Genomic DNA, 57,671 nt, shown 5'->3' with positions numbered 1-57,671 from the left:
TTTGTCATTTTGCTGCCTTCATCATCCATTAACAGCACATAAGAATCAACACTATAATATTCCTCTATTTTCTTAAAGTTGGGAAGATGATAGAGACAAGGCTCGCACCAGCGCGCAAATGTAAAAAAAATAGTATTCTTTTTATCCGAATTTTTTGCCAGGCATTTTACATCTTCAGCATTAACCTTATAGATATTAAATTCTGATTTTTGCAAACCACACTTTTCCTCCTGAGCTAATACATTTTGTAAGAATAATATTCCTATAAGAATACTAAGTTTTTTCATAGATTATTACTTTTCTTCAAAGCTAATAAATTTCAGGTTAATTGTTGGCAAGCCTAACCTAAAATTGTTTTTGCAGTTACAAACTCTTTTAGAGCCAATAATGAAAGCTCGGTCCCATATCCCGATGTCTTTGTTCCTCCAAAAGGAAAACGCGGATCAGAGCTTGTCATTCTGTTGATGTTTACCGTTCCGGATTCCAGGTTTTCAATAAAAAACACTTGTCGGCTTTTATCATTTGTCCACACCGAATTGGAAAGTCCGAAAGGAATATCATTGGCCAATTGCAATGCTTCTTCATCATTTTTAGCCGTCATTACCATTCCCAGTGGTCCGAAGAGTTCTTCCTGAAGAATAGGATTGCCTTTTTTTACTCTGATGAGACCCGGTTTAAATTCATTATCAGAAATTCTTTCCAGCGGAAGGATAATTTCAGCACCGTTTTCCAATGCTTTTCTGAATTGTTTCTCTAAATCATCTGCTAAATCCGGCCTTGCCATTCCTGCAATTTTCGTTTCTTTATCCATAGGATCGGCAGGAACGTATTTTTTATATTCTTCGATGAATTTCGGAAGAAAAGCATCTTCTATTTTTTCGTCAATGATAAATCTTTTTGCCGCTACACATGTTTGTCCGCAATTCTGAAGTCTTGCTAAAGCACCTACCTTCGCTGCTTCATCCAGATCAGCGTCATCCAAAATGATAAACGCATCGCTGCCGCCTAATTCAAGCAGAGATTTTTTAATATTTTGTCCTGCAATGGAGGCCACTTCGGCGCCTGCTTTTTCACTTCCTGTAAGACTTACACCTGAGATGATTTTATGTTCAAGAACTTCTTTTACATCTTTATGTCCTATTTCAAGATTCTGGAAAACGCCTTCCGGAAAACCTGCTTCCAGAAGCACTTTTTCAATCGTGTTTCCACTGCCGAAGCAAATAGATGCGTGTTTTAGCACAACAGTATTGCCCGCTAGAATCGCCGGAACAGCAAACCTCAGAACCTGCCAGAAAGGAAAATTCCACGGCATTACTCCAAGAATTACCCCCTTGGGAACATAATGAATCTCGGAGTAAGAATATTCAGACGGTATTTTTTCGGGCTGCAAAATGTTTTCGGCGTCTGCATAATAGTTCATCATTAAGGCACATTTTTCTACTTCAGCAATTGCCTGAGAAATCGGTTTATTCATTTCCGAAGTTATGATGGTACCGAATTCTTCAGATCTCGTTTTTAAAATTTCAGCTGCTTTGGCAATGAGTTTCTGCCGTTGATCGAATGGAGTTTTCTTCCATTCTGAAAATGCCCTATCCGCTTTGATAAGTTTATTTTCAATTAATTGTTCCATAAATAATCTCTGTTTAAATTCAAAAATGAATTTATTATTGCTTTAAAAGCGTAATGAAAGGAACAAAATATGTTCCTTGTATTTTCATAAAATAATGATTCTTTCTATCAGACTGATGTTAAATCATAAACCATTCGTTAACAAGTGTTGCCGCAAGTCTTGCTGTCCTGTCCTGGATATCATATATTGGATTGACTTCTGCCACGTCCAATGCCACTAACTTTTCACTTTTTAAAATATGTTTATAAAGATGCATAAATGCCGCATCTGCAAAGATTCCGTTATAAGCAGAAGCAGAAACTCCGGGAGCGATTGAAACATTAAAAACATCCATACAGATTGTGAGATAAAGATAATCTACGCTTTCTGCCAAATCATTAATTCTCTGATAAACCGAAGGAAGGTTTTCAAAGAAGATTTCATCTGATAATATGTATTTCATACCGTATTGATGGGCCGTATCAAATAATTTAAGCGTATTGGAATTTCTCTGGATTCCGATGTGTAAAGAGCTGATAGGACCTTCCTGCGCGATCTGCCAAAATCCCGTACCTGAACTTGCTCCTACTCCATTTTCAGGCTCACGGTTGTCAAAGTGGGCATCAATATTAATAATTCCTATTTTCTGTTCCGGAAAGGCCGTTTTTACGCCAAGGTAATGTGCGTAAGTAACTTCATGTCCTCCGCCGAAAACAACAGACCTGCCGTTTTTGAGCAGGACTTTGGAAACCCTTTTCGCCAGGTTGTTTTGGGCTTCTTCAAGGTTTTGCCCTTCACATATTATATTTCCGAAATCAAGCAAGGTAAAATCCGGACGGATAACCGGAAAATTGGCCATATTTTTCCTGATCATATCCGGTGCATCTTTTGCACCCTCTTTCCCTTTATTTCTACGAACACCTTCATCCACAGCAAATCCGTGTAAAACGAAATCTTTCGTTGAAATAAGATCGTAGTTTTTTTCCTCTTTAACTCTCTGAAATATTCTGTGGAAAAGCAGTTCTTCTCCGTCTAATCTTCCATGCCAGATATTGTTCATTATCAATAATTTAATTTGTGTGTGGTTTGTATTTGTCATGCTGGAAGCATCTCAGCCAATTATTCAAAAAGATAATTAAGAAAATCTAAATTAGGATTTGTAGTTCTTATTAATTCAAGTTTTTATTCCTTTTTAAAAGTTTGATTTCTTTTTCTCTTTCAATAGCTTGTTGTATCCAGCCAAAGCTTTCATAATAAATTTAAGAAACAAGCATTATACCCTTGAAGTAAAACTATCCGGATTAACTTTATGTACATGCTGAAATAATCTTTGATGTAAATTTCCTATAACTCCTGTGTATAAAACTATTCTGCTTTTATTGGTTAAGATATAAACATAAAATTTATAAATTCCTTCATTCAATTCGAACATTGTTTTTTTATCATCTGTATTATGATTGTGTCTGGATGCTTTCAGCATGACAATACGTGAAGAGCAAAAACGCAAGATTGTCATCTCATTCTGAGAACACCTAAACATATTCTTTATTATAATTAATTATTTAATTTTCATTCCATCAACATAAACATTCTCAGCTTTTAAACTCCCCTGATTGTATAAAACATTCTGGAAATTATTGGTTTTGAAAGTTACAAAATCGGCCTTCATGCCTGTTTCCAGTTTTCCTCTGTCTTCCAGTCCGAGCGCAAAAGCAGATCGGAAAGTAATTCCGGCTAACACTTCAGCGGTAGTCAGCTTTTCAAAAGTTGCTAAAATGGAAGCCTGCGTAATGAGATTACCCATCGGTGCCGAACCGGGATTCCAATCGCTGGCGATCGCTAAAATTGCTCCTGCATCCAATAATTTCCTTGCCGGTGTAAATTTTTCTCCCAATCCTAAACTTGCACCGGGTAAAGCGGTTGCCACCGTATCAGATTTTGCTAAAAATTCAATATCTTCATCAATGGTCGCTTCGAGATGATCTGCAGATTTTGCCCCAACTTCAACTGCAACCCTGGAGCTTCCCGATGTAAACTGATCTGCATGAACAGTAATTTCAAAACCGAGCTCTTTAGTTTTAAGTAAAAAATCTTTGCTTTCATCCGGCTGAAATGCTGACTTTTCAATAAAAACATCCACTCTTTTTGCGAGATTTTCTTCTTTAACCTGAGGTAATATTTGTGTTAAAATATATTGTAAATATTCCTGATTGCTCCCTTCAAAATCACGAGGTTTTAAATGAGCAGAAAGACATGTTGGAATAAGAGTGGCCTTTGTTTGCTGTTGGGCTCTTTTAATAATCCGCAACATTTTCAGCTCATTTTCAGCATCAAGTCCGTACCCGCTTTTTATTTCAATGGTAGTAATACCTAGGGCTAATAAAAAATCAATTCTCTGTAATAACGTTTCTAATAACTCTTGTTCAGAAGCTTTCCTAGTATGCTGAACCGAACTCCAGATTCCTCCCCCGCTTTCTGCAATTTCCAGATATGTTTTTCCCGCATTCCGCATGGCAAAATCATTGGCACGGTTGCCTCCGAAACAGATATGGGTATGAGAATCGGTAAATGCCGGCAATACGATTTGCCCTTCTTCTATTTCTTCAATTTCTATATTTGGATGATTAGACTTTAAATATTCAAAATTTCCGATTTGCTGAATTTTATTTTGATTGATGATCATTCCGCCATCTTCAATAATTTCCAGCTGCTCATCAAAAAGTTTTCCTCTTAACGGAAGATCTGCAAGGGTTACGACTTGCTTAAAGGGTCCAATTAGTTTCATTAACATTAAGTTTAAGGCTGAGGCTTAGATTAAGGTTTGATGGTACTTAAACGATTTGTGATTTTATTTAAATCGTGTATAACTTCACCAATCAAATTCTGTATTTCCAAACTCTCCTGTTCTGAAAAATATTTTACTCTGTTTCCGTATATTAAATGGCTTTTTGTTTCAAATGCAGATCGTCTGGAAATATCATAAAACCGGCTTTTATCTTTTGAAGTTCTTCTCCCAAAACCTTCCGCTATATTCGAAGAAATACTCTCAGCAGATCTTCTTAATTGTGAAGTTAGTGCGTAATCTTCTTTTTTGGGTAAATTCTCAGATAGATTGAAACACTTTTCAGCAATATCCATTGCCTTTTGCCATACAGGCATCTCAGTAAAATCTTTTATCATTTGTTATTAAATATTTTTCGTTTCAAAATTACTTAAAATAAATTAATATGATGACTTGTAAAACGATATACATTTATCTTAATTTTAGCCTTAATCTTAGCCTCAACCTTTATTCTTAACCTCAATTTTCCTATCTTTACAGTAAATGAAACTGAATTAATGCCTGATTTTTTACATCCGGATAAAGACAATTATTCCCGTGAAGAGCTTGCACAGGAAGAACAGATCCGCCCGCAGAGTTTTAAGGACTTTGCAGGGCAGAGAAAAACGCTGGAAAATCTCGAAGTTTTTGTAACTGCTGCGAAAAAACGTGGCGGAGCGCTGGATCATGTTTTACTCCATGGTCCACCCGGACTTGGAAAGACGACTCTGGCAAACATTATCGCCAATGAACTTGAGGTTAACTGCAAAATTACCTCAGGTCCCGTACTGGATAAACCGGGAAGCCTTGCCGGATTGCTTACGAATCTTGAAGAGAACGATGTTCTTTTTATTGATGAGATCCATCGGCTATCTCCTGTTGTGGAAGAATACCTGTATTCTGCCATGGAAGACTATAAAATTGATATCATGCTGGAGACCGGCCCGAATGCGAGAAGCGTTCAGATTGGGTTAAATCCTTTCACATTGGTAGGCGCCACCACAAGAAGCGGGATGCTTACCAAGCCGATGCTGGCAAGATTCGGGATCCAAAGCAGGCTGGAGTATTATACCATTGAACTTTTATCGATGATTATCCAAAGAAGTTCAAGGGTTTTAGGAGTAAAAATCTATGAAAATGCTGCCATTGAAATTGCACGCAGAAGCCGCGGAACCCCAAGAATTGCTAATGCTCTTTTGCGAAGGGTTCGTGATTTTGCAGAAATCAAAGGAAACGGGGAAATTGAAATCAACATTACCAAATATGCGCTTGATTCATTGAACGTAGATGAATTCGGACTTGATGAGATGGATAATAAGATTATGCGGGTCATGATTGAAAATTTTAAAGGAAAACCTGTAGGAATTTCCGCGCTGGCTACATCAATCGGGGAAAATCCGGAGACACTGGAAGAGGTTTACGAACCTTTTTTAATTCAGGAAGGTTTTATCATCAGAACGCCCAGAGGCCGTGAGGTGACGGATAAAGCGTATAAACATTTAAACATTTCCAGACCCAAAAATCCGGGAGAACTTTTCTGAGAAAGCCAGATAATACCTGATGATCAGGCGTCAACAAAATATTACTTAAATTATTTTTTAAGTTGCCCTGAAAATCTTATTTTTCAGAAATAAACAAACATTATAAATCTTAATATGAAACTATATCCAATACAGTGCGGAAAATTTAAACTGGATGGCGGCGCCATGTTCGGGGTCGTCCCAAAGAGTCTGTGGGAAAAAACGAATCCTGCAGACGAAAGAAATCTGATTGAGCTGGGAACACGCTCCCTGCTCGTAGAAGACGGCAAAAAGCTGATCTTAATTGACTGCGGACTGGGAAATAAGCAGGACGAAAAATTCTTTAGCCATTATTCGCTTTGGGGAGATGATACTTTAGATAAAAACTTAAAAAAATATGGTTTCGTAAGAGAAGATATTACGGATGTTTTCCTTACGCACCTTCACTTTGATCACTGTGGCGGCGCGATTGAATGGAATGACGAGAGAACAGGATACCGACCTGCCTTTAAAAATGCACAGTTCTGGACGAATGAAAACCACTGGAAATGGGCAACAGAACCTAATGCAAGAGAAAAAGCCAGCTTTTTGAAAGAGAATATTATTCCGATCCAGGAAAGCGGCCAACTCAATTTTTTACCTCTTCCTACCACCGGAAATTACGGTTTTGCACCGGATCTTAAAATGGATGTTATTTTTGTTGACGGACATACGGAAAAACAAATGCTTCCTGTGATTCAATATCAGGAAAAAACCATTGTTTTTGCTGCAGATCTCATTCCGACCGCAGGGCATATCAACCAGGTCTATGTAATGGGATACGATACAAGACCCCTTCTTACTCTGGAAGAAAAGGGAAAATTCTTAAAACAGTGTGTCGATAATGAATATTTATTATTCTTCGAGCACGATGCACACAACGAACTGGCAAGTCTCAAGATGACAGAAAAGGGTGTAAGACTCGATGAGACATTTAGTTTTAATGATGTTTTCGGATATTAAGTTAAACTATGGAAGAGCTATATTCAGAAACTCAGAAAGCTGAGCCGGAACCATTATCATCACCCAAGATTATAGGCCTTACAGGCGGCATAGGATCCGGAAAAACCACGGTGGCAAAATTTATCGAAGAGTTTGGATTTCCCGTTTATTATTCAGATGAAAGAGCCAAAGAGATCGTCAACGAAGATGATATCCTTAAAACAAAAATTAAAGAACTTCTTGGTGAAGAGGCATACGATGAAAATGGCATTTATAACAGGAAATTTGTCGCTGAAAAAGTATTCAACAACAAGAATCTGCTGGAACAGTTAAACCAGATTATTCATCCTGCGGTACGTCTTGATTTCGAAGATTGGATAAAGAAGCAGACCAAGTATCTGATTTTTAAGGAAACTGCTTTATTATTTGAACTGAAACTTAACAAAGATTGTTATAAATCTGTTCTGGTAACGGCAGAAGATAATATCAGAATGAAGAGGGTGATGGACAGGGATGGCAAAACCTATCGGGAAGTACAGGCCATTATGGAAAAACAGATGCCTGAAAAAGATAAGATCAAGCTGGCAGACTGTATCATTTACAACAATACCAATCTCGAAGATTTAAAAGAGATTACTGAAAAGATTGTTTTCGACATTGACTAATTCCAATAAACATAAAACCCGCTGAATATTCGGCGGGTTTATTGTTTGATTAAGATATTAAGAGTTTAGAAATCTATCCGAATACCAGTTAAGGTTTTTTCAAGACTTATTGTTCTTGTGCAGCTACAAAAACACTTGTTATTATTGATAAAGCCAAAACAAATTTTCTCATACTATTTTTTATTAATTGTGAAATTTCCAGAAATATACGAACTAGAAGATTCTAACTTTTTCCATTTGCCTTTTACCGGAGCGGATGTATTAAGAATTCCGGAAAAATAATATTTATTAGGAGAATTAATATCAAACTTTCCATCAAAGGCAACATAACCTTTAAAGTTTTCGGACGCCCCACTGGGGAAGAGATGTAAAACACCATCTACTGTTCCAGCTTTTGAAACCGTAAATCCAATAGATCCCTTATTGTCTCCATCAAAATTTCCAACCCATTCTCCCTGATAAGAAGAATTAACTTGCCTTTTACTTTCTTCATCAGAAATACAAGCAACAAAAAATAGAAGAAGTAGTAACTTACTTTTAATCATATTGTGTTTTTTAAATTTTTAGTAGTAAAATAGATATAAAATCATTGATAAGCTTTCAATATTTTTAGCCTGAGCTTATATGTTTCTGACTTTAAATATAAATATTACATGGACAAAATACAATCGGTGACTTCTAAATTATATTATGATAAATTGTTTAAAGATTTCTTACCAGAAAAGACAATATATCCAGCTTATAAATCAAAAACAGGTTCCCATTACTGAGAACCTGTTAAGTGGATTAATAATTAAATGATTTATTCTTTGATGAATTTCTTCTGAGCGGTAACCTCATTTCCATCCTGAATATCGATCACATATACACCGTTGATCAAGGTGTGTACATCAATCTTATTATTCAGAATAATTCCGCTTGACACCAACTGTCCTGCTGCACTGTAGATCTTATAATTCGCTTTTTTGCTGATATTTTTCACATACAATACGGAACTAACCGGGTTAGGATAGATTAAGATATCCGTCTGGTTAATTGGATTAGGAACAGGAAGTTTAGAAATTCTTACGGTATAATCTTCTACTTCCCCATTAGGAATGTTTGTACAGTTCACCGGAATAGCATCTTTTGCCAACGCCACTCTCATTACTACATATTTATAGTCCGTTAAGCTCACGAAAGCATCTGCCGGTACAGTGAATGTTCCGCTTACAGTAGCATCTGTATTCGGAGCAATAGCCATCACTCTTTCGTTGATATCAAAGTATCCGTTTCTGTTGAAATCAATCCATACAGCTACTCCTGCCTCAGTATTTCCTGAAAGTTTTTTATCAATTGTAATCTGGTTGTTTGAAGAACCCTGAATTAATTCTATAAACTTAGCAGAAACTCCTGTATAGTCTGTATAGTTAGATGCTCCTGATTCGTTTAACATTTCAGGTTTACCATTCGGCGTAACCTTAACTTTCGAAATATATCCATCAGTAGAAGTAACTGCTGACATCTGGCAGTAAATAATTGTAGGTGTTGTAAAGAAGTATGGTAATGTATATGTTCCTGGTGTTCCGCTACATACATTTGCCACCTGCAATTCATACTGTGTTAATTCCAACAATCCTGTAAGTGTAATAGTATTCGTATTGGATGTTACCGTTGTCCAGCTTGGAATGCCTACTTTTCTATATCTCAGGATATAAGTTGCCCCAGGGAACGGATCCCAAACTACAACTGCAGTTGTAGGAGTAAGATTAGTAATCGTTAATCCCGGAGGTGGAAGTTCACACGTTCTTTCTGTTGTAAATACTTTAGGATTAGACCACGCGTTCACCGTAGTTTCTCCGTTACATTGATTAGCAACCTGCACTTCATATGTTGTATACGGGCTTAAACCTGTAAGAGTATACGTATTTAAAGGTGCTGCAGTAATATTTACGGTTGTCCATACGCCGGTTCCTACAACTCTATATCTTAATACATAAGTTGCACTCGCTACTATCGGAGACCAGCTTATTACAGCAGAGTTTGTGGTTACTGTACCGACAGTTACATTCGGAGGTGTAGGATCACATCTTGTTGTGAATGTCTGAACCGGTGTAAACGTTCCTGGCGTTGTACCACAGCTTGCAGCAATCTGTACTTCATAAGTTGTTGCAGGCGTTAATCCTGTAAGCGCCAATGGCGGATTTCCGGTTAATGTAGAAGCTACCACCTGTGACCATGTTCCAGTACCGGCTACTCTGTATCTTACAATAAATGTAAGTCCTCCTGTAGGAACAGTCCATGTTACATTAGCAGAGGTATGAGTAATCGTGTTGAATGTTACGTTTGTTGGAGTGGTTGTTGCACAAGGTCTTAATTTCACTGCATAGTCTTCCACTTCTCCGTTCACGGCATTCTGACACATTACAGGAGCACTTGTACGCTTGAGAACAACTCTCATTGTTGTGGTAAGGTTTCCGTTATATGCATTTGCCGGTACACTAAATAATGCCGTTACAGGGCTTGTTGTACTCGCGGCAGAAGCCATAATCTGCTCTGAGGCTTCAAAGACACCGTTTCTGTTAAAATCAATCCATGCAGATACAGCATCATTTTGTGTTGCTCCTTTTGATACGGAAATTTGATTACCTGTAGATCCTATTTCCAGATTAATTAACGTAGCCGGAGTTGTATAGCTGATATAATTGGTCTGAACGGATGTATTGCTCATTGGAGGAATACCCGGATTCACTGAAGTTACCGTAACATTAGAGATAAAATCAGTTGTACCCGTACCAGTCATATTACAATAGGTAATAGGCGTTGTAGTAAAAGGTGTAGAAGTAGACCAAGGTCCCTGAACTCCGCCACAAATTGTAGCAACCTGTACTTCATAAGCTGTTTGCTCTGTAAGACCTGTAATATTATAGCTGTTTCCGGTAATCGGTGCAGGGGATACGTTCCAAGCCCCCACAGGGTTTGTTGTTCTCCATCTAACAAGATAGGTAGCCCCTGTTGAAGAAATCCACGATATGGTAGCTGTAGTAGCCGCGATATTTGACACCGTAATTCCTGAAGGAGCCGCTGTAGTACAAGGCTGAATATCAACAAATTTAACCTGGTAATCTTCAACTTCTCCATTACTTGTAAGAGGTGAACATGCGTCAGTAGGTGTAAGGAAATACACAATAACACGCATTTTCACTTTATTGGTTCCTGCATACGCTCCTGCCGGAACCGGGAATGTTGCCGTTACTGGTGTAGTTGAAGAATATCCAAGGTTCATAATTCTTTCCCCTCCTGCTACTGTAGTTGGATTATTATTAAATATTCCGTCTCCGTTGAAATCTATCCATGCATAAGTAGAATATGTTCCTGCTAATATCGTTCTTCCTACAGAAAGTACATTGCCCGTTGAGTTTCGCGCTAATGTTATAATTTTTGCAGGATCATTGGAATAATCTGTATATGTACTAGAACCTGAATCATTAGACATTGTAGGTGTAGTAGTACCTGTTACTGTAATGTTATTAATAAATGCATTAGTAACCGTTGCCGTACCTGAATTACAGTATGATATAGCAGGTGTGGTAAAATTCACGGAATTTGACCAGGCTCCTGTAACACCGCCACAAGTAGTCGCTACCTGTACTTCATAAGTAGTAGATCCATTCAGGTTTATAATTGTGTAAGGGTTTGTTGTCGGAGCAATAGTTGTCCAAGTACCAGTACCTGTTCTGTATCGTAAAGAATAAGTAGCACCGGTAGCATTAATCCATGAAACTAAAGCAGTAGAAGCGGTGATATTAGAAACAACAATTGGAGATGGTGCCGCTGTTGTACAAGGTGAAAGATCAATAATCTTAACCGCGTAATCCTCAATCTCTCCGTTATTAACGGTTGCACAAGGATCTGTAATACTGGCGGTAGAGAAAATCACTCTCATTCTCAGAGTCAACGGTCCGTTGTATGAAGTACCCGGAACAGTAAATGTGGCACTTATCGGAGTAGTTGTATTTGCTGTAGTGCTTATTACTCTTTCTGTAGTTTCAAAAATTCCATTTCTATTAAAATCAATCCATGCTCCAACAGCTAATGAAGAAGTAGTTGTTGTTAACCATGATTTGGAAACGGAAATACTGTTGTTTGTGGAATTTCGAACTAATGTAATCAATTTTGCAGGGTCAGCTGAATAATTGGTATAAGTATTCGCACCCGAAGTATTACTCATCACATATGAATTGGTAGGAGTAACTGTTACATTAGAAATATAACCATTGGTATTATTGTTTGAGTTAATTGTACAATAAGTTACCTGCGGTGTTGTAAACTGGAATGGTGCCGTAAAAGTTCCTGTTGTGCCAGAACATACATAGGCAACCTGAACTTCATAAGAAGTCTGCTCAGTTAAACCGTTTATTGTATATGCATTAGCCGTTAACGGAACCGTAGTCCATGTTGTAGAACCTACCGGCCTGTATTGCAATACATAAGTTGCTCCCGCAGCAGGATCCCACATTACATAAGCAGAAGTTGCCGTAAGGTTGGTAACTGTAAGGTTTAATGGAGCATTACTTGTACAAGGAATCGGCTGAATTAATTTTACAGCATAATCTTCCACTTCTCCAAATGTAAAACTTGTACACATTGTAGGTGAAGTATTAAACTGCATTGCTACTCTCATTCTCGTAGTAGCAGGTCCGTTATAGGCATTTGCAGGAACAGCAAAAGTAGCTGAAACCGGAGTTGTTGTACTAGCCGGCGAATTCATAACCTGTTCGGAAGCTTCAAAAACACCGTTTCTGTTGAAGTCAATCCAAACACCCACTGCTTCACTGAATGTTGTTCCTGTCCAGAATTTGCTTACTGATATGGTATTATTTGCTGATCCAATTACAAGATTTACAAGAGCACTCGGTGTGGTTGTATAATCAGTATAAGTAGAGCCCACAGAGTTATTGCTCATTACTGCGGCACCATTTGGTGTAACTGTAACATTAGAAATATATTCATCACTAAAGTTATTTGATGTCATGTTACAGTAGTTAAGACCTAATGTCGTAAAGTTTGTTGATGCAGAGAAAGGCCCCTGAACACCATTACAAACCGTTGCTACCTGCACTTCATATTGAACACCGTCACTTAAACCTGTAAGGTTTACGGAATTTCCTGCGGAAGTAACAGTAGTCCATGTAGTACCTCCTACAGGACGATACTGAATGACATATGTGGCATTTGCTGTGGCAGTCCATGTTACAGTTGCGGTAGTTTGTGTAATTGCAGATACTGCAATACCAGCCGGCGCTGCACCTGTACAGCTGGCTAAACTCGTTACGGTAGCACTTCCGATTGCATAGAAAACGTTTCCTATAGAGCTTACTCTGATTTTAACAGTAGCTCCAACCGTAAGACCGGTGAGAGTTAAAGACTCATTACCATCATTAGCGGTAGAAGCAGTTGCTACTGTCCATGTAACCCCGTTATCGGTTGTATAATCTATTTTTACATTTGCTACGTTGTAAGGTGCTGCTGTAGTGTTAACAACATCCCATGTAATAGCAGTTGGCGCGTTGTTGTAGGCAGTCGTAGAAGTTACTTTGAAAGGCCCGTCATTGCCAACAACAATCTGCTGATTGGCAAATTGTGTCTGCTGTTGAGTAGGATCTGGATTATTATCTCTAACCGTTACTCTGAAATTTGTAGTTCTTGCAACAGTAGAAACAGACTCCCATCCGTTATTGGAATTATTGAGAACACCAGCTAATACTGATGTCAGTTTAGGAAAATATCTTGTAGGGCTTGTTGTCGGATTGAATGATCTGAACGTAGCTCCACTTGCAGTTGTTCCCAGATTATTTTTATTAATGGTAACATTTGCATTATCTACCTCTTCCCAGCAATACGTCATAGGATCATTTTCTGCATCTGTAGCAGAAGCTGTTAACACGAACGCCGTACCTTTAGGAATATTATAAGTAGGTAAAGGAGTAATTACAGGCGGGTTATTGGTAATTGTCGTCTCAACATCACATGTTTTATTGGTAAGATTATTCTGAACCTGGGTAATACTTACCGCATGGAAATAAGGATCCGAATGAGCCTGAACATCAGTATTGGCGCCGGTGATTCCGGCATATGCCATGATCGTAGAGCCGGAACCCGGTTCAACGTTGACACCTGCATTTTCCAGACCGTGTGAAAATGTATGGTTCGCACCTAACTGGTGACCCATTTCATGTGCTACATAATCAATATCAAAATTATCTCCCTGCGGAATACCGTCTGCAGGAGATGTATATCCTGAGCCTTTTTGAGTTGCATTATTATTAGCAGGATCGATACATACACATCCTATACATCCTGCATTTCCTCCACCCCCTGAAGCTCCGAATAAGTGACCGATATCATAATTGGCACTTCCTACGTTTGCTGTAAGCGTCTGCTGTAACTGAAGATTCCAGTTACCCATTTGCGCAGCGGGAGAATACGGATCTGTTGCGGGATTTGTATAAATTACTCCCGGAAAGTTCTGTAAATTAAGGTGTAAGGCAAAATCTTTTTCATATACACCGTTTACTCTCGTTAAAGTAGCATTCACGGCAACCAATGCATTGGCTACTGTACCCCCAAAATATTGGGTATACTCACCTGTTACCGACATTGCCAGTCTCATCGTTCTGTACTTTTTATCAGAAGATTTTGAGAAATCGGTTGTCTGGTTGGTGAATGTTTTTCCCGCTTTATAAAGCTTATCGATTTCCATTTTTGTCAAACGGTCCTCGTTCATAGAGCAAAGAAAGCCTTCATTGCTTTTATCAGTTTTTGGATGCACACCATAAACCGTTTTGCCTTTATCGGCAGGCTCTATAAATTCATAAACCCCGTTTTTGATGATCATCGACTGAAAATCATCCGGTGCTAAGCTGAATCTCAGGTATTTTCCGGGATCATCAATCCCGACACCTACGTAAGATCCCAGTTGATACTTGTCTGCCAGTTCTTTAACAACCACTGGGAAGCTGTAAACGGCAAACTTTTCAATTTTTCCTTCTAAAGTTGGCAAGGAAATGGTAACGGGCTTTGCATTTTTACCCGTTTCCTGCGCTTTTGCCAATTGAGACTTTAGCAAAGAAATGTCCAGAGTGTAATAGCTCTTAATATCGGAGCCTGCTCTTGTTTTTTCTCCCCTGAATGATGTGGGACTCCATTGTGCACTGGTAATCGCAAACAAAAAGAGGAAAAAGAAAGAAGTAAAATTTTTCTTCATAACTTTCTCAATAATATATTAATTATACAAATCTAGTCATTTTTTATTATTAATATGAAAATGCAAACATTTTTTTTATACAAAATTCATAATTTCCAAACCAAATGTTACAATATCTATTCTTAATAAATGCCATCGCCTATTTTAAAATTATTCATTATTAATATTGAATTTATTCAAATCCCTTACAACAAAATAAAAAATCCCCGGGCTTCCCCGGGGATTGAATTAATCATTTAAAATTATCTTATTATTTCTTGATGAATTTGGAGGTAAATAAATCTTTTCCTTTTTCTTCAACCGTAATTATGTAACCACCTTTGATCAGTTCGGAAACGTTAATTTTTCCGTCATTGATATTACCTTGTCTTACCAGTTGACCGGCAGCACTGTAAATTTTATAAGATGCCTTATCAGAAACTTTGGTGATGTTTAAGATATCTGATACAGGATTCGGATATATCTGGATAGCATTTGCACCTACTTCTTTTACATCTTTTGTATCCAATACTAATACTTTAAATGCTTTTGACTGTGTAGCTCCAAAATTAGTTGATCCTTCAAAAATTATATTATTTCCAGATGAGTTTTTTACATTATAATAACCGTAATATTCTATACCATCTGATTCAGAATCATTAATAGTGAATGTGTAACAATCTGGCGCTAAATTCCATGTCTTAGTAACTAAAGCAGGTAATGATACGATTTGATTTCCAACAGCTACTCCGTTTGAATACGGCCCTCCGGAATCTATAGTAGTTCCTGTGCTATTTTTTAATGTCCAAGTAGTTTCTGAACCGAAAAAATCTGGTTGGAGTGTAAAAGTAAGAGAAGTACTACCCAGAGGTGTTGTTGTATAATTTCCTACAAATGAAAATGCAGTATTATTACTTGCTCTCGCATCAGAAGTTCCGTTTACGGAAGTAATTTGTGCAGAAATTGTAGAGTTTTCTGCAGCTACAATAGATATTGCAGCATATCTATCTTGAGCAAGGTTACCTGTCCAGTTATACGTTTGTGAAGCACCACCATTTACGGAATAAGTGATCACCGCAGATGTAAGCGGAGACGTACCTCTATTGTACAGACTAAATGGCACTGAAATAGAATTAGTACCCTGACAAGACGAAGATGACAGACAAATTTTTTCTGCTTTTAATTCTGCATCATTAGCAAATAACGGAATTGGTAAGTCTTTTACGGAGTTTTTCAATTCAACTCTTCGAGGAGAGTTATTCATTACAGCCGTCATCCTTGCTTTTTGATCTAACGTGAAAATGTTCATACACGTATCATTGGTATAATCCATATAGTTTTCTACCATTTCAAATAGACCGGGAGTACAACTTTGAATAGGAACAGTACAAGCACCATTAGCCTCATGAGCAGGAGGCGTATCATCACAATAATCTGTAGCACAAACTAATGGATTTGAATCATCTCCCCAAATATGTCTAAGTCCTAAAAAGTGACCTACTTCATGAGTCATTGTTCTTCCTTTATCGTAAGGAGCGCCCAAATTGAAATTTGTTCCATAGTCTGAGCTTCCGAATGTTCCATAATTGGCAACTACACCATCAGTATTGGCAGCACCTCCGGCAGGCATACCTACAACACCTGAGTTTGATGGAAACTGCGCATAACCCAATATATTTGAACTTGAACCTCCAAACTTAACACTCCACATATTCATATATTGTGTAGGATCCCAAATTGTTGCCGGCTTTACATTGACATTAACTTCATCCGTTGTCCAAGAATCCTGACAAATACGCACCCTATCAATACCATTTGTAGGATTTCCATTAGGATCTACTTTTGCTAATGCAAACTGAATCATTACATCTGCACCTACAGGATTTGTATTAAACCCCGGAGTTCCAGCCATTCTTCTGAAATCATTGTTCATTACAGTAATCTGAGACTGAACCTGCTCATCAGTAATATTCTGCCCCACACCATAAGCCTGGCCACTGTGAATAACGTGTACAACTACGGGAATCGTAATAATTCCGCCATTCTGCGATTTATTGGTCTTGGATTTTTCAATCAAAGGAGCAATCCATGCTTCAAATTGAGCATCGGTCATCCTGTTTGGATCTTGTTTTTGAAGCATTGCTTCATATTCTGTAGACGCACATCTGATAACCCCATTCATTCTCTTCAAATCATCTATCGTATATGTTTTGCCGAATACAAATTGGCCTTGCTCTTGAATTTTCCTTTTTTGAGCAAAGATTGAACAGCATAATAATACAAAGAATAAAAATGGTACTTTAAAAGTAATTTTATAATTCATTTTAAGAATATTAATTTGTGTGCAAATATATTAATTTGCGGCATACTTTTAGAATAACATTGATAAAAATTATGATTTTTATATGAAAACATATACTATTTTTCTATTATTATGTTGCCTTATCAACATAAAATGTATTTCACAAAATAATTCTGTAGAATCAAAAAACGACACAATAACAAATAATGAAAATAATCAGATCGAAAAAATAGAATTAAGAGAATTTACCAGAGGTACTAACAGAGTATTTATCTACAAAAAAGATTCGTTAATAACTAATTTAAATGGAGTTAATTCACAATCTGAAATTTCTAAATCTTATTGGGAAAATATTATCAGAGAAATAAATTTATTGAATCTTTCAAAAATATCCACTTACGAATCGCCAACCACAAAAAGGTTTTCCGACGGTGCGCTATCTTCAATAATCACCATTACTTCAGGAGACAAAACCTATGATTCTTCATCTTTTGATGCAGGAATCCCTCCAAAAGAACTGGAAGGATTGTATCAATTGTTAAAGACGAGTGAAAAAGGATTAGAATAAATCAATTCATTAAAACTTATAAGCAATATTCCAAGCAAATCCCATATTGAATTTTGAGGAACTCCTTCCGAATCCGGGTACAATCATTGGCTGAATATCTTCTTGTTTACTGGTGGCAACAAGGTATCTTGGCTGAAGATTTACATCAATGAAAAAATTAGAATCAAAGAGCTGCACTCTTCCACCTAGGGTTCCTTCCAGCCAGTAAGAAGACTGCGAAGATGACGGAAAAGCAACAGAAGAACTGCTTCCGCCAAAACCACGAACAGGCACAGCCATATATTCCTGTGTATAAAAAGATCCTCCGATTTTACCTCCGGCATAAAAGCCGTTAAATTCATTCTCCGGATCTTTTGCGAGCATATAGAAAGCCCCGATTTTCAGAAAAGGTCCGTTTGCTTTTGCATCATACCCGTTTTTCTGGTAAACATTAGATTCAAATCCGGCCTCTACAATACCATGAATATTATTTTTTATTTTAGAAGAGATAAAACCCTGGTACAGCTTTCTGTCTGAAAAAAAAGATACTCCGGCATTCAGAACATCGCCGCCTACCATAAAATTAGGCTCATATTTCCATTTTTCTTTTTTTAGTCCCTGGGCATTCTGAGCAAAACTCAGGATATAGATTACACTAAAAAAGAAGGTAAAGATTGGTTTTGTCTTCATTCTCAATAAAATTTTGTCCATCCTGAATAGCTTTTACAGGAGCATTTGCAGATGTTGTTAGTATCGAACTTAAATTTTCATATGTTTTTTTAATTCCGCACCCCGGGGAAACATAAACAGCTTTGGTGGTATAATTTACCCTTACCCTGGATTCTGTTCCCAGATTAGTGGTTCTGAAGTAAACATCCGTATAGGGTGAATCATCTACTCTTAAGGGAATTATTCTGGAAGTTATTTTCGCCTCACCTCCTAACTGAACTTTTCCGGAACCGTAATCTACGGCAACATACAGGGAGTCCAGAGTTCTTTCTTTACCGTTTTCTGCGTTCAGGAAAGAGAATTTCATTCTTGGAGTTCCTTCTCCGCTTTCACAGATATCATCATCAGCACCGCATGAAAAAAGCAGGCTGATCCAGCATATAGCAAACAGAAATTTAAAAGATTTCATATTAATAGATGATGTTTGTCCAAATTTAAATAAATTATTTCTTAACGAGCAATGCAATGTTCTCTACATGGTGGGTTTGTGGGAACATATCCACAGGCAAAATTTTCACCACCTCATAATGATCTTTCATTAAAGCCAGGTCACGTGCCTGTGTTGCAGAATTACAGCTCACATAGACTACCTTCTCCGGCGACAGTTTCAGGATCTGTTCTACCACTTTCTGATGCATCCCGTCTCTTGGAGGATCCGTAATAAGAACATCCGCTTTTGGATGATTGGCAAGAAATTCATCATTAAAAATATCCTTCATATCACCACAATAAAATGTTGTGTTGGTAAGCCCGTTCAGCTCTGCATGTTCTATTGCCGCATCAATTGCTTCCTGAACAGATTCTATCCCGATAACCTGCTTTGCTTTTCTTGCCACATATTGAGCTATCGTTCCCGTTCCGGTATAAAGATCATACACCACTTCATCACCCTTCAAATCTGCAAATTCCAATGTTTTTCTGTAGAGTTCAAGGGCCTGTTTATAATTGGTCTGGAAGAAAGATTTCGGACCTATTTTGAATTTCAAACCGTCCATTTCTTCCATTAAATATCCTTCACCAAAATAAACATTGATATCCAGGTCATAGATGGAATCGTTCGCTTTAGGATTAATGGCATACACCAGGGTTTTAATCTGAGGAAATGTTTCAAGCAGAAATTGGAACAATTTTTCCCTGTTTTGTTTTTCTTCTCTGAAAAGCTGAAAAAGAACCATCCACTCCCCTTTTGAGTTTTGTCTCATCATCAGCGTCCTTAGAAAGCCTTCATGATTTTTAACATCGAAAAAGTCGAGACCGTTTTTTACGGCGTATTCTTTTACAGCCAGCCTGATGGTATTTGAAGGTTCCTCCTGAAGGAAGCATTCTTTAAGATCCAGAATCTTGCTCCACATTCCGGGAATATGAAAGCCCAGTGCATCTCTGTTTCCGAAGTTTTCTTCCGAGCTGATTTCATACTGCGTAAGCCATCTGGAATTTGAAAAAGAGAATTCCATTTTATTCCTGTAATAATACTGCTCTTCCGAACCTAAAATCGGTACTGCTTCAAAATGATCAATCCCTCCGATTCTTTTAATATTGTTATAGACTTCTTCCTGTTTGAAATCCAACTGCTTTTCATAGCTCATGTTCTGCCATTTGCATCCTCCGCAAACGCCGAAATGAATACATTTCGGATCTACCCTGTACGGTGATTTTTCCAGCAGATCAATCGCTTCTCCTTCATAATATTTAGATTTCGCTTTTTTTACTTTAACATTTACAACATCTCCAGGAATTGCACCGGTAACCATTACCGTTTTTCCCTCTTCGGTTCTGCCGATGGCAACCCCTTTAGCTCCTGCATTTAAGAGTCTGATATTTTCAAGAATAATATTTTTCTTATTTCTCTTTTTCATTAAGAATTTTTTCTGTTTTACTGTTTAAACTTTGTCAAAGATCCGAACTTTGACAAAGCATCCCGGAAACGATAACCTTCCGGTCTGCAAAAATACAATAAAAAAAACCTTATCCGAAGACAAGGTTTTTATCTGTACTCAATTTAAATTATTTTGTCTGGGCCGGCTGAGGATTTGCCTGTTGTTGTGGCGCTTGCTGAGGCGCAGCTGCAGGGTCCATATTTAATCCCGGTTGCAGTTGAACATTAGGATTCACTTTCGGTGCAGAAAGCCCTGTTTGTTTATCAAGAGCGGTTACCAGTTCAGGATCTCCAAGGTTGAAGAACGGTTTGCTTGCAATTTTCCCATCTTTATCAACAACAACGAAGCATGGTAATTTGAAACCGTACACTCCGTATTTTTTGGCAATATCTGAATTTAATCCTCCTTCGCCGTATACATTGGTTCCGGTAATTCCTTTCATCAGCGAATTGCTGGTTTTTACAAACTGATCTTTGGTATCATCAACGTTTACAAAAACAAAGTTCATTTTTGATTTATAGAAATTCACAACTTCTTTTAACACAGGAATGGATGCTTCTCCGATATAAGGATTCCATGATGCATAGAACATCATCATGTAAGGTTTTCCTTTGTTTGAAGAAAGGCTGTACGATTTTCCATCAGCTTTAACAAGAGATGCTTCAGGAGCCTGCTCACCGATTTTGAAACCGTTGATCGCAAACTGAATTTTCTTTAAATCTTCTTTAATCGTAGCGTCTTTGATATCCGTATCGATGATTTTTTTAATTTTCTCGATTGTTTTTTCAGGAGTTCCAGGATGAATATCAGATTGTGCCATTACAAAAGCCAATAAGTAATCTTTAGCTGTCTGTGAAAGATCTTTCTGATTTTTCTTCAGGTATTCTGCAAATAATTCTGAAGTGGTTATATCCGGTTTTCCCGCGCCGTTTGCCTGAGCATATTTTTGGAAATCCGGGCTCATTTTTGTTAAAAGGTATTGTCTGTAGAAAGGATTTTCTTTCACCATTACCTCTTTATTTTCCTGAAGTTTGTTTTCGTAATCCGTGAAAGCTTTCGTCACTTTGAATGAAGGATTACCCATTTGTTTGTGACTCATTTCGTATTGATTCAGGATGGTAAGCAATGTGCTGGCAAGGTCATTCTTTTTCCATTCCACCAACCCGCTATCCGGACTGAATTTTTTTACGTTTTCTTCTATATTTTTAGTAACATCGGCCTGCACTTTTTCAATTCCTTTGATGAAAGTTTTTTCATCTTTTGTCATCAGCTCATTCATGTTCACAGTCTGAGCATAGGTGGAAAGATATTTTTGTGTGGCCGTAAAGAAATCATTATTATTTTTAGCATCACCCGTAACTACGAATTCTGACGGGAAGCTCATTCCGTTACCTGTAATTTCAAGTTTCTGGCCACCTTTAAGATAGATCAGGTTTTGTTTTCCGCCATATGACATTACATACATTCCGCTTTTCGGAGCCTCAAAACTTCCGGAGAAAGTTCCGTCTTTGTTAATCCCGATATTAATAAGTGGTAAGGTGGCAACACCTGATGCCTCAATAAACTCGATTCTCTCTAATGGAGAACCGCCTGTAATTTTTCCTTTTACTTCTACTTTTTTAGAGCAAGACACCGCAAAAACAGCGATGATAAACAATAAAAGATATTTTTTCATTTCGAATTTTATAATTACGCAAAAATAAGTTTTTCATCTCAACTAGATATCATATTTCAAGGTATTTTATGAAAGATTTAACTAAAAGAAATAAAAGCCGTGACTGCGCATAGTAAACATTTAAATTTATTAGAATGTATATTTGAAATTACGTTAATATTCCATGATTATTCAATCAATAAAAACAGTATAGAAATGTTAGAAAAGATTTCTATTTCTAATTGAGTCCATCCTATTAATTTCTAAATCAAAAGAATATTGCAGTAACCAAAAAGCAGCTTCTTATGAAAGCTGCTTTAATATTATTTATGGTATTTTTTATCCTCTGTCAACAAATGCTGCCATGTATTCTCTGTTCATTCTGGCAATGTTCTCAAGAGAAATTCCTTTCGGACATTCTACTTCACAAGCACCAGTGTTTGAACAGTTTCCGAATCCTTCTTCGTCCATGGCTTTTACCATATTCAGCACTCTTCGCTTGGCTTCTACTCTACCTTGAGGTAAAAGTGCATATTGAGAAACTTTTGCACCCACGAACAGCATTGCCGAGCCGTTTTTGCAGGAAGCTACACAGGCACCGCATGAGATACATGCCGCAGCGTCCATCGCTTTATCTGCATCTTCTTTTGGAACAGGAATCGCATTGGCATCCAAAGTATTTCCAGAAGTGTTCACCGAAATGAAACCACCTGCAGCCATTACTCTGTCGAATGCGCTTCTGTCTACAATTAAATCTTTAATAACCGGGAAAGCAGCACTTCTCCATGGCTCGATAACGATGGTCTCCCCGTCCTTGAACATTCTCATGTGAAGCTGGCAGGTTGTGATCCCTGTGTCCGGACCGTGCGCTCTACCGTTGATGTAAAGAGAACACATTCCGCAAATCCCTTCACGACAGTCGTGATCGAAAGCGATAGGCTCTTTTCCTTCGTTAATAAGATTTTCGTTGAGGATGTCCAACATTTCCAGGAATGAGGAATCTGTAGAAACATCCGATATTTTATAAGTCTCAAACTGACCTTTAGATTTATTATTTTTTTGTCTCCAAATTTTCAGCGTAAGATGTAAGCCTTTTTTTGCACTCATAATGTTATATTTATAGGTTGGAGATTATTTGTAACTTCTTGTTTTCACCTCAATATTTTCGTAGATCAGCTCTTCTTTGTGCAACACTTCTGCGTTGATATCCTCTCCCTGATATTCCCATGCACCTACATATTTGAAGTTTACATCGTCTCTTTCAGCTTCTCCGTCCGGAGTTGAGTGGTCTTCACGGAAGTGCCCTCCGCAAGATTCATTTCTATGCAATGCATCAATAGCCATTAATTGTCCAAGCTCTAAGAAATCTGCCACTCTGAATGCTTTTTCAAGCTCGGTGTTCATTCCGTCATTATCGCCAGGAACTTTTACGTTCTTCCAGAAATCTTTTCTTACCTCTTCAATTTCTCTAATAGCTTCTCTTAATCCTTCAGGGGTTCTTCCCATTCCAACTTTATTCCACATGATGTTTCCTAATCTCTTGTGGAAATGGTCAACAGAATGCGTTCCCTTATTATTCAGGAAGAAATCTATTTTTTCTTTAATTCCTTTTTCGGCTTCATCGAAAGATGAAGAATTGGTAGGAATAGATCCTGTTCTGATGTCTGCAGAAAGGTAATCTGCAATGGTGTATGGAAGAACGAAATAACCGTCAGCAAGACCTTGCATCAACGCAGAAGCTCCCAATCTGTTAGCCCCGTGATCAGAGAAATTTGCTTCTCCGATTACGAAACATCCCGGAATGGTAGACTGAAGATTGTAATCTACCCAAACTCCACCCATGGTGTAGTGAACGGCAGGATAAATCTTCATTGGTGTCTTATAAGGATCATCAGCCGTAATTTTTTCATACATTACGAATAAGTTCCCATATTTTTCTTCAACCCAGCTTTTTCCTAAATCATAAATCTGCTGCTCGGTAGGATTATGAATATGTTTTTCGATAGCGGCTTCTCTACCTTTTTTCATGATCTCTGTAGAGAAATCCAGGTAAACACCTTCCTGAGTATCATTGTTTTCGATTCCGTATCCGGCATCACATCTTTCTTTAGCAGCTCTTGATGCAACGTCTCTCGGTACAAGGTTACCGAATGCAGGATATCTTCTTTCAAGATAATAATCTCTATCTTCTTCTTTAATATTTTCAGGTCTTAACTTTCCTTCTCTGATCGCCTGTGCATCTTCAATCTTTTTAGGCACCCAGATTCTTCCTGAGTTTCTTAAAGATTCTGACATCAAAGTCAGCTTAGACTGCTGTGTTCCGTGAACCGGAATACATGTAGGGTGAATCTGCACATAACAAGGATTTGCGAAATACGCACCCTTTTTATGGATTTTCCATGCCGCAGAAACGTTGGAGCCCATTGCATTGGTAGAAAGGAAATATACGTTTCCGTATCCTCCGGATGCAATTACTACCGCGTGCGCAGAATGTCTTTCGATTTCACCTGTTACAAGGTTTCTTGCGATAATTCCTCTTGCTTTTCCGTCTACAATGACAAGATCCATCATTTCATGACGGTTGTACATTTTGATTCTTCCTTTACCAATCTGACGGCTCATGGCTGAATAAGCTCCTAATAACAACTGCTGTCCCGTCTGTCCTTTAGCATAAAATGTTCTTTTTACCTGAACTCCACCAAATGAACGGTTATCAAGCTGACCTCCGTATTCGCGCCCGAAAGGAACGCCCTGAGCAACACACTGGTCGATAATATTTGCAGATACTTCTGCTAATCGGTAAACATTGGCTTCTCTCGCTCTATAGTCACCACCTTTGATGGTATCATAAAACAATCTGTAAGTAGAGTCACCATCTCCCTGGTAATTTTTAGCGGCATTAATACCTCCCTGAGCGGCAATAGAGTGCGCTCTTCTTGGAGAATCCTGATAGCAGAATGCTTTTACATTGTATCCCTGCTCTGCCAGCGTTGCAGCTGCAGAACCTCCTGCCAAACCTGTTCCAACAACAATAATATCAATCTTGTCTCTGTTGTTTGGTGCAACAAGGTTCATATGGTCTTTATGATTTTTCCACTTATCCTTTAAAGGACCCGCCGGAATTTTTGAATCTAATTTACTCATATTAGTATATTGATATTATTGAGTTACAAAGTGATAAATTGCGATAAAGATAAAACCTGCAGGAATCAGGATGGAATACCATTTTCCTAATGCCATGATTACAGGAGTATATTTAGGGTGTCTTGCACCGATAGATTGGAATGAAGACTGGAAACCGTGTCCCAGGTGTAATCCCAGCAAAATGAAAGATATAATGTAAATAATTACTCTCCATGCATCTGCAAATTTAGCGTGCAGATCTCCCCAGAAACGTGATTCTTCAATTGGCAACCCATCTACATACTTGTAGTTCATTTCATGAAACCAGAAATCATACATGTGTAGAAAAATAAAAGCCAAAATTACAGCCCCTGAAATAATCATATTTCTGGACATCCAGGTAGAATTGTGAGAAGGATTATTAGCTTCATATTTAACAGGACGTGCTTTTTGATTTTTAATTTCTAAAACAAATCCCATTACAAAGTGGAAAACTACAGCAAATATCAAAACCGGCTGCATTACAAACTGAATAAGAGGATTATACCCCATAAACTGCGAAGCATTATTGTAAGCATCTGCACCAAAAACCGACAAAAGGTTTACAGAAAGGTGCATTACCAGAAATATCAGCAAAAAGATAGCCGACAATGCCATAGCATATTTTCTACCTATCGTAGAACTCGTTAAACCTGCCATATAAGTTTAAATTTGATTTTCCACAAAATTAAGAAATGTTAACTAGATCAAAAAGTGAGAAATCTCACATATAGCCAGTTTGTAATCTTTCTAAATAAGCGTTAAATTATTATAAATAAAAGGAAAACGATATACGTAAAAATTATTTTATTTCATATGTCGTATGCTGATAAATGATTTTTTCAGCTGTCTTGGGAAGAGTTTTTATCTCTGTCGTTTTTATCCGTCTTTCAGCACAGTACGGATTAATAACAAATTTTATAATATCTGATTTGTCTGAATTCTCTTCGATCCAGAAACAGGCTTCACTATTCTTTTTAATGGATAATATTCTATTTTTAGAGAAATGATGAACCAAAACTTCAGACTTTTGCTCTTCGTAAAAATCAAATCCTAACCTCAATATAAAAAAAGCAACAACCGCCATCATCCATCTCGTGAAGTTTTTAAGATTACATTTTAAAACAACATACCTTAACAAAACAATTATTAAAAACAAAGAAAAGACTTCAGTTAAATTTAAGGGAATATTTTCAAAAAAAACATGATTAAATCCTGCAAACCAATGGATGATATTAAGTAATGTATCAATGATAAATCCATATAATTTATTCAAATATTCGAAGTTTATGTTAAAAGCTATCAAAGTGGTCATCAAAAATGAAAACACGATAATTATTTCAGAAAAAGGAACAATAAAAAAATTGGCAATAATAGAAATAAAAGAGAACTGATGAAAATAGTACAGCACAAGAGGAAGTGTCGCCAGCTGAGCTGAAATAGAAATCGAAACAGTATTGAAAATGATTTTTTTGATCCTGCTGTTCTGTTTTGGAAGTATATTCAGAATCGGTTGATTGAGCCAGAATATTCCTAAAACTGCGAGATAGCTCAACTGAAATCCCACATCAAATATTTGCTGGGTGTCTGAAAGCAAAATGATAAATGCGGACAATGCCAGAGAGTGAAGAAGATCTGACTTCCGCTGAAGAAGAACATAGATAAAATACACACTCAGCATGATGCTTGAACGAACCACCGAGCTTCCAAAACCAATGAAAGCAGTAAAAAACCAAATCAAAACCAGGCTTATAACAATAGCATATTTTCTACATCTGGCCGGTAAAATTTTAACCCATAAGAAATAAAACAACCCGAAAACCACAACAATATGTGTTCCTGAAATTGCCAGAAAATGTACCAGCCCTGATCTGCTGAAATCCTGAACCGTCTGCGCATCAATGTCTGTACGGTCTGCAAGAATAATTCCTTTTAGAAATTCTTTAGATTTTGCAGACATTGTTGTCTTATCAATATGATGAAGAACCTCTAATCTTCTTTGAGAAAATTGTTCATTCCAGCGTATATCATTTCTTTCTGCAGCATACACCTCATCATTAATATAACATTGAAAATCAATATTTTTACGTTGTAAATATTTTGAGTAATCAAACTGGAAATCATATTGCGGAGCTCTTGGTTTTGAAACAAAAGCCTTTGTCTGGTAATAATGGTTAAAATCAAGTGGCTTTTCACTTTTCGGAACATAAACAATAGCTTTAAAATATTGACCTTCAATCTTGACAGTACTTTGATATTTTCTATATTTTTCATTAGAATTAAGCTTTCCGGAAATTTTAAAAATAATAGAATGATTTCCCTGAACGGAAACAGGATTGTCATAAGCATTGAAAAAATGAAGAATGATCCCTACGCCGAAAAACATTACACACAATAGACAAGGCTGCATTCTGTGTAAAAAATAATTCTTAAAAAACGTAGTAATTACAACCAGCAAGCTTATTCCTGCAACCGCAAAAATGTAAGTTTTATCAAGAGAAATTTGATCCTGAAAAAAAATCCCAAGAATAAAAAAAATAAGAAGAATAAGAAGAGGCTGTTTTTTCAACAGTTGTGTTTTTCCAAAAATATTTATTTCGGAGAAAATTTCCACAGGAATATTTTAAAACTTTAGAAAAACACCTAAATTCTTTAGACAAAAGAAAAATCGCAGAAAAACTTCCTGCGATTAATTACAATTTATTTAAATTTTACATTTTTAAAATGACATCCGCAGCATGATCACTCGCTCCTTTTCCGCCGAGCTTTTCCCTGAGCAGCTCATAGTCCCTGAACACTTCAAATCTCTTTTCTGTAGAAAGTATTTTCTTCAATTCATCTACAAGATTATTGGTATTTAAATCATTCTGGATCAATTCCTTTACTACTTCACGATCCATAATGAGATTCACCAGGGAAATGTATTTTATATTTTTCACCAGTCTTTTGGCAATCGCATAAGAAACTTTGCTCCCGCGGTAGCAAACCACCTCAGGAACATTCAGCAATGCAGTTTCCAGAGTGGCAGTTCCGGAGGTCACCAGAGCCGCTTTTGAGCACCTCAGCAGATCGTATGTTTTATTGGACACAAAATGTACATTATCATCCACATATTTTTCGTAAAATTCTTTCGGAAGACTTGGCGCCCCGGCAATAACAAACTGATATTCTTTAAAATAAGGCCTTACGGAAAGCATTATCTGCAGCATTTTTTCTACTTCCTGCTTTCTCGAGCCCGGCAACAATGCAATAATTTCCTTTTCATTCAACCCATTCTCTCTTTTGAAATTTTCGGTAGTAATGTCTTCTAATGTGGAAATAGCATCCAGCAAAGGGTGTCCTACAAAATGAGATTCAACACCATGCTTTTTATAAAAATCTTCTTCAAACGGAAGAATCACCATCATTTCATCCACATATTTTTTAATGATTTCTACTCTTCCTTCCTTCCAGGCCCAAAGTTGAGGAGAAATATAATAGACAACCTTTATCCCCTGTTCTTTCGCAAATTTGGCAATCCTTAAATTAAAACCAGGATAATCTATCAGGATAAGAACGTCCGGTTTATTGTTTTGAATATCTTCTTTACAAAATTTAATATTATTCAGAATCGTACGAAGGTTCATGGCAACTTCCAGAAAACCCATAAAAGCAAGATCCCGATAATGTTTAACCAGGGTCCCACCCTGTTTTGCCATAAGATCACCTCCCCAGAATCTGAACTCCGCATTGGAATCCTTCTGCTTCAGCGCTTTCATTAAATTACTTCCGTGCAAGTCTCCGGATGCTTCTCCGGCAATAATGTAATATTTCATTTCTGGTGAAATCTTTAATTTTAAATTGCAATTATGAATCTCTTTAATTTATCAAGTGAAATTATGGGAGGTTTCTATAACAGCTATAGAAAACAAATTAGGACTTCTTTGCATCTTAATTTGTAAATTTGTTCAAAGATAATGATAAAAATGTCAGAAGAATTTGAAATCCGGAATAAAGTTGCAGAGAGCGGTCTCATCAATTTTGATCTTACCGATCTTGTTCCGAAGGGCGCAAGAAAAGGCATCGACCTTAAGGACTTTCTTTTTATGGAAATGATTCTAAAAGAGAAAGATTTCCGTGAAAAAGTTGCAGCGATTGATGTTGAAGAATACCGTGACGCTTATGTATATGTCTATAATTCGGCAGATGCTATTGTTCCGCTGTGGGCTTACTTTTTAATCACGGCCAGATTAACGGATGTTACCAAAAAAATCGTTTTTGGAAATCGTGAAGACCTGGAAGTAATCCTGATGCATAATGCCGTTAAAAATTATGATTTTGAGGAGATGCGTGACAAAAGAGTGTTGGTAAAAGGTTGTTCGGATAAGGAAATTCCTGAAAATGCATATATTGAGCTGGTGGAACAACTGAAACCAATCGTAAAATCATTAATGTTCGGTGAAGCCTGCTCGAATGTACCCATCGTGAAGAATTGATATGATAACAGCTTTTTACACCTGCTTCAATATCAATATAAACTATTAGGAATATTTTTTGATGACCTGAATATATAACAATAACAATCATCAACTATGGGCTTAATTGATTTACTTACAGGAAATACCGGAAACCAGGTAGCAGAAAGAGCTAAAAGCAAATTCGGGATAAGCAGAAATCAGGTACTTGCATTGCTTGCAGTAGCTGCACCGCTAATTATTTCTTATCTCAGTAAAAAATCTCAGTCTCCCAATGAAGCTGAATCCTTAAATACAGCGCTGGATAAAGATCATGACGGAAGTATCCTGAATGATATCAGCCAAGCCGAGGCAAGACAATCCGAAGGAAATTCTATCCTTAATCATATTTTTGGTGAAGAAAAGCAGACCGTGGAAAATCAGTTATCTCAGAAAACAGGAATTTCCATCGATAAAATCGGGCCTGTTTTAGCGATGTTGGCACCGGTGATTATGGGCTATATCGGGAAAGAGAAACAACAGAATAATGTGGATGCGGGAGGTTTAGGAGGCTTACTCGATAGTATTTTAGGCAATGCTTCCGGCCAGACAAAAAATGAGCAGTCGAATCCTTTGAATGATATTATAGGAAGCGTATTGGGAGGTGGACCGTCTAATTCATCTAATCCGCTCAATGATATTCTTGGAAGTGTTTTAGGAAATGACAATAAACAGAAAAAAGACGGAGATGAAGGCGGGCTCGGAAATATTCTGGGAAATATTTTTGGAGGAAAATAATATTTATACCTATTTATATAAAAAGACCGGAACAATTTCCGGTCTTTTTTAAGCTTTAGATTTTTCTTCGGCAGCGGCCACAGTTTTTGAAGATTTTCTAGGTCTTCTTTTTCCGTAGCTTCCGTTGTTAATCTTTCCTCTTTTTGATTTTTTGTCTCCTTTTCCCATAGTAATATAATTTAGTTGTATTACGAAATTAGAGAATACCATTTTAAAATCAAAAGTTCAGCTGTTAAAATTTTTATAATTCTTTAGCAAATATGAAAGCCCGACACTAATAATCATAAAATCTTCATCATCACTTAACTTCTTACTTCTCACTTTTTACTTCTCACTTCTCACTTTTTCCCCCCTAAACTTTCACCGTTTTCCATTTTCCTCTTTTAAATAATAAAAAAGCGACGATTGTGATTAAAGCTTCAGCAACGGGAATTGAGATAAATACGCCTTTCGGTCCCAAATCAAAATATTTTGAAAGAAGATAAGCAAACGGGATCTGAAACAGCCAGAAGCCGCAAAGATTCACCCAGGTTGGCGTCCACGTATCTCCGGCTCCGTTAAAAGCATTAATCATCACCATCCCGATTCCGTAAAAGATAAATCCAACAGCCATAATATGCAATGCATTGGTGGCAATATTTCTAATTTCAGTTTCATTGGTAAAAAATCCGGCTAAAAAATCACCCATAAAAAAGAAAATAACACTAACGATTACCATAAAAATCACATTATATTTTACGGTTTTCATTACAGACTGTTCTGCTCTCAGCATTTCGTTCGCTCCCATGTTTTGTCCTACAAGTGTAGATGCTGCATTGCTCAATCCCCAAGCCGGAAACATAAAAAACATCATCAGACGTAAAGCGGTCTGATATCCCGCAGAAGCATTTTCACCGCCGGTTGTCGCCACCAGCTGAGCCAGAAAGATCCAGCTGCAGGAAGCAATCACGAACTGAAAGATTCCGGGAGTGGCAATTTTTATGACTGATTTAATAATACTAAAATCAGGTGTAAAATATTTCGACTGGATTCTGATTTGCGAATCTGCAATTAAGAGGTGATACAATTGATATATCACTCCAATACTTCTTCCGATTGTTGTTGCGAGAGCGGCGCCTGTTAATCCCATCGCCGGAACCGGCCCGAAACCTTTGATTAAAACCGGACACAAAATAATATTCGCAATATTGGCAATCCAAAGAGATTTCATGGCAATGGCAGCATTCCCCGCTCCTCTGAAAATTCCGTTGATCAGGAATAACAACATGATAATGACACTGCTTCCCATCATAATTCTTGTAAATCCTTTACCGTAAGATGCAGCTTCAGGCTTTGAACCCATCAGAATTAAAATCTCTTCAGCATAGATCACTCCGAATAAGCTTAAAATAAAAGTCACTGCAAAAGAAACCAATAAAACCTGGGCCGCACTTCTGGAAGCCTGTTCCGGGTTTTTCTCCCCTATTCTCCTTGCAACCATCGCTGTTGCCGCCATGCTCATCCCTATGGCAATCGAATACATCACGGAAAGTACAGATTCTGTCAGTCCGACTGTTTGAATGGCAAAACCGCTTTCTTTCAGATGACCGACAAAATACAGGTCTACCAATGCAAACACAGATTCCATTGCCATTTCCAACATCATAGGAATGGCTAAAAGAAGGACAGCACTTCTTATGGTGGCTTTGGTATAGTCGACTTCTTCTCCGCTTAATGCTTTTTTCAGAAAATTAAAATATTTTGACATTGATGTTAATTGCATTCGGCAAAAATAGAGATTCAGAAATGATTTTAACTTGCCATAGGTAAAGTTTTGTGAAAATATTCCGAAAAGATTAGTTAAAGCGTTTTTATCATTTTAAAAAAAATAAATTCAATAATTTTTTATTGTAAAACAATAATTAATTATATATTTGCAATAATAAAATAACAAACTCATGAAAATTATCGGTAAGAATTCTGTTTCACAATCCATCAGTTATCTGCTTTTACTACTGGCTGTTTTTTTTGCCGTTCAGCTTATTTACATTGTTATTGGTTTTGCTGTTTCTTTTTATAATTTTAAGACAGCAAATAATATTCTTTCAGATTTTTTTACCATCGGAGCCGATGTAGGCTGGTCTAAAAATGAATGGACTCAACCGATGGAACACATGATGAAATTTAAATTCCTTGTTCCTTTTACCGACCAGAATCTTATTACCGGACTTTTCAATCCGGGAAGTGTGCTAAGTCATATTTCCAACGAAATTTTTATAGCCTTATTTTTTTTCATCAGTTACAAATTTTTACGAGAAATCAGCAAAGAAAACGTATTCAATGCGGATGCTTTACTTTGGCTGAAAAGATTTGGCTGGCTTAATATTATCTATACAGCCATTACACTGGCTATCGTTCCTTTTACTGTAAAAAGTCTCTTCGCAGCAGCATATTCTGTTGTAATATTCTTATTTTTCGGAGCCTTAATATTATTCATCGTAGAATTTTTCAAAAAAGGACTAGAGCTTCAGGAACAAGTAGATTTAACAATTTAAGCTATGCCAATAATTATCAATGTAGACGTCATGTTGGCGAAAAGAAAAATGCAGTCCCAGGAACTTGCCGAGAAAATTGGCATCACCCAAGCCAATCTATCCATTCTTAAAACAGGAAAAGCAAAAGCGGTAAAGCTTTCTACACTGGAAGCGATCTGCAAAGCTTTGGATTGTCAGCCAGGAGACATTCTTGAATATGTAAAAGATTAATATACTTTAAGATTTTAAACTAAAAAATCCGTTAAATATATCAACAAACCTCACAAATTTCCTTAAAACCATTATTAACGAACAATAATATCAGATCTTACTTTCTAGATTTGACAAAAAAATTAATTATTATGAAAAAATACTTCATTATCCCATTTCTTGTATGGGGAATGACTTTCTTTGCCCAGCAAAAAATTGAGAATCTCGATTTTGAAACCACGGAGAATAATTCTCCTGCACTATGGAAATTAATGGGAAACAATTCTGCAAAAGTATTTTCAGATTTTAATGAAAAACAGCAGGGAAAAGCATCTGCCGTGATAGAATCTGAAGGTACAGAAGGCTTCAGAGCAATCATGTACACACTTCCCAACAATTATGCCGGCAGAAAAATTACGCTTTCCGGATATCTCAAAACAGAAAATGTTACAGACGGATTTGCCGGATTATGGATGAGAATTGATCCTGAAGTTGCTTTCAACAATATGCAAAAAGTTGGCCTGAAAGGCACAAATGACTGGAAAAAATATGAGGTTACACTTAATATGTCTCCGGAAAACACCCAACAAATCGTTATCGGGGCACTGCTTTCGGGAAAAGGAAAAATCTGGGTAGACAACTTAAAAGTTTCCATTGACGGAAAGGACATTGGAAGTGCTAAAATTTTCGAAAAAGAAATAACGAAAGTTGAGCTTGATAAAGAATTTGATAACGGCTCTAAAATATCCAACATCAGCCTCGGCGAGGATAATATCGAAAACCTTAAAAAACTGGGGTTAATCTGGGGTTATCTGAAATATTACCATCCAAGCGTTGCCGAGGGAAACTACAACTGGGATTACGAACTTTTCAGAATTTATAAAAAAACTGAAAATGCTTCTGCTGAACAGAGAGATCAGATTTTAACAGACTGGATCAAAGGTCTGGGCAAATTTCAGACAGCAAAAAGTTCTGAACCTAAAAATGTGAAAATCAAACCGGATCTAGACTGGATCAACAATTCCGGCTTTTCGAAAGAACTTACGGATCTGCTTTTACAACTCAAAGATGCCAAAAGGCCGAAAGTCAATTATTATGTAGATTTCTTTCCGAATGTAAACAATCCTGATTTCAGACATGAAAATCCTTACAGAGAAATGAAGTATCCCGATGAAGGCTTCAGACTGCTGTCCCTATACAGATACTGGAATATTATTCAGTATTACTTCCCTTACAAAAATCTCATCGAAGAAGACTGGAAAGGTGTTCTCACAGAATTTATCCCAAAATTCATCAATGCAAAAAACGAAACGGAATACAGTCTCGCTTCTCTGGAACTGATCGGGAGAATTCACGATACCCACGCCAATATCTGGGGAAACAGCAAAGCGCTTGAAAAATATTTCGGCGAAAGATATTCTCCGGTAAAATTAACTTTTGCAGAAAACAAACCTGTAGTTGAAGGTTTTTATGACGAGAATTTAGGAGCACAAACCGGATTAAAAAAAGGTGACATTATTACAGATATCAATGGCGAAAATGTGGACAACATCATTAAAAATATGCTGAAATATCTTCCGGCTTCCAATTATCCTACTCAGCTTCGGGATGTCTCGAGAAAACTTTTGCGAAGCAATGCAGAAAACATTAGTCTTACTATTTTAAGAGACGGAAAAACGGAAGACAAAACCATCAGAACCTATGCTTATTCAGAAATCAAAATAAAAAATGAGCCTAAAGATTTTTTTAAAATGCTGGATAATAACATCGCATATTTTTATATGGGAAGCGTAAAAGCCGATCTTCTTGCTGAAGTTTTTGAAAAAATTAAAAATACAAAAGGCTTGGTTATCGATTTCAGAAGCTATCCTTCAGATTTTGTCGTTTTTATAATGGGGAAATTATTAAAACCAGAGTCTTCCGAATTTGTAAAATTTACGAACACAAGCAATTATCAGCCGGGACTTTTCACTTTTACATCAAATTTAAGCACTCCCGGATCCGGCAAAAAATCGTACACCGGTAAAATTGCCATCTTAATTAATGAAACCACGCAAAGCAGCGCAGAATATCACACTATGGCTTTCAGAACAGCGCCAAATGCAAAAGTTTTTGGCTCTGCAACGGCAGGAGCCGATGGAAATGTTTCGGATATCAAACTTCCCGGAAATATTTCAACAATGATCAGCGGAATCGGTATTTACTATCCTGACGGAAAAGAAACCCAGAGAATAGGAATCGTTCCTGATTTTGAGATAAAGCCTACTGTGGAAGGCATTAAAAAAGATAAAGATGAAGTATTGGAAAAAGCACTGCAGTGGATTGAAAGTTAATATCAAAACCCTTCCTGAAAATTAATTCTGCATTAAAAATTCCAGTATTGAGCATAAAATTAAACCAATACCATCAAAGCTCAGATCAAAAACTTCCGAAAGGGAGTTTTTTTGTTTTTAAAACCTCCAAAAATCATATCTTTGCACACGGAAAATTCAATGTTCTGCTATTCATGTTTTAAGCTTGATCTTCAAAACTTTAAATGCTGAACGAAGAACACTGAACTTTAAATCTTGAACTTTAAACAAATAATTATGTTTCGATCGCACAACAACGGAGAATTGTCTCTCAAAAATCTTAATGAAGAAGTTACACTTTCAGGATGGGTACAGACCATTCGTGATAAAGGATTTATGATTTGGATAGATCTTCGTGATCGTTACGGAATTACCCAATTGGTTTTTGACCAGGACCGTTCTACTGCCGAACTGATGGAAAATGCAAAAAAACTGGGCCGTGAGTTTGTGATTCAGGTTACAGGAAAAGTTATTGAAAGAGTAAGTAAAAACCCAAATATTCCGACAGGAGAAATTGAAATTCTTGTTGAAAGATTAACGGTTCTTAATGAATCCCAGCTTCCGCCTTTCACTATTGAAGACGAAACAGATGGCGGCGAAGAATTAAGAATGAAATACCGCTATCTTGACATCCGAAGAAATCCTGTAAAAGATAAATTAATCTTCCGTCACAAAATGGCGCAGAAAGTAAGAAATTATCTTTCCGATAACGGATTTATTGAAGTGGAAACACCGGTTTTAATTAAATCTACACCGGAAGGAGCAAGAGATTTTGTGGTGCCCAGCAGAATGAATCCGGGCCAGTTTTACGCTTTGCCGCAGTCTCCACAGACTTTCAAACAACTGTTGATGGTGGGCGGAATGGATAAATATTTCCAGATTGTAAAATGTTTCCGTGATGAAGATTTAAGAGCCGACCGACAGCCGGAATTTACACAGATCGATTGTGAAATGGCTTTCGTGGAACAGGAAGATGTGATGAATGTTTTCGAAGGAATGACGAAAACTTTATTAAAAGATATCACAGGTCAGGAATTCGGAGACTTCCCGAGAATGACATTTGCCGATGCGATGCAGAAATACGGAAACGACAAACCGGATATCCGTTTCGGGATGGAATTCGTGGAACTGAATGATTTGGTAAAAGGAAAAGAGTTCAAAATTTTTGATGATGCCGAACTGGTTGTCGGAATCAATGTTGAAGGCTGTGCAGATTATACCAGAAAGCAGATTGATGAACTTGTTGATTGGGTAAAAAGGCCTCAAATCGGAGCTTCAGGAATGGTTTGGGTGAAATTCCAGAATGATGGTGTAAAAACTTCTTCAGTGAATAAATTCTACAACGAAGAAGACTTAGCAAAAATCATTGAGAAGTTCGGAGCAAAAGAAGGCGATTTAATGTTGATTCTTTCCGGAAACGAGCATAAGGTGAGAACCCAGCTTTCTGCCTTGAGAATGGAACTTGGAAATCGCTTAGGATTAAGAAAAGGTGACGTTTTTGCCCCACTTTGGGTTGTTGACTTCCCGCTATTGGAATTTGACGAAGAAAGCGGACGCTATCACGCCATGCACCACCCTTTCACCTCTCCAAAGCCGGAAGATATTCATTTACTAGAAACTGATCCGGGAAAAGCAAGAGCCAATGCCTACGATATGGTTTTGAACGGAAACGAAATCGGCGGAGGTTCCATCAGAATTTTTGATAAAGATCTTCAGTCTAAAATGTTTGATCTATTAGGATTCTCAAAAGAAGAAGCAGAAGCACAGTTCGGATTCTTAATGAACGCCTTCAAATACGGTGCTCCGCCTCACGGTGGGTTGGCTTTCGGGTTTGACAGGCTAGTAGCTATTCTTGACGGAAATGAGGTGATCAGAGACTACATCGCTTTTCCTAAAAATAACTCCGGACGTGATGTAATGATTGATGCACCGGCTGCTATTGCTGATGAACAGCTAGATGAACTGGAATTAAAATTGAATTTAAAAGCATAAAAAAAAGCAGAGAAAAATTTCTCTGCTTTTTTGTTTTAGGCTTATCTTTATAGTCATAAAATTAATTATCATGAAAAAAATTTCTATCCTTTTATTATTAATTTGTGTATATCATTTTGCACAAACTATTACCCCCACATCTGGTGTGGTGTATGTGAAAAAAGGCTCAGCAGGTAACGGAAGTTCATGGAGTAATGCGGTTGGAGAATTAGCAGACGCTCTTAAAGCGGCCAAAACAAACCAGAACATACAAGAGGTATGGGTATCAAAAGGAACTTACAAGCCGATGTATAGTCCCGAAGATAACAATTTTGGGATTGCATATGGTACACGGAATGGTTTTTTAATGGTGAACAATGTCAAAGTTTACGGTGGCTTTCCTGATAGTGGTACTCCCACAATGAATGATCGTAATTTTTTAACTAATGAAACTATTCTTAGCGGAGATTTGGATAATAATGGGATTACTAATATCAATGATGCCCAACACATCGTTTTATCCGTTGGAAATGTTGGCACGGCCCTGTTGGATGGTTTTACAATAACACATGGCAAGAGTATTAATACCGCTATCAATATAACTATAAATTCAAATAATATTACATCCGGCACAATCTATTCTAGTGGCGGTGGTATTTTTATTTATAACTCCTCTGTTAGTTTAAACAACCTGATCTTGACAAATAATGCCGCCCAATCCGGAGGTGGCATATTTACTCAAAACTCATCTTCGGTAATCAATAATACCAAAATTTCAAATAATACAGTTGCGAGCCTCGGAGGAGCAATACTTGCCGTTTACTCATCAAATATTCTTAAAAATGTTTCCATTAGCAATAATATAGCCGATGCCAGTGGAGGCGGGATCTTCAACAACAATTCTTATACTACAGCAATCAATACTGTTATTCAAAACAACTCTGCGCCTTATGGAGGAGGGGTTTATAATCATTCTTCACAACCTACTTTCGTTAATGTACTTATTGCAAACAATTCTGCAACGTCTGCTGGAGGAGGTATATATAATAACTTAGGGGGGAATTATTACAATACAACATTAATCAATAATGGTAATAATGGAATTTATGATTCCGGAACTTCAAAATGGTACAATTCTATTATTTGGGATTTTGTCAATGGAAGCAACTATACTACAGCTACAACGATCGTTAGAGATGTTCCTTCAAAAAGTGTTATTAATATTACCCAATTAGGCATTTCAATAAATGACATTTTTAATAATCCCAGTGCAAATGATTTTACTTTAAAGAGCAATAGTCAGGCAATCAATCTGGGAAACAATGAATATTTTGATACAGCTATCTATGGCAATTCAGATCTGGCAGGACATAATCGTATCGTGAATGCAAGAATTGATCTGGGTGCTTATGAATTTCAACAAACATTAGCCACTCATGAAACTGATGTTATAGAAAAAAAACTTCTATATCCAATTCCATTCAATGAAGTTATTAACATAAATTCTCCAGCTAATATACAACGCTTGGAGCTTTATAATATGGCAGGTCAAATGATCTTAATTAAAAAAGATCAACCTTCTAAAACTACTATTTCAACATCAGAACTTCCAACAGGAATGTATATTTTAAAAATTACTACCAGGTTAGGAACAAAATCAATTAAAATCAATAAGATTTAGCAATAATTAATGCAATAGTGCTTATGGCAAAATTGAATTTGGAGTACAAAATAAAAAAGCAGAGATATCTCTGCTTTTTTATTTATTATTCTCTGAATTTCTGCTTATAATCCTCAATAACAAGGAATAAACACCTTTGTTCAAACTTCTAACATCAATTTTAAATTGTTTTCTTTTGTACTTATAGGTAACGTTAAAACCAATCTTCCAGTTACATCATAAATCTTTAAGAGCAATATTTAAGTATTCCGCAGTAGGATTGGGATAAACTTTTATCTCTTTATATTTCGTAACATTGTTGTCTACATTTAGAGTTATGCTATTTGTAAAAACTCTCGATATGATAGGTTTAGTGCCTGGAAAATAAGACATACCAAATAGCAAAACTTTACCATTATCTTGAAAGATAGCACATCTTGCAACATCATCTCTGTTATTTATATTAACTACAGCTGTTCCACCATCTCCGCCTGTAGAAGTAATTTTTTTTAACCATTGATCATAATTATTATTTATTCCTGGAGCAATAATAGATCCTGAAAGCCCCACATATAAATTACTATCATACATATTAAAAGTATTATCTATAGAACCATCTGCATTTAGCCTACGTAAAAACTCGCATTTATTGCTCCATTTTGTAAAGCATACACTCCTACAGCTAGAATCTTATTATCATTTGTTATCGCACCAGTATTAAAATAATAGCCATATAAATTGGCAAGATAAAATGTACTTTCTATATAAATACCATTATTTGCAAAAGTATTATCCAAAGTCGGTTGTGCCGATATTAAATTAATATTAATAATATTCAAAAAAAGTTAAGTAATATAAAATTATTCTCATTTATTCTTGTTTTTTATGCAAAAAAACTAAAAATTCTAAAAATAACTGTATTATTACTGATTTGATTATTAAAGAATGAGCATTATCAAAAGAACTTAATAGATCCAAAACATTTCTTACTATTTAATATTTAAATCTAAATACCACATTCAATAAATATTTTCCTCACGGCACAATCATTGTACATTTTATTCAAATTTACGTACAATGAAAGCAATCTGGAACGGCGCCATTGGCTTTGGCTTAGTAAATATTCCTGTTAAAATTTATTCGGCAACAGAAACCACCAAACTGGATCTGGACATGCTTGATAAATCCGATTTTTCAAATATCCGTTTTAAGAGGGTTAATGAGACCACGGGAAAAGAAGTAAAATGGGAAAACATTGTGAAAGGATATCTTATGGACGATAAATACATCATTCTTGATGAAGAAGACTATGAAGCGGCAAGTCCTGAAAAATCCAAAATATTGTCAATAGATCAGTTTGTAAAAGAATCTGAGGTAGATTCCGTGTATTTTGAAAATCCATATTATCTGGAGCCTCAGAAAAATGGTGAAAATGCTTACAGACTTCTTTTAAAAGCATTAGCCAAAACAGAAATGGTGGGAATAGGAACTTTTGTGCTTCGTGAAAGTGAAGCGATTGGAATGATCCGTCCCTATAAAGATGATGTATTGGTTCTTAACCGTCTTCGATTTGCACAGGAAATCAGGGATTACAGCGATCTTAAAATCCCTGCCAAGAAGCCGCCGAAATCGGCAGAGCTTAAAATGGCAGTCAGCCTTATAGAACAGCTTTCACAGGAATTTGACCCTGAGATGTACAAAGACACGTATTCTGAATCGTTAATGAAAATTATCAAGCAGAAAGCAAAAGGTAAAAATATTAAAGCGAAAAAAGCTGAACCTGCAAAAGAAGGTAAAGTTATTGACCTTATGGCTCAGCTGAAAGCAAGTTTACAAAGTCCAAAATCTAAAAATGCATCATAATGGCCTTAAAAGATTACAATGCAAAGAGAAAGTTTAATGAAACCACTGAACCGGAAGGAAAAACAAAAAAAAGTAAAGACAAACTGATTTTTGTGATTCAGCGACATGCCGCCTCAAGGCTTCACTATGATTTCAGGCTCGAAATGGAGGGTGTGCTAAAAAGCTGGGCTGTTCCGAAAGGTCCTTCTCTTGATCCTAAAGATAAACGGCTCGCCATGATGGTGGAGGATCATCCTTATGATTATAAAGATTTTGAAGGAAACATTCCGGAAGGCAATTATGGTGCAGGACAAGTAGAAATATGGGACAGCGGAACCTATGAACCCCTGGATAACAATTCAAAGCTTTCTGATGAAAAAGAACTACTGAAAGAGCTTCACGCCGGTTCTTTAAAATTTATCCTTCACGGGAAAAAGCTAAAAGGTGAGTTTGCTTTGGTGAAAATGAAAAATACCGAAGAAAATTCATGGCTGCTCATCAAACATAAAGATGATTTTGCAGAAAGCGATTACGATGCTGAAGAAAATACCGCCAAAAACTCACAAGTCACCAAATTTTTAGAGGAAAAAAAAAGCCCAAACGTCAGCAAAAAAAAGTCTTAAAAGAAGAAGTAAAACCACGGTTTCAGCGGTTCAATTCTTTAGTTGACGAAAAAAAACTTGAGAATTTTATTAAACCCATGCTTGCCAAACCGCATCCTGACGCATTTGATGATGAAGACTGGGTTTTCGAAATTAAATGGGACGGATATCGCGCCATTGCTGATCTTAGTGATAAACCTCTCTTCTACTCCCGAAACGGAATCTCCTTCTTATCAAAATTTGAAAAAGTTACTCAAGATTTTAGCCTTCAGAAGCACAAAATGATTCTGGATGGTGAAATTGTCGCATACGATGAAAACGGCAGGCCGAATTTCCAGTTGCTTCAGCAAATTGGAGACAATCCGGATCTTGCGCTGGTGTATCAGGTTTTTGATATTCTTTGGCTGAACGGTCATTCTACGGAAGAGCTTCCGTTGATTCAACGTAAGGAACTCCTTAAAGAAGCGTTGGCTGAGACGGATGTCATCAAATATTGTGATCATATTGAGGAAAAAGGCATTTCCTTTTTTAACCAGATGAAAAAAATGAAGCTGGAAGGGATGATTGCCAAAAAAGCAGACAGCGTTTACACCGAAAACCACCGTACTTCCGACTGGCTTAAAATAAAATTCACCAACACCGAAGAAGCCATTATCTGCGGATTCACAGAGCCCCGCGGTTCGAGAGAAGGTTTCGGTGCCCTGATCCTGGGAAAATACATTGACGGCAAATTGATTTATTCAGGTCATACCGGGACAGGATTTAACCGCGAATCTATTATGGAACTTCATGAAAGATTAAAAAAGATCGTCGTGAAAAAGTCGCCATTTGAAACCAGACCTAAAACCAATATGCCCGTAACCTGGACCGAACCGGAACTGGTATGCGAAATAAAATATTCGGAAATTACAAAAGACGGTATTTTCCGGCATCCGGTTTTCGTGGCACTGCGCGAAGATAAAGAAGCTGAAGAGGTAAAAAACACAGCCGGAGAAAAAGATGAAGCAACCCAAAATCCAAAAGTTATGAAAGCTACAGCCCCTAAAAAAACACGTCCTTCCGAGAACGAAAAGGAAATAACATTAAACAGGCACAAGGTAAAGCTTACCAACCAGGATAAAGTCTATTTTCCTAAAGATGATGTAACGAAAGGCGATGTCATAGAATATTACCAGTCCGTTGCAGACTATATTTTACCACACCTTAAAAACCGGCCGCTTTCCCTGAACCGTTTTCCGAACGGTATTGAAGAGCAGAATTTTTATCAGAAAGATGCCAGTGACAATACTCCGGACTGGGTAAAGACAACGCAGGTTTATTCAGAATCCAACGATAAATATATTGATTACATTTACTGCAACGACAAAGCAACACTTGCTTATCTTAATAATCTGGGATGTATCGACATGAATCCATGGAATTCTTCCCTGCCCGACCTTGATCATCCCGACTTTCTTGTGCTGGATCTGGATCCATCCAAGAAGAATACGTTTGACGATGTTATCGAAACAGCCTTGCAGGTGAATGAGGTTTTAAATGCCGTTAAGATCAAAGGCTACTGTAAAACTTCAGGAAGCACCGGAATCCACGTGTATATCCCGATGGGCGGAAAGTACGATTTTGATCAGGTGAAAGATTTTGCGCATATTCTGATGAAGCAGGTTCATGAAAAGCTTCCGGAAATTACAACGCTGGAAAGAAGCCTTCAGAAAAGAGATAACAGTAAAATTTACCTGGATTATCTGCAAAACAGAACCGGGCAGACTTTAGCCAGCGCCTACAGCATCAGACCAAAAGAAGGCGCTTCCGTTTCCATGCCGCTGGATTGGAGCGAAGTAAAAAAAGGCATGAAACCTACCGACTTTAATATTCATAATGCTTTGGAAAGAATTAAAGAAAAAGGAGATTTGTTTAAACCGGTTTTAGGAAAAGGAATTGATATGATGAAGGCTTTGGAATTGTTGCAGGATATGGAGTAATTTTGATACTTTTGTGCAAATAATCATACATGAAAGTTATCGTTGATTTTAACGAAAAGATCACAAGAAGACAACTTGAAAGATACTTCAACTATTCCTGGAAAAAAAAATTGCCCTCACTTTTAAAGAATTTTGTGTTTATCATTATATTTTTAATGATAATTGATAGTATTTTTAAAGTTGATAGCAGGGTTGATTTAAAATTTCTCGGATATTTTGTAATAGCTTATTTTGCAATTTATTTTTTTATCTTTTGCTATAATAAGATAAATTATAATTCTAGAATAAATCAATACATTGATGAGATTAAAAAGTTTGATTCTACTATTGAATTGTTTTTAGATGAACAATCTTTTTATATCAAATGTAAACAATATGACATTAGAGCTATTTGGGAAAAAGTTACCTACACTATTTCTGGTAAAACGCTTTTAATCTTTATTGATTTCGGGACACCCTTTACTTTTTTGCTAGATGAGGAAGAAACTAATCAATATCATGATGTTTTGGCTTTTTTAAAGGTAAAGTCTAAATTAAAAAATAACTAAGGTAACTTAGCCACCAGACTTTCCGGCAACAGCTTCAGAATATGATAAATGATTTTCCATTTGAAATTCGGGACAATGGTAAAAGAATGCCCTGCATTCACGATGAATTTTGCAACGTAATCAGGCTGCATGATCAGGTTTTTATTCAAAGCTAAACCCTGATTGATTTTCGTATCAATATAACCGATCACCAAAGCATTAACAATAACATTTCTTTGTTTTAATTCCTGTCTTAAGCCGGCAAGATAGGTGGTAAAAGCTGCTTTGGTACTGCCATATACAAAATTACTTTTCCGCCCGCGGACTCCTGAGAGGGATGATAATCCGATAATTCTTTCTAAATTTTTATTGCTTTCATCTGTGGCAATAACATTTAAAATTGAAACCGCTCCCATATAGTTTACCCGCATCATCTGCTCTGCACTATGGAAATCTAACAGCGCTTTTTTATTTTCAACTAAAAAGCCAGCTGCATACACAACAATATGAGGCTTTACGGGAAGGTCATCATAAAATTTCCGGTGGGAATCAAAATCCGTCGCATCGAAAAATAAAACTGCAACCTTTGCATGGAAACTATTTTCCGAGACAAATTCTTCCAGTGATTTTGTATTCCGGGATGCTGCCATTACAGAAAATCCTTTTTGAAAGTAATGTTTAATACTTTCTTTGGCAACATCGGAATTCCCTCCTAAGATGAGAACCGTTTTATTTGTGTTTTTATTCATGTAGCAAAGATATTTTTTAAACGCGAATTTCACGAATGTTTTCACAAATAAACACAATTCTAAATGCTTTCTGGTCATTTTGACGAAGGAGAAATTTATAGTCTGGTTTAAATTTTATAGATTCTTCACTACGCTTCGCTTCGTTCAGAATGACAGCCTTTGTACATCATCTTTGAAAAAAAGCTTCTATAAAAAAGTTTCGGCGGGGTGAGCTTCGCTCACCCCGCCGAAACGAAGTATCTTTTTAAAACCGGAAAGATTTATTTCTTATCAGTTTCTATTTCCTTTTTGTCTTCTGCTTTTTCTGCAGCTTTAGCTTTATCTCCAAAACGGGCTTCCGTAAATTCTCTGGAAACAGCCGCTTTTTCAAATTTTAACTTTCCCGATAATGTTTCGATCACAAAACCATCATCCTGAACCTGCGCAATCCTCCCGTGAAGACCGGATGTAAGAACTACTCTGGTTCCTACCTTAAGCGTTTCCTGGAAATTCTTCTCTTGCTTTTGTTTTCTCATTTGCGGTCTTATCATTAAAAAATAAAAACCGACAAACATCACCCCCATCATAATCAGCATCATGTTAGAGTTTCCCCCCGGAGCCGGAGCCTGTAAAAAAATTGATAATAAATTCATGATATTAAGGTTGAATATTCGCGGTGAATGTTAATTTGATAGGCGCTTTTTCTACATTGGCAAAAACATCCGCATATTTGTTTACGTTTCCGTCAAAGTTGGTAGAATCAAAATGCAAGGTAATTTTCCCTTTCTTACCCGGCATAATCGGTTCTTTGGTAAAATCCGGAGCGGTACATCCGCATCCCGGTTTTACTTCTGATATTACCAGAGGATTAGTTCCTGTATTTGTAATTTCATATATGTGTTCTACTTTATCCCCTTTTTTTATTTTTCCGAAATCGAAGTTGCTTTCAGAAAGAGCGATTGTAGTTAATGGCTGGTTGGATACAGGAGCCGGAGCTGCCGTTTCAGGAGTTGCTGTCACCCCTGCAGAGTCTGCCGGAGCAGTTCTGTGAATATCCGGTCTTTCGGTAAGAAGTTTTTCCTGACTTTCTTTGTTTTCCTTCTTACAAGAAACAAATCCAAAACCGATTACTGATAAAGCGATAATTGATAACGTCTTTTTCATATTGAAATATTTATATTCTATTTAAATCTTTACAGTATTTATCCAAAATTCCGTTAATGAAAATATTGGAGCGATCTGTGGCAAATACTTTGGCAATCTCGATATATTCATTAATGATAACTCTTGAAGGGGTAAAAGGAAAATTATCAAGTTCCGTAAGCGCTGTAGACAGGATTACTTTATCCATGAGTGAAACCCTTTCCAGATCCCAGTTTTCCAGTCTTTCTTCCAGTTTCTTCTCGTTATTCTCCCAGCTGTCCAGTGTATTTCTTAAAAGTTTGATGGCAAAAGTTTTATCTTCATCATCTTTAATCATTTTAATCAAGGTTCTGCTTTCTTCATCTTCCTTTAAAAACCCGATTGTTTTCTGAACCATAGAATTGGCAATGTGGATATCATCATACCAGGAAAGTTCCTTATCTCCCAGATAATCATGAAAATCATCGTTTTCAGCGATATATCGTAAAAATAATTTACCGATAAACTTCTGATCTTCTTCAAAAGAATAAGATTCTTCCTTCATAAAATCCTGATATCTTTTTCCGGCAGTAATTCTCTGGAACGTTTTTACCAGAAGATCGTCATGCAAATCCCACTTAAGCTGCTTGTGCTGGCCTGTAAAGAATAACCGTTCCGGGTTTTCTTCCAGCTTAAGCAAAACCTTATTGTTGATGAATTTTTGGTTAGGATTAATATCAGCATCGGTTTTAATAAATTTATTTTTACCGATCTCGATCTGGTTTTCCGCCAGTTCTTTCAGTCCTACCAGAAAATTCAATTCGTAGATATAGAGATGGTAAATCTTCTCTATTCCGGTAAACATGTTTTTCTCTAATACATCAAACTTCACAGGATTCTGGTAATATGAATACACAGTCTGTACTACTTTTTCACGGATTTGTCGTCTTCCTAACATTCAAAGAGCTTTTTATGGGCGCAAAGATACGAAATTTAAAATTTATCGGATTCGTAGTATGATGACATTTTCGTAAATTTGTAAAAGTTTATGAAAGCTTTAAAAACTCTGAACCCTTACTTCTGGAAACACAAAATATTATTATTTTGGGGGGTATTATTTATCATTGCCAGTAATTTCTTTAATATCTATAAAGTTCAGTTCGTAGGAAAATCGGTGGACGAGCTTACCCGCAACGGAAATCTTGGCTTCAACAGGCAGGTGTTGATTTATGTTGCCATTATTGTAGGATGCTCTCTTCTCACAGGCTTTTTTACCTTTATGATGCGGCAAACGATTATTGTTGCTTCCAGAAGAATTGAGTACGAACTGAAAAACAAAATCTACAGACACTATCAGGATTTGTCATTAACCGATTATAAGCAGACCACCATCGGAGATCTTATGAACAGGCTGAGTGAAGATGTTGTAGCGGTAAGAATGTACCTTGGCCCCGGCGTGATGTACGTTGCCAACTTACTGGTTCTTGTCATCATCACTGCAATTTATATGCTGAAGACGGATGTGTCCATGACGCTTTGGACCTTGCTTCCCCTACCGCTTCTTTCATATGCTATTTATAAGGTAAGTTCCATTATCAATAAAAAATCGAAAATCATGCAGAAAAGCCAGTCGGCCATCTCCACTTTTGTGCAGGACAGTTTTTCGGGAATCCGTGTTGTGAAATTTTTCGCCCGTGAAAAATATATTGAAAAGAACTACGGCATAAAAGTGACGGACTATCAGGATAAAGCATTGGATCTTGCCAAAACGGAAGCCTACTTCTTCACCATCATCCTTTTTGTGATCGGTCTTTTGAATGTTGCCATTATCTGGATCGGCGGACAGAAATATATTGCAGGAGAACTAAGCATCGGTAAGATTGCAGATTTCTTTATGTACATCAATACGCTGATATTTCCTTTCTCTATGGTAGGCTGGGTAACTTCGGTAAACCAGAGAGCTGAAGCATCCATGCAGAGAATTAATGAATTTATGGATAAGAAATCGGAAATCGTAAACCGTAATTTTGAAAATTATCCCATTAAAGGAGATATTGAATTCCGAAATGTATCTTATGTTTATCCAAACACCAGAATTAAAGCCCTTGAAAATCTCAGTTTCACAGTGAAAGCCGGAGAATCTTTAGCCATTATGGGGAAAACCGGTAGCGGAAAATCAACGATAGCTTTGTTACTCTGCAGGCTTATTGACCCCACAGAAGGGGAAATTTTAATTGACGGAAAAAATCTAAAAGAGCATAACTTAAATAATTACAGAAAACTCATTGGATATATTCCGCAGGAGAGTTATCTTTTCTCTGATTCTATTGAAAATAATATTGGTTTTGCCATAGATCATCCTACCCATGAAAAAGTAGTGGAATATGCAAAAATTGCGGACGTTGATAAAAATATTGTAGGGTTTAAAGATCAATACAAAACTATGGTAGGTGAGCGCGGCGTGATGCTTTCGGGAGGTCAGAAACAAAGAATCTGTATTGCAAGAGCACTGATTAAGGATCCGAGCATCATTATTTTTGATGATTCCCTGTCAGCTTTGGATACTGAAACCGAACAGAACATCCTTGAAAATATTGAAAGAAAAATTCATAATGCAACTTCTATAATCATCACACACAGAGAGTCTAGCGCACAAAGTGCAGATAAAATTCTTAATCTGACTGAAATTAACAATTCCGTAACTGCATAGCCCATTCTTTCACAAATGTTAAATAAATCATAAAAAAAATTTTGTGATTAAAAGAAAACTTTTATATTTGTTCTTAACAAGATTAAAAAATATCTAACAATGAGTGAATACAAGGAACGCCATGAAAATGAAATTTTCACGAAGGTGTTAAAAGCAGGGAGAAGAACTTATTTCTTTGATGTGCGCGAGACGAAAGCAGGAGATTATTATCTTACGATTACCGAAAGTAAAAAAAACTTCGGGGAGAATGGAGAAGCTACATTCGAGAAGCATAAAATTTATCTTTATAAAGAGGATTTTAAAAGTTTTCAGGAGATGTTTAATGAGTCCACAGATTTCATCATTAACGAGAAGGGTGAGGATGTAATATCAGAAAAGCATGACAAAGACTTCAAAAGCAGAACCTACACTATTGATTCTGACGACGAAGTTTAAAATACCAACAACATCAAAAAACACAAGCATCTGGAAAAAGATGCTTTTTTTGTGACTGGAAATTACTGACTCAATATAATATCTATATTCAATACTTCTTCCAATCATCGCAATAATTTCCTGCAGAACTGTATTCCTATTTCTAAAACTTCCAAAAAGCGAAACATCAAATGAGCATGGCTTTGCATAATGCAATACTCAAGATTCCCATTCCTTTATTTTTCTGCAATACACTAAGGTATTGATCATAATATCAAAGTATTCTATTCTTGTATACAGGTTTAACCAAATACCGTGGCAAAAGTTATAAATATGTTCATTCTTCTTTCTAAATTGATATTTCTTGCTCATCTTGTTTATATAAAAAAAGTAAGGCATTTACCTTACTTTTTATTGGCACGAGCGGGACGATCGCGCCAGCGTGGGATTGCAAATCCGACATAAGGTCACAAAAAATCTTTCATTTTTACCCGGTTCCCCCATCCATTTTTTTGATCAATAGTCAAACTAAAAATGTGATTTATTTGAGGAAGTTCTATCTGATTTCTCTTCATAATTAAGATAATATCTTCTAAATAATTTAATGTTAATTCCGACTTAAATTGTCCATATAAATTATTAATTCCAATATATAATAAATTATCTATTAAGGTTAGACATTCATTATTTAAACCTGTATAGTATTCTAAAAGCTCAATATAATAATTATACTCTATTATCTCATAATATCCTGAATCATAAGTATTATTGAGTATTATGGTTGGTAAAACTTCTTCAATATTCTCATGCCAAAATTCTAAAGTATTTGAACTAACAAACTCTTCTATATCTTTTTCTAATCTTACAGGTAAGCGGGGAAGATCTTTATTCTTTAAAAATTCTAATAAACATTTATACCCATATATATATCTACCATTTATAGATATGTTATTAAAAAAAATAGTTTCCATCATTCGCTTGTTGGTTTCTTACTTTTAAATGTTTGTAAACAATTTTTAAATCTTGTAAATCTATATATTTTCCATTCTCTAACTTCATCGTATGCATATCTTTTAGGTTTTCCATTTTGCACCAGCATTTAAAGCTTTGTTGAAGGCATCACATTCGGCGCAATTAAATGTGGACCATTCTTCTAAACTCTGTTTTGGCACTTGTAATTTTAATACTGGGTTTGCGTCATCCATTGACTTATAGTTCTATTGGTACCGTAAAATACTTCTCCTGTTTCTGAATCTATAACAGCAGAAATAACATAAGGTTTTTTACCTGAAGATGATAAAATATTTTCTACTTTATCTAACAAAGCTCTTCTGGCAACACCTATACTATTAACTGATAAAGCTTTTGACAATCCAAATAGAATTCCCCAAGAAGATGCAAATCAGATAAGTGACTGGGATGGAACAAATAGATTTCCTTTTACTCAACATTACTTGCATACGCAAGATATATAATTACTACCTTCCAACAACAAAAACTTTGCAGATTGCAAAGTTTTTGTTGATATTATAGGCACGGATTACAAATCTGCGCTATCGGGAGTTTTCTTTTATTTATGGCTCAAAGTTGCAAACTTTGCGCAGCTGGGGTAATAAAAGAACTGCTGCCCAGATGATCCGAATGATAATAATTTACATCTTTCTCCTGATTAGCACCATACGAAAAATACACAACTTTCTAAAACGCTAGCCCAAAAGTTAGCGTTTTATTTTATTTACGGCTCAAAGTTGGGAGACTTTGCGCAGCGGGGGCATCCTGTTCCTTCACATTACTTGAAGATATAATTACTACTCCAAAACAAAAAACCTTGCGTGCTGGAAAGTTTTTTTGCTACTACAAGCACAGATTACAAATCCGCGTTATTGGTTTACAAATCTGAGATATCGGACTCTCACATACTATTAAAAAAATCCTCAGCGAAAAATGAGTCATCGAAATCTTCCAAATTCCTAATCTCAACACCAAAACTTATACCCTCCTCATCAGCGTAGTTAAATCCAAAACAAAGAACTTTTCCATTTGACAGAATTATATATGACCATTCGCCATCAGTAACTGCTAGTTTAATTTTCGCTTCAATATCCTCATAAAATAATTTATATCTATGTATGTTTATTTTTCTTTCAACATTAATTCCGCCTATCCTAATACTGTAAAAGCCCTTATTAGTTTGAATTATATACCAATCATCTTCATTTAAAGGTTCATATAATTTCATAAAATATTCATTTGTCATAATATTATTTTTTTGCTGGTAGTGAATATTTTCCAATAATAAAGTCCTACATCAGAGTAAGTATCAAGCATCCAATTCATAAAAGGAGATCTTCCATTTAAACTACCTCTGCTGGCGCGAGCGTCTCGCTCGTGTCTTATCACAAATTACATCTATTTTTAAAACTTCTTCAAAATCGTTGCAATAATTTCTTGCACTGCTGTATTTCCATTCCTAAGGTTCGGTAACAAAACCACTTTCTACTGGATTTTGATGAATATAGTCTAATTTTTGTTCGAATATCTTCAAAGACCATATCTCAATAGGTTTGTTATTTTGTTGCCATAACTGATAATTTGTGACATTTAAACTTCGTTCTCCTGCCTTTTTCATCATCCATAAAAGCCACTCTTTCCGGCTTTCTTGGTTGTTTTCCTGTATAGCTTTGATAAGTTTCCTGGAAGTAAATCCTTTGAAATCCCGGATCAGCTCAGAAGGTTTTCCTTCTGCTGACCGAAAGATTAAATGGATGTGGCTTGGCATTATACAATACCCGAAAATAATCATCCCTTTATTTTTTCTACAATAGTCTAACGCATCAATCACAATATCAAAATACTCTATTCTCGTAAAAAAGATCTATCCAAAAAACCGTAGCAAAACTTATAAAATAAGCTCCTTCTTTCTCTCTGAATTTATATTTCCTACTCATTTTATAAATATAAAAAAGTAAAGCAAAAGCCTTACTTTTTGTTTTGATTACTTTTTTCTTGGCACGAGCGGGACGCTCGCGCCAGTTTAGGGGGCCAGCTTAGGGGCTATAGCAGGGAAATTATCTGTTAATATCTAAAAATTTAATTCCCATAATAGAAGTTGCTATTCTTATTTCAATTTTTGATTCATTATCCCATTTTAATAATTCCTGTATTGTCAAATCATTTAGATAAAAATTTGTAATTAGTACTTCATCCCCATCGAAATTTTTTCCTTCAAAAAAATTAAAAAATTTATTTTCATATGCTTCTTTTAACGCTTCCGAAAATGACTGCAATAAATCTTCTTTTGATCTTCTATATTTACAATAATCATAGTAGCATTCCCATAGATAGTAATAGTCATCTAAAATACTATCAAGTATTAATATTATGTCTTCTTTATATTTCATTTTCTAATATAATGCTTTGTTACCAGATAATGGAATAACCGTTTTTTTACCTTTTAAACTTGCCTCCATATATGGTCCTCTTTTTTCAGGTATTGATCTTGTTGGACCGCCAGACATTATTCTAATTTGCTCACCTCTATTACCATTTGTATACCTCATACCATCAGAATACACTCTATTAGGATTTGTAGCAACTCCAGTCCATCCGTTTTCTTCTAACCAATTTGCAACAGAAGATGAGTTTGCTCCTCTAAATGAATTTAAGTCATCAAGTGTAAACTTTTTGGCCAACATTTCGTCATAATATCTAGCTGAGGAATTTACTCCTTTCGGTCCAGCACCAACACTTTGAGGCATTCCTCCTTCTACAGCAACCATAGCAGCTACTTCTCCAGCAGTTCCTAAGATACCCCAATTGTTTTCAGCCTCCCTTATTGCTTTAATAGTCCCATATTGAACGCCTTTGTGATTTAATTTCATATTACTAATCACCTTCTTATAAAGACCTTCATATGTAGGACTATGCCATCCTTTCACTAAAGCTAGACCATTGTAAAATTGGTTAATTTCATTCTGCATATCTGCCATTGTCTTAATGTCATATTATGCTTGGCTGCATAATTCATCATTAAGCCATTCATCAATTTTTCTGCTCCTGAATTACCTTTAACAACTCCACCTCCAACGCTATTAAGACCTGCTGCTGCAATTCTAATAGCTGCTGTTCTCATATAAGCAGGTAACGGATCCATTCCATCAGGATCAATGTAATTAATAGGGTTGTTTCCACAATACACATAAGGACTCCAACTCGGATACTTCTCCGCTAGCGGATCAACATTCAACCAAAGAGAAACTCTCGGGTTATAATATCTCGCACCATAGTAATAATATCCTGTCTCGGCATCCTGCTCCTTACCATTAAATTTATATTGACTGTTTAAGCCATCCTTATTATGGTTTTCTACAAAAATTTCTCCACTTGGGAAATACTCCATATTCTGGGTTACTTCGCCATCTAATCCGGTAATAAAAGAACTGCTGCCCAGATGATCCGGATGGAACCAATATGTATCTTTCTCCTGATTAGCAACATACGAAAAACACACAATTTTCTAAAAACGCTAGCCCGAAAGCTAACGTTTTATTTTATTTACGGCTCAAAGTAACAGACTTTGCGCAGTGGGGACTTTTCAGTTATGAGGGACATTATACTATCAGTTTAATCTTCAATAAATTCTGAACATGGACTTAACAATGTGTCTTCTAATAGTTCGATTCCTTTTTTTGACATTCTTAATACTGAGAATTTATCAAAGTCTTCATTTTCCTGATTCCGCAAAAATAAAAGCCCATAAGATGCTGGTAAAATTTCTTTTACATAGTTTAACAGCGATTTTAAATCTTCTAAAAATCCATTTTCGTGATTTAAATTCCCCACCATTAATAATTCATAGCTCTCATTAGAATTGATAATTTGACTAAACTGTGCTATATTTTTATGGATATTAATACGTTTAGACAATATTGCTACACCATCTTTGAGTTTTGAAAAATCTTCTTCATAGCCATCAAAAGCTAATACAATCCACCCTCTGTATTCAAACATAATTAATACTTTATTTTAAGTTTAACATTATATCTTTTAGAATAATCCCCTAATTTATTTATTACTTCCTGTGCAGGTTTAGAATCAAATTTATAATACACTCCTCTTCCTGTTGCTTGTGCATCCTCAAATGTTGCTTTAGCTTGATTTCTAAAACTCTTTCCAAAAGAATTTGTGAGGCCCGGTTTATGTTGTCCTATCCATTCTGATGAAATAGCATCATATTCTCTATTTGAATATCTAAATCGTGCCTGAGCTTTACCCCCTATTTCTTTTGCCAGAGCATGTGCGCCTGCATCGTATTTCATATTAGTAGGCATTACATCATAATTACTCGGTCTTGTTGCCATTGCACCCATTAACACGGCACCACAATTACAACTCAATTCTTGTATTGCCGCAATATTATCCCTTATTTCACTTAATGTAGGCGGTGTCTTTCCTATTTTATAAGTCTTCCCTTGATAAACGGAAGTTTTATTAAATCGTACATGATGTGTTTCATTAAAATAATTCCAATCAATTGCATTTGCATAAATTGCCATCTGTTTATGAGTAGAAAATACTAATTCATCAAAACCAACCGAAAGTATATGAAAGTTTGCAGCTCCTGGATTAGGTAAATCGACTGACCCAAAGAAAGTATGAATTGTCCAAGAATCAGGAGTTGTTTTTCTAACAAACCTCAATGATCCACCTTGTAGTATATTATAATAATTCCACATTGGCCCTGGACTAGGCTCCCTTCCATCAGGATCTATTAAATTAATAGGACTATTAAATGTATAAACATACGGACTCCAGCTCGGATACTTCTCCGCTAGCGGATCAACATTCAACCAAAGAGAAACTCTAGGGTTATAATATCTCGCACCATAGTAATAATACCCTGTCTCGGCATCGTACTCCTTACCATTAAGCTTGTATTGGCTATTTAAGCTATTCTTATTATGGTTTTGCCTCCACAGGGTCGGCGAACCACTTCGTTAGGTTTCTACAAAGATTTCTCCACTTGGGAAGTACTCCATATTCTGGGTTACTTCGCCATCTAATCCGGTAATGAAAGAACTGCTGCCCAGATGATCCGGATGATAATAATTTACATCTTTCTCCTGATTACCAGCATACGAAAAATACACACCTTTCTAAAAACGCTAGCCCGAAAGTTAGCGTTTTATTGTATTTACGGCTCAAAATCGGGAGACTTTGTGCAGCGGGGTACTTTACGCTAATTGCATACACAAGATATATACAATTACTACTTTCCAAGAATAAAACTTTGCAGATTGCAAAGTTTTTTTGCTATTATAGGGATACAAATCCTCGACATTGGGATTATTCTTTTCTCATTATTGAGGATAAAAGTTTTAAAAACTCATCTATATTCATATTAAAAACACCTATGTCATCATATGAAACATCATCTGAAATTAAAATATCACCCCCTTTTTTTTCAAAAGTAAATCTATTAAGATTAACTGTGGTACACCTCTCATCTTTAATAGTGTTGAATAGATTCTCAAGTGTTAATATATCATAACTTGACAAATCATCAAACAATTCTTTAATAAAAAAAACATTTTCCATAACATTATTTCGGATATGCTGTTCTAACATTAAAATTACTATCCAAATGTATCATTATTTTGGACGTCGTATTACCATTCACATCTTTTCCTATTACTTTTCCAGTATCATATAAAATATCCATATAACCATTTGGCTTTATGATTAAGTCTGTTCGTGAATTGGCATTTTTTATTGAATTGAGAATTAGTTCCTTTATTTCTAACTTTGACAAATTAGGGCTGAACTTACTAACACCACTAAATGCAGTATCAAATCCGTGACGCAACCAAATATGATCTAATGCCTTTGTTGCAGTTGAGTGAGCTCTATATAAAAATTCTCTACCAAATTTTCCATTAAAACAAAGATTATGTACTAAAATTTGATTTCTTGAAACATAGTAATTATGATTATTTTGTACTTCAAAATTATATACCTTTAATGGGGAATTTATAAACCGTATTTTATCAATTTTGATTAATTCGTTTTTTATTGAAGTAATATAATCACCTTCTTTTAAATATTCTGCATTTATCCAAGTTCCTTTTGCATAGAAAGGATGTTTAGGTGTACATTGTATTTTTAAACTCCCTGTTGTAATTTCAACAATACTTTCTGTTGTATTTCTAAATAATTCTGACACAAATTCTAATTCAGTTTTGCCAGTATCTTCATTATAAGACCATACTTTATCTCCTATTTTAATATCCTCAATTGGAATTAGTCCTTTTTCTGTGGATACCAGTGTACCTTTTGTAAAACATAAACTTTCTAAAATTTGTCTCGCTCCTGTAGTTCCTGTTCTAGAGATTACTGCTCCTAATCCTTTCATAAACCAAAGTCCAGTTAACTCTCCGGCAGCTGTACCAACAAACTCATGCATTTCATTATCTAATACAGGGTTATAATCTTTATGCTCTACAAAAAAATCATCATCTCCACCAAGTATTGAATTAATTTTATTGCCAATCCATGCAAAACCATCATGTGTGTACTTATGATATTTTTTTCCATTAATAGTAATAATATGACTAAGAGCTTCCTTTTCTGTCATACCTGGAGGTATAGACATTCCTTTCCTAGGGTTAGTGACATTTGACTGTTTACCATTCGGGTCTATATAAATAATAGGATTCTGATAGCAATAAATATATGGATTTAAATTTCCTGAATTATACACTCCCCCATTATGCTCACCATCAATATAATGCTCACTATTATAGAACGGATTGTAGTCAGCCAACGGATCCACATTCAGCCAAAGAGAAACTCTAGGATTGTAGTATCTCGCTCCGTAGTAGTAATATCCTGTTTCGCCATCCATTTCCTTACCATTAAACTTATACTGGCTGTTTAAGCTATTCTTATAAGGTTTTCTACAAAAATTTCTCCACTTGGAAAATACTCCATATTCTGGGTTACTTCGCCATCTAATCCGGTAATGAAAGAACTGCTGCCCAGATGATCCGGATGGAACCAATAGATTTCCTCTTCCTTCACATTACTTGCATACGAAGATACACAATTTCCGTTATATTCTGCATTTTACACAAAACCTAACTCCCATTGAAGTTGGTTTTTTATTTATCTTAGCACGAACGGAACGCTCTCGCCAGCTGAGATGGGCAAGCTTTTCGCAGCTGGGAGGAACATTACCATTTAATCCCACAAATTTAAATAATACTTTGCAAATAATTGCAACCCTTCCTCTTGCTTCTTTTGAATTTCTTCAAAATTCATTTCATTTTGAGGCTCTAATATGCTTTTAAAAGAAAATAATATTTTTTTTAATATTTTCTCCCATTCTCTATTTATAATAAATATTTCCTCATCAGAATATTCTCTATCTTTGGCTATAACAAAAGGTAATTCAATATCTCTAATCCACAATGGAATAGAAACAATATTATTATTTTCAACCTCATTTATATATGATTCTAATCTTGGAACAATAAAATTTGCTATTGAGATTTTTAAATCCCATTTTTCCCAGTCTTTCATTATTTAATAATTTTAGTATAATCATGTCCTATAACTGCACCAACGATTTCTACCTGTTCTGACGTTTCCTTGAAAATAATACGACCTGCTCCTCTTCCACTACCTGTACCTGCTAAATCAATAGCTTTATATCCTTTTA

At 36.2% G+C, this 57,671-nt stretch carries 55 protein-coding genes and 2 pseudogenes (2 of these 57 cut by a window edge); 17 read left to right on the top strand and 40 right to left on the bottom strand.

Features of this window, described 5'->3' with window-relative positions; all coding sequences use genetic code 11:
* The 5 genes from BUA76_RS03845 to BUA76_RS03820 all read right to left on the bottom strand — a co-directional run.
* Window positions 1-287: the 5' portion of a hypothetical protein gene (locus BUA76_RS03845; RefSeq protein WP_072883513.1), read on the bottom strand. Its footprint begins 280 nt before the window's first position; only the first 287 of its 567 coding nucleotides appear in the window; it begins with the start codon at window positions 285-287; its stop codon lies off the left edge, out of view.
* A gap of 53 nt (window positions 288-340) precedes the next feature.
* The gene (locus BUA76_RS03840) at window positions 341-1,630 is read right to left on the bottom strand and encodes an NAD-dependent succinate-semialdehyde dehydrogenase (RefSeq protein WP_072883512.1); all 1,290 of its coding nucleotides are present in this window, start codon (window positions 1,628-1,630) and stop codon (window positions 341-343) included.
* Between the two features lie 118 nt (window positions 1,631-1,748).
* Window positions 1,749-2,669, bottom strand: a complete 921-nt coding sequence (gene hutG, locus BUA76_RS03835; RefSeq protein ID WP_072883692.1) for a formimidoylglutamase — start codon at window positions 2,667-2,669, stop codon at window positions 1,749-1,751.
* A 498-nt stretch (window positions 2,670-3,167) separates the two neighbouring features.
* Window positions 3,168-4,394 carry an imidazolonepropionase gene (gene hutI / locus BUA76_RS03825; protein WP_072883691.1) on the bottom strand — a complete coding sequence of 409 codons (1,227 nt, stop codon included), beginning with the start codon at window positions 4,392-4,394 and terminating at the stop codon, window positions 3,168-3,170.
* Window positions 4,395-4,423: 29 nt separating this feature from the next.
* Complete coding sequence (locus tag BUA76_RS03820; RefSeq protein ID WP_072883511.1) at window positions 4,424-4,789, bottom strand: four helix bundle protein; 366 nt, start codon at window positions 4,787-4,789, stop codon at window positions 4,424-4,426.
* 159 nt (window positions 4,790-4,948) lie between these two features.
* On the opposite strand from BUA76_RS03820, the gene ruvB reads away from it, so the two are divergent.
* The 3 genes from ruvB (at window position 4,949) to coaE (ending at window position 7,596) form a co-directional block, all read left to right on the top strand.
* Window positions 4,949-5,971 carry a Holliday junction branch migration DNA helicase RuvB gene (gene ruvB, locus BUA76_RS03815; RefSeq protein ID WP_072883510.1) on the top strand — a complete coding sequence of 341 codons (1,023 nt, stop codon included), beginning with the start codon at window positions 4,949-4,951 and terminating at the stop codon, window positions 5,969-5,971.
* A 114-nt stretch (window positions 5,972-6,085) separates the two neighbouring features.
* On the top strand, window positions 6,086-6,952 hold the full coding sequence (locus BUA76_RS03810) for an MBL fold metallo-hydrolase (protein ID WP_072883509.1): 867 nt from the start codon (window positions 6,086-6,088) through the stop codon (window positions 6,950-6,952).
* An 8-nt stretch (window positions 6,953-6,960) separates the two neighbouring features.
* Window positions 6,961-7,596 (top strand): dephospho-CoA kinase, encoded by a 636-nt coding sequence (coaE, locus tag BUA76_RS03805; RefSeq protein WP_072883508.1) that lies wholly within the window; start codon window positions 6,961-6,963, stop codon window positions 7,594-7,596.
* Between the two features lie 173 nt (window positions 7,597-7,769).
* Here coaE and BUA76_RS03800 read toward each other — a convergent pair whose 3' ends face one another.
* From BUA76_RS03800 to BUA76_RS03790, 3 genes are all read right to left on the bottom strand, one after another.
* Window positions 7,770-8,141, bottom strand: a complete 372-nt coding sequence (locus tag BUA76_RS03800) for a hypothetical protein (protein WP_072883507.1) — start codon at window positions 8,139-8,141, stop codon at window positions 7,770-7,772.
* 257 nt (window positions 8,142-8,398) lie between these two features.
* Window positions 8,399-14,842: a GEVED domain-containing protein gene (locus BUA76_RS03795; protein WP_072883506.1), complete on the bottom strand. Its 6,444-nt coding sequence runs from the start codon at window positions 14,840-14,842 to the stop codon at window positions 8,399-8,401.
* Window positions 14,843-15,092: 250 nt separating this feature from the next.
* A complete protein-coding gene (locus BUA76_RS03790; protein WP_178337298.1) occupies window positions 15,093-17,003 on the bottom strand; it encodes a M43 family zinc metalloprotease in 1,911 nt (636 codons plus the stop codon).
* 223 nt (window positions 17,004-17,226) lie between these two features.
* Here BUA76_RS03790 and BUA76_RS03785 point away from each other — a divergent pair, with 223 nt between their 5' ends.
* Entirely contained in the window at window positions 17,227-17,691 is a 465-nt protein-coding gene (locus tag BUA76_RS03785) for a hypothetical protein (RefSeq protein WP_072883504.1), read from the top strand.
* A gap of 9 nt (window positions 17,692-17,700) precedes the next feature.
* On the opposite strand, the gene BUA76_RS03780 is transcribed toward BUA76_RS03785, so the two are convergent.
* The 9 genes from BUA76_RS03780 to lpxB form a co-directional block, all read right to left on the bottom strand.
* Window positions 17,701-18,360, bottom strand: a complete 660-nt coding sequence (locus BUA76_RS03780) for a DUF6048 family protein (RefSeq protein WP_072883690.1) — start codon at window positions 18,358-18,360, stop codon at window positions 17,701-17,703.
* Entirely contained in the window at window positions 18,326-18,808 is a 483-nt protein-coding gene (locus BUA76_RS03775) for a DUF6452 family protein (protein ID WP_072883503.1), read from the bottom strand. Before BUA76_RS03775 ends, BUA76_RS03780 begins: the two co-directional genes overlap by 35 nt.
* 34 nt (window positions 18,809-18,842) lie before the next feature.
* On the bottom strand, window positions 18,843-20,255 hold the full coding sequence (gene rlmD, locus BUA76_RS03770; RefSeq protein WP_072883502.1) for a 23S rRNA (uracil(1939)-C(5))-methyltransferase RlmD: 1,413 nt from the start codon (window positions 20,253-20,255) through the stop codon (window positions 18,843-18,845).
* A 148-nt stretch (window positions 20,256-20,403) separates the two neighbouring features.
* Window positions 20,404-21,951 (bottom strand): TlpA family protein disulfide reductase, encoded by a 1,548-nt coding sequence (locus tag BUA76_RS03765; RefSeq protein WP_072883501.1) that lies wholly within the window; start codon window positions 21,949-21,951, stop codon window positions 20,404-20,406.
* A gap of 318 nt (window positions 21,952-22,269) precedes the next feature.
* Window positions 22,270-23,037, bottom strand: a complete 768-nt coding sequence (locus BUA76_RS03760) for a succinate dehydrogenase/fumarate reductase iron-sulfur subunit (protein WP_072883500.1) — start codon at window positions 23,035-23,037, stop codon at window positions 22,270-22,272.
* 24 nt (window positions 23,038-23,061) lie between these two features.
* A complete protein-coding gene (locus BUA76_RS03755; protein ID WP_072883499.1) occupies window positions 23,062-25,074 on the bottom strand; it encodes a fumarate reductase/succinate dehydrogenase flavoprotein subunit in 2,013 nt (670 codons plus the stop codon).
* A gap of 15 nt (window positions 25,075-25,089) precedes the next feature.
* Window positions 25,090-25,752, bottom strand: a complete 663-nt coding sequence (locus BUA76_RS03750; protein ID WP_072883498.1) for a succinate dehydrogenase cytochrome b subunit — start codon at window positions 25,750-25,752, stop codon at window positions 25,090-25,092.
* 142 nt (window positions 25,753-25,894) lie between these two features.
* Window positions 25,895-27,661: a ComEC/Rec2 family competence protein gene (locus BUA76_RS03745; RefSeq protein WP_072883689.1), complete on the bottom strand. Its 1,767-nt coding sequence runs from the start codon at window positions 27,659-27,661 to the stop codon at window positions 25,895-25,897.
* Window positions 27,662-27,803: 142 nt separating this feature from the next.
* Window positions 27,804-28,907, bottom strand: coding sequence for a lipid-A-disaccharide synthase (gene lpxB / locus BUA76_RS03740; protein ID WP_072883497.1), 1,104 nt, complete (start codon window positions 28,905-28,907; stop codon window positions 27,804-27,806).
* 150 nt (window positions 28,908-29,057) lie between these two features.
* On the opposite strand from lpxB, the gene BUA76_RS03735 reads away from it, so the two are divergent.
* A complete protein-coding gene (locus BUA76_RS03735; protein ID WP_072883688.1) occupies window positions 29,058-29,567 on the top strand; it encodes a DUF2480 family protein in 510 nt (169 codons plus the stop codon).
* Window positions 29,568-29,663: 96 nt separating this feature from the next.
* On the top strand, window positions 29,664-30,323 hold the full coding sequence (locus BUA76_RS03730; protein ID WP_072883496.1) for a DUF937 domain-containing protein: 660 nt from the start codon (window positions 29,664-29,666) through the stop codon (window positions 30,321-30,323).
* Between the two features lie 48 nt (window positions 30,324-30,371).
* Here BUA76_RS03730 and BUA76_RS03725 read toward each other — a convergent pair whose 3' ends face one another.
* Together BUA76_RS03725 and BUA76_RS03720 are read right to left on the bottom strand one after the other, a co-directional pair.
* On the bottom strand, window positions 30,372-30,491 hold the full coding sequence (locus BUA76_RS03725; RefSeq protein ID WP_072883495.1) for a 30S ribosomal protein THX: 120 nt from the start codon (window positions 30,489-30,491) through the stop codon (window positions 30,372-30,374).
* A gap of 184 nt (window positions 30,492-30,675) precedes the next feature.
* On the bottom strand, window positions 30,676-32,070 hold the full coding sequence (locus BUA76_RS03720) for an MATE family efflux transporter (RefSeq protein ID WP_072883494.1): 1,395 nt from the start codon (window positions 32,068-32,070) through the stop codon (window positions 30,676-30,678).
* 190 nt (window positions 32,071-32,260) lie between these two features.
* On the opposite strand from BUA76_RS03720, the gene BUA76_RS03715 reads away from it, so the two are divergent.
* The 5 genes from BUA76_RS03715 (at window position 32,261) to BUA76_RS03695 (ending at window position 39,049) form a co-directional block, all read left to right on the top strand.
* Window positions 32,261-32,857: a DUF2975 domain-containing protein gene (locus BUA76_RS03715; protein WP_072883493.1), complete on the top strand. Its 597-nt coding sequence runs from the start codon at window positions 32,261-32,263 to the stop codon at window positions 32,855-32,857.
* A 3-nt stretch (window positions 32,858-32,860) separates the two neighbouring features.
* On the top strand, window positions 32,861-33,067 hold the full coding sequence (locus BUA76_RS03710) for a helix-turn-helix domain-containing protein (RefSeq protein ID WP_039365153.1): 207 nt from the start codon (window positions 32,861-32,863) through the stop codon (window positions 33,065-33,067).
* A gap of 131 nt (window positions 33,068-33,198) precedes the next feature.
* Entirely contained in the window at window positions 33,199-35,379 is a 2,181-nt protein-coding gene (locus BUA76_RS03705) for a S41 family peptidase (RefSeq protein ID WP_072883492.1), read from the top strand.
* 255 nt (window positions 35,380-35,634) lie between these two features.
* Window positions 35,635-37,389 (top strand): aspartate--tRNA ligase, encoded by a 1,755-nt coding sequence (gene aspS, locus BUA76_RS03700; RefSeq protein WP_072883491.1) that lies wholly within the window; start codon window positions 35,635-35,637, stop codon window positions 37,387-37,389.
* 70 nt (window positions 37,390-37,459) lie between these two features.
* Window positions 37,460-39,049: a T9SS type A sorting domain-containing protein gene (locus tag BUA76_RS03695; RefSeq protein WP_072883490.1), complete on the top strand. Its 1,590-nt coding sequence runs from the start codon at window positions 37,460-37,462 to the stop codon at window positions 39,047-39,049.
* Between the two features lie 216 nt (window positions 39,050-39,265).
* Here the strand turns inward: BUA76_RS03695 and BUA76_RS03690 are convergent, their stop codons facing one another.
* Window positions 39,266-39,619, bottom strand: a complete 354-nt coding sequence (locus BUA76_RS03690) for a hypothetical protein (RefSeq protein WP_072883489.1) — start codon at window positions 39,617-39,619, stop codon at window positions 39,266-39,268.
* A gap of 486 nt (window positions 39,620-40,105) precedes the next feature.
* Between BUA76_RS03690 and ku the strand changes: the two genes are divergently transcribed.
* The 4 genes from ku to BUA76_RS03665 all read left to right on the top strand — a co-directional run bounded on the left by ku (window position 40,106) and on the right by BUA76_RS03665 (window position 43,999).
* Window positions 40,106-40,891 carry a non-homologous end joining protein Ku gene (gene ku, locus BUA76_RS03680; protein WP_072883487.1) on the top strand — a complete coding sequence of 262 codons (786 nt, stop codon included), beginning with the start codon at window positions 40,106-40,108 and terminating at the stop codon, window positions 40,889-40,891.
* Complete coding sequence (locus BUA76_RS03675; RefSeq protein WP_072883486.1) at window positions 40,891-41,493, top strand: DNA polymerase ligase N-terminal domain-containing protein; 603 nt, start codon at window positions 40,891-40,893, stop codon at window positions 41,491-41,493. Before ku ends, BUA76_RS03675 begins: the two co-directional genes overlap by 1 nt.
* A 77-nt stretch (window positions 41,494-41,570) precedes the next feature.
* Complete coding sequence (gene ligD / locus BUA76_RS03670) at window positions 41,571-43,451, top strand: DNA ligase D (protein WP_072883485.1); 1,881 nt, start codon at window positions 41,571-41,573, stop codon at window positions 43,449-43,451.
* Between the two features lie 29 nt (window positions 43,452-43,480).
* Window positions 43,481-43,999, top strand: a complete 519-nt coding sequence (locus BUA76_RS03665) for a hypothetical protein (RefSeq protein ID WP_072883484.1) — start codon at window positions 43,481-43,483, stop codon at window positions 43,997-43,999.
* Here BUA76_RS03665 and BUA76_RS03660 read toward each other — a convergent pair.
* From BUA76_RS03660 to BUA76_RS03645, 4 genes are all read right to left on the bottom strand, one after another.
* Complete coding sequence (locus BUA76_RS03660) at window positions 43,996-44,727, bottom strand: SDR family NAD(P)-dependent oxidoreductase (protein ID WP_072883483.1); 732 nt, start codon at window positions 44,725-44,727, stop codon at window positions 43,996-43,998. The genes BUA76_RS03665 and BUA76_RS03660 overlap by 4 nt on opposite strands.
* Window positions 44,728-44,987: 260 nt before the next feature.
* Entirely contained in the window at window positions 44,988-45,359 is a 372-nt protein-coding gene (gene yajC, locus BUA76_RS03655) for a preprotein translocase subunit YajC (RefSeq protein ID WP_072883482.1), read from the bottom strand.
* Between the two features lie 4 nt (window positions 45,360-45,363).
* A complete protein-coding gene (locus BUA76_RS03650; RefSeq protein WP_072883481.1) occupies window positions 45,364-45,870 on the bottom strand; it encodes a DUF1573 domain-containing protein in 507 nt (168 codons plus the stop codon).
* 10 nt (window positions 45,871-45,880) lie between these two features.
* Complete coding sequence (locus BUA76_RS03645) at window positions 45,881-46,786, bottom strand: transcription antitermination protein NusB (RefSeq protein ID WP_072883480.1); 906 nt, start codon at window positions 46,784-46,786, stop codon at window positions 45,881-45,883.
* Between the two features lie 90 nt (window positions 46,787-46,876).
* Here BUA76_RS03645 and BUA76_RS03640 point away from each other — a divergent pair, with 90 nt between their 5' ends.
* Both BUA76_RS03640 and BUA76_RS03635 read left to right on the top strand, forming a co-directional pair.
* Window positions 46,877-48,538 carry an ABC transporter ATP-binding protein gene (locus BUA76_RS03640; RefSeq protein WP_072883479.1) on the top strand — a complete coding sequence of 554 codons (1,662 nt, stop codon included), beginning with the start codon at window positions 46,877-46,879 and terminating at the stop codon, window positions 48,536-48,538.
* Between the two features lie 99 nt (window positions 48,539-48,637).
* Window positions 48,638-48,973: a DUF3276 family protein gene (locus BUA76_RS03635; protein ID WP_029295477.1), complete on the top strand. Its 336-nt coding sequence runs from the start codon at window positions 48,638-48,640 to the stop codon at window positions 48,971-48,973.
* Between the two features lie 446 nt (window positions 48,974-49,419).
* On the opposite strand, the gene BUA76_RS03630 is transcribed toward BUA76_RS03635, so the two are convergent.
* The 16 genes and pseudogenes from BUA76_RS03630 to BUA76_RS03570 form a co-directional block, all read right to left on the bottom strand.
* The gene (locus tag BUA76_RS03630; protein ID WP_143149855.1) at window positions 49,420-49,926 is read right to left on the bottom strand and encodes a hypothetical protein; all 507 of its coding nucleotides are present in this window, start codon (window positions 49,924-49,926) and stop codon (window positions 49,420-49,422) included.
* 206 nt (window positions 49,927-50,132) lie between these two features.
* Window positions 50,133-50,324: a hypothetical protein gene (locus tag BUA76_RS03625; RefSeq protein WP_072883477.1), complete on the bottom strand. Its 192-nt coding sequence runs from the start codon at window positions 50,322-50,324 to the stop codon at window positions 50,133-50,135.
* 540 nt (window positions 50,325-50,864) lie between these two features.
* A complete protein-coding gene (locus BUA76_RS03620; RefSeq protein WP_072883476.1) occupies window positions 50,865-51,209 on the bottom strand; it encodes a hypothetical protein in 345 nt (114 codons plus the stop codon).
* Between the two features lie 102 nt (window positions 51,210-51,311).
* Window positions 51,312-51,900, bottom strand: a pseudogene (locus tag BUA76_RS03615) (REP-associated tyrosine transposase).
* Window positions 51,901-52,020: 120 nt separating this feature from the next.
* Window positions 52,021-52,353, bottom strand: coding sequence for a hypothetical protein (locus BUA76_RS03610; protein ID WP_143149854.1), 333 nt, complete (start codon window positions 52,351-52,353; stop codon window positions 52,021-52,023).
* A gap of 3 nt (window positions 52,354-52,356) precedes the next feature.
* Window positions 52,357-52,941: a hypothetical protein gene (locus BUA76_RS03605; RefSeq protein ID WP_072883474.1), complete on the bottom strand. Its 585-nt coding sequence runs from the start codon at window positions 52,939-52,941 to the stop codon at window positions 52,357-52,359.
* A complete protein-coding gene (locus tag BUA76_RS03600; protein ID WP_072883473.1) occupies window positions 52,896-53,462 on the bottom strand; it encodes an RHS repeat domain-containing protein in 567 nt (188 codons plus the stop codon). Before BUA76_RS03600 ends, BUA76_RS03605 begins: the two co-directional genes overlap by 46 nt.
* 113 nt (window positions 53,463-53,575) lie before the next feature.
* A complete protein-coding gene (locus tag BUA76_RS03595) occupies window positions 53,576-53,962 on the bottom strand; it encodes an Imm7 family immunity protein (protein WP_072883472.1) in 387 nt (128 codons plus the stop codon).
* Between the two features lie 2 nt (window positions 53,963-53,964).
* On the bottom strand, window positions 53,965-54,687 hold the full coding sequence (locus BUA76_RS03590; protein ID WP_143149853.1) for a restriction endonuclease fold toxin: 723 nt from the start codon (window positions 54,685-54,687) through the stop codon (window positions 53,965-53,967).
* Between the two features lie 33 nt (window positions 54,688-54,720).
* A pseudogene (locus BUA76_RS19060) lies at window positions 54,721-54,930 on the bottom strand (RHS repeat-associated core domain-containing protein); the annotation flags it as partial.
* An 18-nt stretch (window positions 54,931-54,948) separates the two neighbouring features.
* Window positions 54,949-55,101, bottom strand: coding sequence for a hypothetical protein (locus BUA76_RS19360; RefSeq protein ID WP_228408456.1), 153 nt, complete (start codon window positions 55,099-55,101; stop codon window positions 54,949-54,951).
* 196 nt (window positions 55,102-55,297) lie between these two features.
* Window positions 55,298-55,549 carry a hypothetical protein gene (locus BUA76_RS03585; RefSeq protein ID WP_143149852.1) on the bottom strand — a complete coding sequence of 84 codons (252 nt, stop codon included), beginning with the start codon at window positions 55,547-55,549 and terminating at the stop codon, window positions 55,298-55,300.
* Between the two features lie 4 nt (window positions 55,550-55,553).
* Entirely contained in the window at window positions 55,554-56,855 is a 1,302-nt protein-coding gene (locus BUA76_RS03580; RefSeq protein WP_083573151.1) for a Hint domain-containing protein, read from the bottom strand.
* Between the two features lie 29 nt (window positions 56,856-56,884).
* A complete protein-coding gene (locus tag BUA76_RS19355) occupies window positions 56,885-57,031 on the bottom strand; it encodes a hypothetical protein (protein ID WP_228408455.1) in 147 nt (48 codons plus the stop codon).
* A 159-nt stretch (window positions 57,032-57,190) separates the two neighbouring features.
* A complete protein-coding gene (locus BUA76_RS03575; protein WP_072883468.1) occupies window positions 57,191-57,532 on the bottom strand; it encodes a hypothetical protein in 342 nt (113 codons plus the stop codon).
* Window positions 57,532-57,671, bottom strand: the 3' portion of a protein-coding gene (locus tag BUA76_RS03570; RefSeq protein WP_228408461.1) for a polymorphic toxin-type HINT domain-containing protein. 367 nt of this gene lie beyond the right edge of the window; 140 of the gene's 507 nt are visible here — the last part of the coding sequence; the start codon falls outside the window, past its right edge — the gene reads right to left on this strand; it ends in the stop codon at window positions 57,532-57,534. The genes BUA76_RS03575 and BUA76_RS03570 overlap by 1 nt, the downstream gene beginning before the upstream one ends.

Origin of the sequence: Chryseobacterium takakiae, from assembly GCF_900129385.1 — a bacterium.
Taxonomy (GTDB): Bacteria; Bacteroidota; Bacteroidia; order Flavobacteriales; family Weeksellaceae; genus Chryseobacterium; species Chryseobacterium takakiae.
The sequence above is the reverse complement of the archived record's forward strand: the minus strand, read 5'-3'. Positions and strand labels throughout refer to the sequence as shown.

Coding starts and splice junctions, on each gene's coding strand:
- BUA76_RS03725 (WP_072883495.1), bottom strand. CDS start 30,491: ATGGGAAAAGGAGACAAAAAATCAAAAAGAGGAAAGATTAACAACGGA.
- aspS (WP_072883491.1), top strand. CDS start 35,635: ATGTTTCGATCGCACAACAACGGAGAATTGTCTCTCAAAAATCTTAAT.
- BUA76_RS03660 (WP_072883483.1), bottom strand. CDS start 44,727: ATGAATAAAAACACAAATAAAACGGTTCTCATCTTAGGAGGGAATTCC.
- BUA76_RS03650 (WP_072883481.1), bottom strand. CDS start 45,870: ATGAAAAAGACGTTATCAATTATCGCTTTATCAGTAATCGGTTTTGGA.
- BUA76_RS03665 (WP_072883484.1), top strand. CDS start 43,481: ATGAAAGTTATCGTTGATTTTAACGAAAAGATCACAAGAAGACAACTT.
- BUA76_RS03595 (WP_072883472.1), bottom strand. CDS start 53,962: ATGTTTGAATACAGAGGGTGGATTGTATTAGCTTTTGATGGCTATGAA.
- BUA76_RS03780 (WP_072883690.1), bottom strand. CDS start 18,360: ATGAAGACAAAACCAATCTTTACCTTCTTTTTTAGTGTAATCTATATC.
- BUA76_RS03750 (WP_072883498.1), bottom strand. CDS start 25,752: ATGGCAGGTTTAACGAGTTCTACGATAGGTAGAAAATATGCTATGGCA.
- BUA76_RS03710 (WP_039365153.1), top strand. CDS start 32,861: ATGCCAATAATTATCAATGTAGACGTCATGTTGGCGAAAAGAAAAATG.
- lpxB (WP_072883497.1), bottom strand. CDS start 28,907: ATGAAATATTACATTATTGCCGGAGAAGCATCCGGAGACTTGCACGGA.
- BUA76_RS03695 (WP_072883490.1), top strand. CDS start 37,460: ATGAAAAAAATTTCTATCCTTTTATTATTAATTTGTGTATATCATTTT.
- BUA76_RS03840 (WP_072883512.1), bottom strand. CDS start 1,630: ATGGAACAATTAATTGAAAATAAACTTATCAAAGCGGATAGGGCATTT.
- BUA76_RS03760 (WP_072883500.1), bottom strand. CDS start 23,037: ATGAGTGCAAAAAAAGGCTTACATCTTACGCTGAAAATTTGGAGACAA.
- BUA76_RS03785 (WP_072883504.1), top strand. CDS start 17,227: ATGAAAACATATACTATTTTTCTATTATTATGTTGCCTTATCAACATA.
- BUA76_RS03790 (WP_178337298.1), bottom strand. CDS start 17,003: ATGAATGGGGTTATCAGATGTGCGTCTACAGAATATGAAGCAATGCTT.
- BUA76_RS03775 (WP_072883503.1), bottom strand. CDS start 18,808: ATGAAATCTTTTAAATTTCTGTTTGCTATATGCTGGATCAGCCTGCTT.
- BUA76_RS03640 (WP_072883479.1), top strand. CDS start 46,877: ATGAAAGCTTTAAAAACTCTGAACCCTTACTTCTGGAAACACAAAATA.
- BUA76_RS03705 (WP_072883492.1), top strand. CDS start 33,199: ATGAAAAAATACTTCATTATCCCATTTCTTGTATGGGGAATGACTTTC.
- BUA76_RS03720 (WP_072883494.1), bottom strand. CDS start 32,070: ATGTCAAAATATTTTAATTTTCTGAAAAAAGCATTAAGCGGAGAAGAA.
- BUA76_RS03585 (WP_143149852.1), bottom strand. CDS start 55,549: ATGGAAAATGTTTTTTTTATTAAAGAATTGTTTGATGATTTGTCAAGT.
- BUA76_RS03715 (WP_072883493.1), top strand. CDS start 32,261: ATGAAAATTATCGGTAAGAATTCTGTTTCACAATCCATCAGTTATCTG.
- BUA76_RS03605 (WP_072883474.1), bottom strand. CDS start 52,941: ATGGCAGATATGCAGAATGAAATTAACCAATTTTACAATGGTCTAGCT.
- BUA76_RS03820 (WP_072883511.1), bottom strand. CDS start 4,789: ATGATAAAAGATTTTACTGAGATGCCTGTATGGCAAAAGGCAATGGAT.
- BUA76_RS03690 (WP_072883489.1), bottom strand. CDS start 39,619: ATGTATGATAGTAATTTATATGTGGGGCTTTCAGGATCTATTATTGCT.
- BUA76_RS03630 (WP_143149855.1), bottom strand. CDS start 49,926: ATGATGGAAACTATTTTTTTTAATAACATATCTATAAATGGTAGATAT.
- BUA76_RS03610 (WP_143149854.1), bottom strand. CDS start 52,353: ATGAAATATAAAGAAGACATAATATTAATACTTGATAGTATTTTAGAT.
- BUA76_RS03735 (WP_072883688.1), top strand. CDS start 29,058: ATGTCAGAAGAATTTGAAATCCGGAATAAAGTTGCAGAGAGCGGTCTC.
- BUA76_RS03645 (WP_072883480.1), bottom strand. CDS start 46,786: ATGTTAGGAAGACGACAAATCCGTGAAAAAGTAGTACAGACTGTGTAT.
- BUA76_RS03795 (WP_072883506.1), bottom strand. CDS start 14,842: ATGAAGAAAAATTTTACTTCTTTCTTTTTCCTCTTTTTGTTTGCGATT.
- rlmD (WP_072883502.1), bottom strand. CDS start 20,255: ATGAAAAAGAGAAATAAGAAAAATATTATTCTTGAAAATATCAGACTC.
- BUA76_RS03620 (WP_072883476.1), bottom strand. CDS start 51,209: ATGACAAATGAATATTTTATGAAATTATATGAACCTTTAAATGAAGAT.
- yajC (WP_072883482.1), bottom strand. CDS start 45,359: ATGAATTTATTATCAATTTTTTTACAGGCTCCGGCTCCGGGGGGAAAC.
- BUA76_RS03590 (WP_143149853.1), bottom strand. CDS start 54,687: ATGTGGAATTATTATAATATACTACAAGGTGGATCATTGAGGTTTGTT.
- ligD (WP_072883485.1), top strand. CDS start 41,571: ATGCTTGCCAAACCGCATCCTGACGCATTTGATGATGAAGACTGGGTT.
- BUA76_RS03675 (WP_072883486.1), top strand. CDS start 40,891: ATGGCCTTAAAAGATTACAATGCAAAGAGAAAGTTTAATGAAACCACT.
- BUA76_RS03800 (WP_072883507.1), bottom strand. CDS start 8,141: ATGATTAAAAGTAAGTTACTACTTCTTCTATTTTTTGTTGCTTGTATT.
- hutI (WP_072883691.1), bottom strand. CDS start 4,394: ATGAAACTAATTGGACCCTTTAAGCAAGTCGTAACCCTTGCAGATCTT.
- ku (WP_072883487.1), top strand. CDS start 40,106: ATGAAAGCAATCTGGAACGGCGCCATTGGCTTTGGCTTAGTAAATATT.
- coaE (WP_072883508.1), top strand. CDS start 6,961: ATGGAAGAGCTATATTCAGAAACTCAGAAAGCTGAGCCGGAACCATTA.
- BUA76_RS03810 (WP_072883509.1), top strand. CDS start 6,086: ATGAAACTATATCCAATACAGTGCGGAAAATTTAAACTGGATGGCGGC.
- BUA76_RS03765 (WP_072883501.1), bottom strand. CDS start 21,951: ATGAAAAAATATCTTTTATTGTTTATCATCGCTGTTTTTGCGGTGTCT.
- BUA76_RS03575 (WP_072883468.1), bottom strand. CDS start 57,532: ATGAAAGACTGGGAAAAATGGGATTTAAAAATCTCAATAGCAAATTTT.
- ruvB (WP_072883510.1), top strand. CDS start 4,949: ATGCCTGATTTTTTACATCCGGATAAAGACAATTATTCCCGTGAAGAG.
- BUA76_RS03635 (WP_029295477.1), top strand. CDS start 48,638: ATGAGTGAATACAAGGAACGCCATGAAAATGAAATTTTCACGAAGGTG.
- hutG (WP_072883692.1), bottom strand. CDS start 2,669: ATGAACAATATCTGGCATGGAAGATTAGACGGAGAAGAACTGCTTTTC.
- BUA76_RS03755 (WP_072883499.1), bottom strand. CDS start 25,074: ATGAGTAAATTAGATTCAAAAATTCCGGCGGGTCCTTTAAAGGATAAG.
- BUA76_RS03730 (WP_072883496.1), top strand. CDS start 29,664: ATGGGCTTAATTGATTTACTTACAGGAAATACCGGAAACCAGGTAGCA.
- BUA76_RS03580 (WP_083573151.1), bottom strand. CDS start 56,855: ATGGATGGCGAAACAGGATATTACTACTACGGAGCGAGATACTACAAT.